This is a genomic window from Cellulophaga omnivescoria (genome assembly GCF_001999725.1).
Taxonomy (GTDB): domain Bacteria; phylum Bacteroidota; class Bacteroidia; order Flavobacteriales; family Flavobacteriaceae; genus Cellulophaga; species Cellulophaga omnivescoria.
In genome coordinates this window covers 57,672-115,342 of sequence record NZ_MDDP01000015.1, presented here as the reverse complement: position 1 = coordinate 115,342, position 57,671 = coordinate 57,672, and the positions used below count along the sequence as shown (strand labels likewise).

44 protein-coding genes and 3 tRNA genes (2 of these 47 cut by a window edge) are annotated in these 57,671 nt (G+C 30.8%); 25 read left to right on the top strand and 22 right to left on the bottom strand.

Features of this window, described 5'->3' with window-relative positions:
- The 3 genes in view from BFJ87_RS09115 to BFJ87_RS09105 are tightly spaced (at most 5 nt apart) and all read right to left on the bottom strand, a layout consistent with a single transcriptional unit that may run on beyond the window.
- Positions 1-845, bottom strand: partial view of an NAD(P)/FAD-dependent oxidoreductase gene (locus tag BFJ87_RS09115; RefSeq protein WP_077403128.1) — the 5' portion only. It extends 412 nt beyond the left edge of the window; 845 of the gene's 1,257 nt are visible here — the first part of the coding sequence; its start codon is at positions 843-845; its stop codon lies beyond the left edge, outside the window.
- Between the two features lie 5 nt (positions 846-850).
- Complete coding sequence (locus BFJ87_RS09110) at positions 851-1,159, bottom strand: 2Fe-2S iron-sulfur cluster-binding protein (protein ID WP_013622046.1); 309 nt, start codon at positions 1,157-1,159, stop codon at positions 851-853.
- 1 nt (position 1,160) lies between these two features.
- Positions 1,161-2,318, bottom strand: coding sequence for a cytochrome P450 (locus BFJ87_RS09105; protein WP_075695406.1), 1,158 nt, complete (start codon positions 2,316-2,318; stop codon positions 1,161-1,163).
- Positions 2,319-2,501: 183 nt separating this feature from the next.
- Between BFJ87_RS09105 and BFJ87_RS09100 the strand changes: the two genes are divergently transcribed.
- From BFJ87_RS09100 to BFJ87_RS09050, 11 genes are all read left to right on the top strand, one after another.
- Positions 2,502-3,338, top strand: a complete 837-nt coding sequence (locus tag BFJ87_RS09100; RefSeq protein WP_077403125.1) for an AraC family transcriptional regulator — start codon at positions 2,502-2,504, stop codon at positions 3,336-3,338.
- Positions 3,339-3,475: 137 nt separating this feature from the next.
- Entirely contained in the window at positions 3,476-4,381 is a 906-nt protein-coding gene (locus BFJ87_RS09095) for a YihY/virulence factor BrkB family protein (RefSeq protein ID WP_077403122.1), read from the top strand.
- A gap of 109 nt (positions 4,382-4,490) precedes the next feature.
- Positions 4,491-5,510, top strand: coding sequence for an AI-2E family transporter (locus tag BFJ87_RS09090; protein ID WP_077403118.1), 1,020 nt, complete (start codon positions 4,491-4,493; stop codon positions 5,508-5,510).
- A 234-nt stretch (positions 5,511-5,744) separates the two neighbouring features.
- Positions 5,745-6,386: an NADPH-dependent F420 reductase gene (locus BFJ87_RS09085; protein ID WP_077403115.1), complete on the top strand. Its 642-nt coding sequence runs from the start codon at positions 5,745-5,747 to the stop codon at positions 6,384-6,386.
- A gap of 49 nt (positions 6,387-6,435) precedes the next feature.
- Positions 6,436-6,735 carry a ribosome hibernation-promoting factor, HPF/YfiA family gene (hpf, locus tag BFJ87_RS09080; protein ID WP_077403112.1) on the top strand — a complete coding sequence of 100 codons (300 nt, stop codon included), beginning with the start codon at positions 6,436-6,438 and terminating at the stop codon, positions 6,733-6,735.
- Positions 6,736-6,805: 70 nt separating this feature from the next.
- Positions 6,806-7,120, top strand: coding sequence for a hypothetical protein (locus BFJ87_RS09075; protein ID WP_077403222.1), 315 nt, complete (start codon positions 6,806-6,808; stop codon positions 7,118-7,120).
- Positions 7,121-7,160: 40 nt separating this feature from the next.
- Positions 7,161-8,546 carry an NAD-dependent succinate-semialdehyde dehydrogenase gene (locus BFJ87_RS09070; RefSeq protein WP_077403109.1) on the top strand — a complete coding sequence of 462 codons (1,386 nt, stop codon included), beginning with the start codon at positions 7,161-7,163 and terminating at the stop codon, positions 8,544-8,546.
- 216 nt (positions 8,547-8,762) lie between these two features.
- Complete coding sequence (locus tag BFJ87_RS09065; protein WP_077403106.1) at positions 8,763-9,212, top strand: ferritin-like domain-containing protein; 450 nt, start codon at positions 8,763-8,765, stop codon at positions 9,210-9,212.
- Between the two features lie 258 nt (positions 9,213-9,470).
- Entirely contained in the window at positions 9,471-10,022 is a 552-nt protein-coding gene (locus BFJ87_RS09060; protein ID WP_077403103.1) for a helix-turn-helix domain-containing protein, read from the top strand.
- A 15-nt stretch (positions 10,023-10,037) separates the two neighbouring features.
- Positions 10,038-10,484, top strand: coding sequence for a response regulator (locus tag BFJ87_RS09055; RefSeq protein WP_077403100.1), 447 nt, complete (start codon positions 10,038-10,040; stop codon positions 10,482-10,484).
- A gap of 159 nt (positions 10,485-10,643) precedes the next feature.
- On the top strand, positions 10,644-13,223 hold the full coding sequence (locus BFJ87_RS09050) for an ATP-binding protein (protein ID WP_077403097.1): 2,580 nt from the start codon (positions 10,644-10,646) through the stop codon (positions 13,221-13,223).
- A gap of 2 nt (positions 13,224-13,225) precedes the next feature.
- Here BFJ87_RS09050 and BFJ87_RS09045 read toward each other — a convergent pair whose 3' ends face one another.
- Entirely contained in the window at positions 13,226-14,023 is a 798-nt protein-coding gene (locus BFJ87_RS09045; protein ID WP_077403094.1) for a TerC family protein, read from the bottom strand.
- A gap of 222 nt (positions 14,024-14,245) precedes the next feature.
- Here BFJ87_RS09045 and BFJ87_RS16880 point away from each other — a divergent pair, with 222 nt between their 5' ends.
- The 3 genes from BFJ87_RS16880 to BFJ87_RS09040 are packed head-to-tail and all read left to right on the top strand — an operon-like array spanning position 14,246 to position 15,644.
- Positions 14,246-14,386: a hypothetical protein gene (locus BFJ87_RS16880; RefSeq protein ID WP_171974492.1), complete on the top strand. Its 141-nt coding sequence runs from the start codon at positions 14,246-14,248 to the stop codon at positions 14,384-14,386.
- Between the two features lie 52 nt (positions 14,387-14,438).
- Positions 14,439-14,585: a lmo0937 family membrane protein gene (locus BFJ87_RS16795; protein ID WP_139344228.1), complete on the top strand. Its 147-nt coding sequence runs from the start codon at positions 14,439-14,441 to the stop codon at positions 14,583-14,585.
- A 27-nt stretch (positions 14,586-14,612) separates the two neighbouring features.
- Positions 14,613-15,644, top strand: coding sequence for a helix-turn-helix domain-containing protein (locus BFJ87_RS09040; RefSeq protein WP_077403091.1), 1,032 nt, complete (start codon positions 14,613-14,615; stop codon positions 15,642-15,644).
- 188 nt (positions 15,645-15,832) lie between these two features.
- Here the strand turns inward: BFJ87_RS09040 and BFJ87_RS09035 are convergent, their stop codons facing one another.
- Positions 15,833-16,324: a Dps family protein gene (locus BFJ87_RS09035; protein ID WP_077403088.1), complete on the bottom strand. Its 492-nt coding sequence runs from the start codon at positions 16,322-16,324 to the stop codon at positions 15,833-15,835.
- A 247-nt stretch (positions 16,325-16,571) separates the two neighbouring features.
- Here BFJ87_RS09035 and cls point away from each other — a divergent pair, with 247 nt between their 5' ends.
- Both cls and BFJ87_RS09025 read left to right on the top strand, forming a co-directional pair.
- Positions 16,572-17,993 (top strand): cardiolipin synthase, encoded by a 1,422-nt coding sequence (gene cls / locus BFJ87_RS09030; RefSeq protein WP_077403085.1) that lies wholly within the window; start codon positions 16,572-16,574, stop codon positions 17,991-17,993.
- Positions 17,994-18,014: 21 nt separating this feature from the next.
- Complete coding sequence (locus tag BFJ87_RS09025; protein ID WP_077403082.1) at positions 18,015-18,620, top strand: hypothetical protein; 606 nt, start codon at positions 18,015-18,017, stop codon at positions 18,618-18,620.
- Positions 18,621-18,637: 17 nt separating this feature from the next.
- Here the strand turns inward: BFJ87_RS09025 and BFJ87_RS09020 are convergent, their stop codons facing one another.
- From BFJ87_RS09020 to BFJ87_RS09010, 3 genes are all read right to left on the bottom strand, one after another.
- Positions 18,638-20,161 carry a GH3 family acyl-acid amido synthetase gene (locus tag BFJ87_RS09020; RefSeq protein WP_077403080.1) on the bottom strand — a complete coding sequence of 508 codons (1,524 nt, stop codon included), beginning with the start codon at positions 20,159-20,161 and terminating at the stop codon, positions 18,638-18,640.
- Positions 20,162-20,376: 215 nt separating this feature from the next.
- Positions 20,377-20,451, bottom strand: a tRNA-Pro gene (locus BFJ87_RS09015).
- A gap of 69 nt (positions 20,452-20,520) precedes the next feature.
- Positions 20,521-20,609 (bottom strand) — tRNA-Ser (locus tag BFJ87_RS09010).
- Between the two features lie 372 nt (positions 20,610-20,981).
- Between BFJ87_RS09010 and BFJ87_RS09005 the strand changes: the two genes are divergently transcribed.
- Positions 20,982-21,055: transfer RNA gene (locus BFJ87_RS09005), tRNA-Arg, on the top strand.
- A 262-nt stretch (positions 21,056-21,317) separates the two neighbouring features.
- On the top strand, positions 21,318-24,098 hold the full coding sequence (locus BFJ87_RS09000; protein WP_077403077.1) for a substrate-binding domain-containing protein: 2,781 nt from the start codon (positions 21,318-21,320) through the stop codon (positions 24,096-24,098).
- A gap of 350 nt (positions 24,099-24,448) precedes the next feature.
- Here the strand turns inward: BFJ87_RS09000 and BFJ87_RS08995 are convergent, their stop codons facing one another.
- Positions 24,449-25,246 carry a hypothetical protein gene (locus tag BFJ87_RS08995; RefSeq protein WP_075695386.1) on the bottom strand — a complete coding sequence of 266 codons (798 nt, stop codon included), beginning with the start codon at positions 25,244-25,246 and terminating at the stop codon, positions 24,449-24,451.
- Positions 25,247-25,369: 123 nt separating this feature from the next.
- On the opposite strand from BFJ87_RS08995, the gene BFJ87_RS08990 reads away from it, so the two are divergent.
- The 6 genes from BFJ87_RS08990 to BFJ87_RS16790 all read left to right on the top strand — a co-directional run bounded on the left by BFJ87_RS08990 (position 25,370) and on the right by BFJ87_RS16790 (position 34,655).
- Positions 25,370-27,271 (top strand): metallophosphoesterase family protein, encoded by a 1,902-nt coding sequence (locus tag BFJ87_RS08990; protein ID WP_077403074.1) that lies wholly within the window; start codon positions 25,370-25,372, stop codon positions 27,269-27,271.
- Between the two features lie 116 nt (positions 27,272-27,387).
- Positions 27,388-27,900, top strand: coding sequence for an RNA polymerase sigma factor (locus tag BFJ87_RS08985; RefSeq protein WP_077403071.1), 513 nt, complete (start codon positions 27,388-27,390; stop codon positions 27,898-27,900).
- Between the two features lie 96 nt (positions 27,901-27,996).
- A complete protein-coding gene (locus tag BFJ87_RS08980) occupies positions 27,997-28,923 on the top strand; it encodes a FecR family protein (RefSeq protein WP_077403068.1) in 927 nt (308 codons plus the stop codon).
- Between the two features lie 69 nt (positions 28,924-28,992).
- Entirely contained in the window at positions 28,993-32,268 is a 3,276-nt protein-coding gene (locus BFJ87_RS08975) for a SusC/RagA family TonB-linked outer membrane protein (protein ID WP_077403065.1), read from the top strand.
- Between the two features lie 9 nt (positions 32,269-32,277).
- Positions 32,278-34,044 (top strand): RagB/SusD family nutrient uptake outer membrane protein, encoded by a 1,767-nt coding sequence (locus BFJ87_RS08970; RefSeq protein WP_077403062.1) that lies wholly within the window; start codon positions 32,278-32,280, stop codon positions 34,042-34,044.
- Positions 34,045-34,457: 413 nt separating this feature from the next.
- Positions 34,458-34,655, top strand: a complete 198-nt coding sequence (locus tag BFJ87_RS16790) for a hypothetical protein (protein WP_139344227.1) — start codon at positions 34,458-34,460, stop codon at positions 34,653-34,655.
- Positions 34,656-34,866: 211 nt separating this feature from the next.
- On the opposite strand, the gene BFJ87_RS08960 is transcribed toward BFJ87_RS16790, so the two are convergent.
- The 9 genes from BFJ87_RS08960 to BFJ87_RS08920 form a co-directional block, all read right to left on the bottom strand.
- On the bottom strand, positions 34,867-36,351 hold the full coding sequence (locus BFJ87_RS08960) for a hypothetical protein (protein ID WP_139344226.1): 1,485 nt from the start codon (positions 36,349-36,351) through the stop codon (positions 34,867-34,869).
- Positions 36,352-36,355: 4 nt separating this feature from the next.
- A complete protein-coding gene (locus BFJ87_RS08955) occupies positions 36,356-36,844 on the bottom strand; it encodes a protein-disulfide reductase DsbD N-terminal domain-containing protein (protein WP_077403053.1) in 489 nt (162 codons plus the stop codon).
- A 16-nt stretch (positions 36,845-36,860) separates the two neighbouring features.
- Positions 36,861-38,045, bottom strand: a complete 1,185-nt coding sequence (locus tag BFJ87_RS08950) for a TlpA disulfide reductase family protein (RefSeq protein WP_171974491.1) — start codon at positions 38,043-38,045, stop codon at positions 36,861-36,863.
- A gap of 20 nt (positions 38,046-38,065) precedes the next feature.
- Positions 38,066-39,268 (bottom strand): TlpA disulfide reductase family protein, encoded by a 1,203-nt coding sequence (locus BFJ87_RS08945; protein ID WP_077403047.1) that lies wholly within the window; start codon positions 39,266-39,268, stop codon positions 38,066-38,068.
- An 18-nt stretch (positions 39,269-39,286) separates the two neighbouring features.
- Complete coding sequence (locus BFJ87_RS08940) at positions 39,287-40,486, bottom strand: TlpA disulfide reductase family protein (RefSeq protein ID WP_077403045.1); 1,200 nt, start codon at positions 40,484-40,486, stop codon at positions 39,287-39,289.
- 13 nt (positions 40,487-40,499) lie between these two features.
- A complete protein-coding gene (locus BFJ87_RS08935) occupies positions 40,500-41,687 on the bottom strand; it encodes a TlpA disulfide reductase family protein (protein ID WP_171974490.1) in 1,188 nt (395 codons plus the stop codon).
- A gap of 137 nt (positions 41,688-41,824) precedes the next feature.
- Positions 41,825-43,351 carry a RagB/SusD family nutrient uptake outer membrane protein gene (locus BFJ87_RS08930; RefSeq protein WP_077403039.1) on the bottom strand — a complete coding sequence of 509 codons (1,527 nt, stop codon included), beginning with the start codon at positions 43,349-43,351 and terminating at the stop codon, positions 41,825-41,827.
- An 11-nt stretch (positions 43,352-43,362) separates the two neighbouring features.
- Positions 43,363-46,980 (bottom strand): SusC/RagA family TonB-linked outer membrane protein, encoded by a 3,618-nt coding sequence (locus BFJ87_RS08925; protein WP_245799615.1) that lies wholly within the window; start codon positions 46,978-46,980, stop codon positions 43,363-43,365.
- 99 nt (positions 46,981-47,079) lie between these two features.
- Positions 47,080-48,255: a FecR family protein gene (locus BFJ87_RS08920; RefSeq protein WP_077403034.1), complete on the bottom strand. Its 1,176-nt coding sequence runs from the start codon at positions 48,253-48,255 to the stop codon at positions 47,080-47,082.
- Positions 48,256-48,365: 110 nt separating this feature from the next.
- On the opposite strand from BFJ87_RS08920, the gene BFJ87_RS08915 reads away from it, so the two are divergent.
- Positions 48,366-48,977 carry an RNA polymerase sigma factor gene (locus BFJ87_RS08915; protein ID WP_077403032.1) on the top strand — a complete coding sequence of 204 codons (612 nt, stop codon included), beginning with the start codon at positions 48,366-48,368 and terminating at the stop codon, positions 48,975-48,977.
- A 58-nt stretch (positions 48,978-49,035) separates the two neighbouring features.
- Here the strand turns inward: BFJ87_RS08915 and BFJ87_RS08910 are convergent, their stop codons facing one another.
- The 4 genes from BFJ87_RS08910 to BFJ87_RS08895 form a co-directional block, all read right to left on the bottom strand.
- Positions 49,036-50,841, bottom strand: coding sequence for an alkaline phosphatase (locus BFJ87_RS08910; protein ID WP_077403030.1), 1,806 nt, complete (start codon positions 50,839-50,841; stop codon positions 49,036-49,038).
- Positions 50,842-50,920: 79 nt separating this feature from the next.
- Positions 50,921-52,507: a RagB/SusD family nutrient uptake outer membrane protein gene (locus BFJ87_RS08905; RefSeq protein WP_077403027.1), complete on the bottom strand. Its 1,587-nt coding sequence runs from the start codon at positions 52,505-52,507 to the stop codon at positions 50,921-50,923.
- A gap of 21 nt (positions 52,508-52,528) precedes the next feature.
- Positions 52,529-55,600 carry a SusC/RagA family TonB-linked outer membrane protein gene (locus BFJ87_RS08900; protein WP_077403023.1) on the bottom strand — a complete coding sequence of 1,024 codons (3,072 nt, stop codon included), beginning with the start codon at positions 55,598-55,600 and terminating at the stop codon, positions 52,529-52,531.
- Between the two features lie 180 nt (positions 55,601-55,780).
- Positions 55,781-57,671, bottom strand: the 3' portion of a protein-coding gene (locus BFJ87_RS08895; RefSeq protein ID WP_245799614.1) for a two-component regulator propeller domain-containing protein. It continues 1,829 nt past the right edge of the window; 1,891 of the gene's 3,720 nt are visible here — the last part of the coding sequence; its start codon lies off the right edge, out of view — the gene reads right to left on this strand; it ends in the stop codon at positions 55,781-55,783.

Genomic DNA, 57,671 nt, shown 5'->3' with positions numbered 1-57,671 from the left:
GCATATATATTTAGATTGCTAGTTTCTCCTGTATTGGCTACAGATATACCATTTTTTAATTTTAAACCCGCTTGCTTGGCAAGTTTTTTATTTGGCACTACACCTACTCCTAAAATAAGAACTTCTGCTGTAAAGTATGATGCATCTGTACAGTGAACTTTAGTTACCTTAACACCATTTTCTAGAGTATTTTCAACTTTACTTACTTCTTTATTTTCTAATATCTGAACTCCATTTTGAGTGTGTAAATCTCTAAAAAAATCTGATATTACTGCTGTAGCTACACGCTTTAAAATTCTAGACTCACGTTCTAAAACCACTACCTCTGCTCCTATCTTTTTTAAAGATGCAGCAGTTTCTAACCCAATATAACCGCCACCAATAATTACTACTTTTTTTGTTTTGCTTGCGTTGTAGCTCTCTTTTATAGCAACAATATCTGCTGCTGTTCGCAAGCAAAAATAAGAGGCAGTTTCTTTTAAGCCCTCTATAGTAGGTATAATAGGTTTTGCTCCTGTAGCAAGTACTAATTTTGTATAATATATTTTGGTTTCATTATCTAAAAACAAACATCTGTTTACAGCATCTAAACGGGTAACTTTTTTACCCAACAACAAGGTTATATTATCTTTTTTATAACTTTCTACAGGTTTTAATAAGTTTGTGGTAGACGTGTTTGCTGTTAAGTATGTTTTAGACAAAGGTGGCCTGTGATATGGCAATTCTGGGTCTGCATCAATTAAAATAATTTTTCCTAACCATTTTTCTTTTCGCAAATTAAATGCTGTGTTTACCCCAGCGTGACTTGCACCTATAATTACACAAATATCTTTAGAAGTACACATCCTATTTATTTAGCTACAGTAAAAACAACATTATCTATAGCATCTGTTACAGGAATTTGACAACAAAGTCTACTGTATTCATTTGCATCATCTGCTAACTCTAACATATCTGTTTCAATTTCACTAGCTACACCCACCTTATCTACATCTTCTGGAGCAACAAATACGTGACATGTAGCACAAGAACAAACACCACCACAATCGCCATCTATACCTTGTACATTGTTATTTACAGCTAACTCCATTACAGAGCCCTCTGTTGCCGCTACAGTTATTTTTTCATTACTACTTGTTATAAATGTAATTTTTGCCATCTTATCTTTTCTTAAATGTTGCTTTTAAAGAGTTGTAACCAACTTTACGGGTAAACTCTCCTAAATTTTCTATATTTTCTTCTGCTTCTAAAACAGTAATATCACTTACTTTTTCTGCTAGTAATTTTAATGTAATTCTCATAATTTGTCTGGCGTGCGTTGCTCCTAAACAATTGTGATGACTAAAGCCAAAGCCCACATGCGGATTTACTTTACGCTCCAAAATAACCTCATCTGGATTTTCAAAAACCTTTTCATCTCTATTGGCAGATGCCCAACATAAAGATATTCTACTATCTGCTTTAACAGCATGTTCACAAACAGTAGTGTCTTCTGTTACTACACGACCCATATGTGTTAGTGGAGAAAAATATCTTATAAACTCCTCTACAGCAGTTTTAATAATCTCTGGCTTAGAACGTATGTAATCTAAAGCCTTTTTATTTGCAGAAAAGTAGCTCATCATATTAGTTAAAGCGTTAATTACAGTATCTCTACCGCCTGCAAAAGTTAATATTAGTACTCCTTTAACTTCCTCTTTTGTTAGCTTTTTACCATTAACTTCAGCAGCTAGCAATGTACTGTACAAATTGTCTGCTGGGTTAGCAATGGCATTATCTATTTCTTCATCTATATAATTGTAAAGAATAGCTGCTTTATCACCGTCTAAGGCTTCACCTTCACTCCTAAATACGTGAGTTCCCCATGAAATCCATTTTACAGATTTATCAAACGGAACATTTAATAAAAGAGTTAACGCTCTAGACTGTATTACTAGTGCTAAATCTGACACCACATCTACTTTATCTTTAGACAAAACATCATCTAAAACAGTACTAATTATAGTAGTTAATTTCTCTTCATAAGTATCTTGCAAAGGCCTTTTAAACCAAGCTTCTAATAAGGATCTGTATTCTTTATGCATTGGCGGGTCTACCTCAAAAGGTATTTGGCGCGTGGTACGTATATTTACCTCAGACGGCACAACAATACGCCCAGGAACTGCTTCAGATGAAAATACTTTGTAATTATGAGCAGCCTTACGTACATCTTTATGATTTAATAACATAACTACCGGATCTCCTTGGTCATCCATTTTACCAATTCCAGACTTTTCTCTTTCTTCTTTAAAAGCATCTGCAAATTTACATTTAGCCATACGTAATGTTTTAGTTATTAAGCTAAACAAATATCTGTTTTTAGTTAGATGAATTCATTCTCTATTTCATCAAAAAAATAAACTATTTTATCATTATAAATTTTAAACAAATAAAAAATCAATTAAATAAGCTATATTTATATATGTATTGATATGTATTCTATAACCAACATTTAGCCTAAAATGAAGCCTATTTTAGAAACAATTCCGTTAGGAATAGAAAAAAGTATAGTAGCTTTTAATTATACTAGTAGAGATTTTGAAACTCCGTGGCATTTTCACCCACAACTAGAGCTTACGTATATTGAAGAAAGTTACGGCACCAAATTTATTGGCGACTATGTTGGTGCTTATGAGCCAGGAGAGCTAGTTTTAATACAGTCTAATGTACCACATTGCTGGACAAATAATAAGAGTGACACGGTAAAATCTAGCTCATTTGTAGTACAATGGAACAAAGATATTTATACTAACATACCTGAGTTAAAACCATTACACAATTTATTTGTAGCTGCTTCTAAAGGAATAATTTTTAATAAAGAGCAAAGTAAAATACTTATTCCTGAACTTAAAAAAATGACGCATAAAGAGGGCAGCAAGCTATACATAAGTCTACTAAGTTTGTTACTAAAACTTACTAATACAGATTACAAAACACTATCTAACAGTAGTTTTACAAAAAATATATCTGATGATTATACAAGTAAAATATCTAAAATACACTTGTATGTAGCCAAAAATTACAATCGTAAAATTTACTTAAAAGAAGTAAGCAAGCAGGTAAACATGTCAGAGCAATCATTCGCTAGGTTTTTTTTTAAAATTATGGGAAGAACTTTTTTTGTTTTTTTAAATGAATATCGAGTTAATATAGCTATTAGAATGTTACTACACACCAACAAATCTGTGTCAGAAATTGGTTATGCCTGTGGTTATGAATCGCTCCCCTTCTTTTTTAAAAAATTTAAACAACTACACAAATTATCTCCTGCTAGTTACAGAAAAAAACATAAAAAGTAAGATTATTAAAAAGGATTTGCATTAACAATAAATGCATTTGGATTAATTGCTTTAAAAAAATAAAGCCAATTTTGAGTACAAAAGTGGTTTTATAGCAAGCTAAGCTATATATGCTTGACTTTTAATGCAAATTACCAATGACACAGGATAGAAACTCAGATACATTTACAAGCAAAGACTTACCGTCTTTATTAAAGGAAACGTACACCTCTTGGATGGCAGACGATCCCTTTAGGTTAAGTGCTATTGTAGCATATTACACCGTTTTAGCCTTACCAGCTTTGTTAGTTATAATTATTAACGTTGTAGGCGCTATTTGGGGAATAGATATTGTACAAGGAAATTTAACAAACGAAATTTCTTCTGCCTTGGGTAGCGATGCAGCCAAAGCTATTGAGAATATTATTGGAGAAACACAAAACTCTAATAAAAACTTAACCTCTACAATTATTGGTATTGGCACATTGCTTTTTGGTGCTACAGGTGTGTTTTACCAGTTAAAAATATCTTTAAATGAAATTTGGAAAATTAAACCTAACCCGAAAGCTAAAATTTGGAAAATAGTTACAGACCGTGCCATAAGCTTTGCTTTTATTTTGGTTATTGGGTTTTTATTGTTGGTTAGTTTTATTGTTACTACCGCCATTAGTGCACTAAATAATTACATCCGAGAGGTACTACCAGACGTTTTACTATATCTAGCTTATATTTTAGACTTTTTATTATCTGTTGGTATTATTTCTATACTTTTTGCACTAATGTTTAAGTATTTACCAGATGCTAAAATTAAGTGGAAAACAGTATGGATTGGTGCAATTTTAACAGCGTTACTTTTTGTTATTGGTAAACTTTTGTTAGGCATTTATTTTGGTCAGGCAGATCCTGGCTCTACCTATGGCGCTGCTGGTAGCATTATTCTAATTCTTCTTTGGGTTAGTTACTCTTCTCTAATTTTATTTTTTGGAGCAGAATTTACATATGTATATGCAAAAAGATACGGTAAAGGCATAGAGCCAACAGCAATAAGTATAAAAAAGGAATAATGAATAAAACCCTATAAGAGTTAATTATTTAACCAATAAGAGTAATACAATACAGCCTAATAATACAACTTTGACACACTAATTACATACAAGTTTAAAACCATAAATTATGAAATATATTAGCCCACATATTATTAGACAAATTTTTGTTCTGTTACTAATAGTATTAATGGGCGGACTTATATTTAAAGAAATACTACCTTACTTAAGTGGTGTTTTAGGAGCCATAACTATGTATGTAATCTTAAAAAAACCAATGCAAAAACTTGCTAAAAAAGGTTGGCAAGCCAATATTGCGGCTATTTTTTTAATGATATTATCTTTCTTGTGCATAATGGTACCCATAACTGGATTAGGTTTTATGATGGGGTCCAAAATTAAATATGCCGTAGATAATTCACAAAAAGTAATTAATGCCGGAAAAACTCAACTAGAAAAGATAGAATCTTTTTTGAACATAGATTTAGGAACAGAGATAGATACCAGCTCCATAACAAACTGGTTGTCTGGTAAATTACAGAATTTTGCAGGTAGTACTTTTACTATGGTAATATCTATAACCATAATGTATTTTATTCTGTATTTTATGTTAACTAACAGAAAAAAATTAAGAGAGTCTTTATTTGAGTATATACCCATTAAAGACAGCAATTTAAAAACTATAGGAAAAGAAATTACTGCTAACGTAAAAGCAAATGCTTTGGGCATACCACTAGTAGCAATAGGTCAAGGTTTAGTTGCGTTAATTGGTTTTTATATTTTTGGTATTAACGATCCGTTTTTTTGGGCAGCTATAGTTACTATTGGTTCTATGATTCCTTTTGTAGGAAGTGCATTAGGTACAATACCTGTATTTTTATTGGCCTTATCTAATGGCGATACTTTTCAGGCCTGGGGAATTTTAATCTACGGTTTAGTGGCAATAGGAGCTACAGACAATATATTTAGATTATATATTTTAAAAAGATTAGATGATGTACACCCTTTAATTACACTTGTTGGTGTATTGGTTGGTGTCCCTTTATTTGGTTTTATAGGTTTAATTTTTGGCCCATTATTGGTTAGTCTTTTTCTTGTTGTTGTCCGCATTTATAAAAATCAATATGGAGAATCTGGCAACAGTATTTAATTAAAAAAGCACTTAACACCACACTCCTTATTTTTACTAATTTTTGCATTTTTAAAGCAAAAACACCTAAAAAACAATCCTTTTTAAACAAAAAACACTCAAAATAGCTTCATTTTATTGATAGCATCAAAAAAGAACGGATACCAGTTAACCCCAACTATAAGTAGATTGTAATTTTGATATAGAAATTAAAGTATAACATTCTGATGCGTCAGAATATAAAATTAATATCATATGAAAATAGGAATTATAGGAAGCGGAAATATTGGAGGAAATTTAGGAAAACATTGGGCAAAAGCAGGACATAATGTTATGTTTAGTTCTAGACACCCAGAAGAATTAGGTAGCTTGGTTAAAGAAGCTGGTCCTAACGCAAAAGCAATGAGTATTACAGATACTTTTGAAGCTAAAGCAGATGTTTATGTATTAGCAATGCCATACAAAGCTATAGACCAAATATCTGAGCTTTATGCTGGTGAATACGCCAATAGCGTAATACTAGATGCTACAAACCCATATCCAGAAAGAGATGGAGAAATGGCACAAGATGTTAGAGATGCAAATTACAACGCATCAGAGTACACTGCAATGAAATTTAGCTCTGCTAAAACGGCAAAGGCGTTTAACACCATTAAGGCTTCAGATTTAAAGAACCGTGCTTTTGAAGACACAGATAAATTATCTATACCATTTGCAGCACAAGATCAAGAAAGTAAATCTGTCGTAAAAGAATTAATAGAAGATATTGGTTTTGATGCAGTTTATGTTGGTAATTTAAGCGACACTAAAATTATGGATCCAGATCAAAAAATTTATGGTTTAAGCACCTCTAAATCAGATTTACTAGAAACTATAAATTCACAAAAATCATTTTAAGTAACAAATAGTACTACTTAAAATAATTTACAAACTAAAAAAAAATTATATGCAAATTATATTTGAATACCACGATGTTACAGCAAGTAGCAGACTAGAAAACATAGCAAAAGAAAAATTAGAACATTTACACAAGAAGTTCAACTTTGTACACAGGGCAGATGTATTTTTTAAAGTACAAAACAGGTCCGATGACCAAGAGCAAATTTGCGATATACGCTTAAGTATGCCTGGTCCTAGAATTTTTGCATCTACAAATGCAGATAATTTTGAATCTGCCATTGCTGAAACCGTAAGAGATTTGGATAATCAATTACAAAAAACAAAAGATAAAATGGGTGTTAGGTAGTATAAATTTAGAATAGCAATTGCTTTTTTAGGGAAGAATGAAGAAAGAAACATCACATAAAAAAATTACAATGAACACAGATAAAAAAAATAAAGTTAATACAGAAACAGAAACTTATAATTCTAATATTACTGAAGAGGACTTACAAGCTATTGGCAAAAGAGGCTTACGTTTAGATACGGGTGATGATGAATTATTGCAAAACAGAAAAGAAATTATAGATTTTCAAGGTAAAGACTTAGACATACCTGGCAGAAATGAAAGTAAAATTTATACCAAAAATAACTTAATAGATGAAGAAAACAGTCTGTTTGGTCAAGGTGGTGAGTCTAAAGAAAATTTAGAAGAGCCAGAGAGGGCTAATACAAATAAAGATAATTTATAGTAGTAGGAATTAGAAGAAGAATAAATTAAAAGAACACACAATGAGCACAGACAAAAACAAATTTAAAACAATAAATCCTGCTACCGAAGAAACCATAGCAGAATACACATATTTAAGTGGCGATGAGGCAACTAATAAAGTAGAGGATTGCCACAAAGCTTTTTTAAACTGGAAACTAAAATCTTTAGATGAGAGAGCAAATATCATAAAATCTATTGGTAAAACCCTAGAGAAACATAAAGAAAGTTATGCCCAATTAATGACTAAAGAAATGGGTAAGTTACTTAGCCAAAGTTACCAAGAAATAGATTTATGTATTGCTATTTGTAACTACACAGCTACAGAAGGAATAAAACAATTACAAGATGAAGAAAGACCCCTTTATGATGGTGGTAAAGGAACAATACACTACTCGCCAATTGGTGTAGTTTATGGTATACAACCCTGGAATTTTCCGTTATACCAACCTATACGTTATTCTATTGCTAGCTTAATGGCCGGTAATGGTGTGTTACTAAAACATGCTAAAAATGTAACTGGTTGTGCCTTAAAATTAAAAGAAATATATGAAGAAGCTGGCTTGCCTAAAAACTTGTTTCAGGTGTTAGTCATAAATCACGATGTTTCTGATGATATTATTGCAAACAAATATGTAAAAGGTATTACTTTAACAGGTAGTACACCAGCAGGTAAACACGTTGCCGTAAAATCTGCAGAAGTAATAAAGAAAACAGTTTTAGAACTTGGTAGTAATGATGCTTATATTGTACTAGATGATGCAGATATTAACAAAGCCGCTAAAATTTGTGCCGATGCAAGAATTTACAATAATGGGCAAACTTGTATTGCTGCCAAACGTTTTATTGTGGTAGATAGTGTTTATGATGAGTTTAAAAAACAATTTGTAAATATTTTAGAAAGAATGAGTTATGGAGATCCTACAAATGATGATTTTGATTTAGGGCCTATTGCACGTAAAGATCTACGAGAACAACTACATGAGAAAGTTGAAAAAAGCGTTGAAAAAGGAGCAGAAATTTTATGTGGAGGAAAAATACCAAATACAAAAGGCTACTACTACCCTTCTACCGTTTTAGGAAATGTAACACCTGGACAACCTGCTTACAATGAAGAGTTATTTGGGCCTGTTGCATCATTAATTAAAGCTAAAGACAATACAGACGCTATGCGTATAGCCAACGATAGCAAGTTTGGCTTAGGTGGAGGAATTTTTAGTGAAGATGTTGATAAGGCAATGGACCTAGCTAAAAATTATTTTGACACAGGTATGATACATATAAACTCCTATGGATTGGCGTATCCAAATATGCCATTTGGTGGCGTTAAAAACTCTGGCTACGGAAGAGAACACGGAGGTTTTGGAGTAAAAGAATTTGTAAACGCAAAAGCAATTACACAAGCTTAAAAAATAAAAATATACAAATAAAATAAACGCTAAGACTTATAAAGACTTAGCGTTTTATTTTTACAACACTTATGCTAAAAAAACACTTTATTAATTGAGCAAAAAAGTTAATTAATAGCGTTAAACTTAGCTATTTAATACTTGTAAATTTGAGTATGATATTAAACGGACTATATCATTAAACAAATAAGTCCCGTAACATAATTTTTTTTAAATATGACAACATACACTGAACAAGTAGGAACAAAACTAAACAATTTACTAGAAAAAACATACGATGCTGAAAAAGGATATAAAAAAGCAGCAGAAAATACAGATCACGGTGCACTAAAAACATACTTTAACAAACGTAGTAAAGAACGTTATGATTTTGGACATGAATTAAAAACAGAGATTGCTAAATTTGGAGAAGAACCAGAAAAAGGAGGAAGTTTAACAGGTACAATGCACAGAGCTTGGATGGACACTAAAGCCTTTTTTGCTGCAGATGATGCAGAGTCTATGTTAGAAGAATCTATTAGAGGAGAAAAAGCTGCCGTAGAAGAATACGAGAATGTACTAAAAGATACCACACTACCATCTAGCACAGCAACAGTGCTGTTAAAGCAAATGAACAATATTAAGTCTGATTTAAACACTATTAAGTTTTTAGAAGACATAAGCTAGTATATACATTTACTAAATAAAAAAAGGATGCTAAAAGCATCCTTTTTTTATTTTAATAGGTTACCAAAGCACACTTAAAAAGTAAATACTAACTTATTAATAATTAATAAGCTAAGTTTTATCTTATTAAAAAATATAGTGCACAGCCTAAAAAAAGGAGTGCATATTAATAAAAAGCCTATATTTAGCAAATTAATTATTGTAGTAATAAAACGTTTATTTCTGTAAAAAAACAGAGTACAATTTTAGTGTCATTTTATGAAAATGAATCTTAAATTTGATTATAACTTTATTTGTAAAACCATTTTGCAAGAACAGTTAGGTGCGTTAAATTTAGAGTATAAAATTAATAGTTTAAGCGAGGTTGAGTTTAAAAGAAAACCAACAGAAAAACAGTTGCTGCAAGTAACAAAAGCCTTAAAACATTATGGCATAAGCATTATAGTAGACCAACAAAGTGCTTTAGTGCAACGCATAAAAGAACTAATTACAGAACTTATAAACGATACTGAAAAGTCTAGCAAATACAATGCATCAGACTATCTAGCAGAACAACTAAATTACTCTTACGCGCACTTGTCCTCTGTGTTTTCAGAAACTACGTATTCATCTATAGAAAACTTTATAATTCTTAAGAAAATAGACTTAGCTAAAGAACTTATTATTCATAAAAATTATACGCTTACAGAAATAGCTCATGAACTTAATTACAGTAGTGTAGCACATTTATCTGCCCAATTTAAAAAAACAACGGGCTTAACACCTTCTGCATTTCAGAGGATAATTAATAAAAGAAAGGAAAATGAATAGTAAAACCCTAAACTAATGGCGGTAGATATTATGAATATAGTTTTAGCCGATGATGACTCTGACGATCGCTTATTGTTTGAGGAGGCTATTGAAGAAATTGATGTAAAAACAAACCTATCTTTATTTAAAGATGGTAAGGAACTATTAGATTATTTACTGTTACCGGACACCATTTTGCCCGAGATTGTTTTTCTAGATTTAAATATGCCAATTAAAAACGGTATGCAATGTTTAAAGGAAATACGTAATACAGATGCTCTTAAAGAATTGTGTGTAGCAATTTATTCTACTTCCTCATCAGAACAAGATATAGAAGAGACTTTTGTACATGGCGCAAACATTTACATTAACAAGCCCAATAGTTTTTCGGCTTTAAAAAAGGTTATAGACAAAATAGTAAAAATAAATTGGCAGTACCATACCTCTGCACTTAACAGAGATAATTTTTTACTGCGTTTGTAATGCATTAAAATAGAGCACAAAATTTTTTACTCTCTTATGTGCTCTATCCGTTTTATTTTTAACTCTATACATTAAGCAACTCTTAAAGGAGGTTGTATAAAAAATTGTTTTCTTACTTTAGCTTGTCTATCAAACCAAACACTAAAAATAATATAGCAAGTGGTTAAATCTTCTAAAATATTTATTGTACTTCTAATTTTATCTATTGCGTTATTAACCTTTTTAGGAAGTAACAGTTACAAACAAATTAGAGAACAAGAAAAAACTGCAGAATTGGTTGTTTTTACTCTTCGTGTAGAAACAGAAATAAACACCCTTTTTTCTAGATATGCAATGATGCAGTCTCAGGTTTTAAAAAATAAACTTCAAGACAAGGTAAACCATACCATATTATTAAACAGACAAAAAGATAGTGCTTTAACTACATTTAATAGGCTTAAAATTTTAACTAAAGACAAACCAAACCAGCAAAAAAAATTACAAGAATTAAGCACTATACAAAACTCTTTTTACAAGGCGCTAGATCAATTAAATGCATATAAAACAGATACTACCTTAGAAGAAAAAAACGATGCTATTTTGTTACATAATGCTTCTGTTTTAATGGATGAAATTGAAGCTATTAAAACTACTATGCTTGCCAATGCAGAACATTATTTAGCAGAACAACAAGAGCAATTTTCTACCTCTAGACTTATAACTCCTATAACTACTTTATTTTTAGGAATGTCTGCTTTGGTTATTTTTCTTGTGTCGTTTTGGCAAATTAATAAGCAACGTAAAAAAAACAACCGTACCACCGCTTTTTTGGAAAGCGTTTTAAAAAACACCGAAAACATAGTTAGTTATTACACACCTGTAAAAAATGAGGCTAATAAAATAATAGATTTTAAAATTGACTATATAAACCACAATATAGAAAATGTATTAGGTACAAAGGTTAATGAGATGAAGGGTAAATTGCTATCTGCCATATTACCCATACAGTTTAAAAATGGCGTTTTTGAGATTTTGGTAGATTGTTATGAAACTGGCAAAAATCAAAAATTTAAAAGAAACCATATCTTTAATGGTACAGATTACAGATTTAAAACAAATGTTGTAAAACTTAACAAAGGTGTTTTAGCAACTGCTAGTGACATTACAGAAGAACATATTATAAAGAAAAACTTAACAGTAACCAAAGACCAACTAGAAGCTCAAAATTTATTATTGCTAGACAATAGAGCTTTTTTAAGTAATGTTTTTAAAAGCACATCTAACATAGTTACACATTTTAAATCTATTAGAAATGATAAGGGTTACATAATAGATTTTGAAATTTTATTTATAAATGATGCTTTAAATGAAGGAATTAAAAACAACATTCCGTCTGAGCTAAAATACAAAAGAGCTACAGAAATTTATCCAAATATTTTTAAAAATGGAGTTTTTGAAAAAATGGTTAGCTGTATTGAAGAGTCTCGCCAAATAGAATATGAAACTAAAATTAACAGAAACGGTAAAGAGATTTGGTTACATGATACAGCTATAAAATTAAATGATGGTGTAACGGTTACTTCTAGAGACATAACCTTAGAAAAAACAAGAGCAGAAAAACTAAACGCATTATATACAGAGATTGAAATACAAAACTCTATTTTTAAAGATGCCGAAGAAGTTGCAGATATTGGTAGTTATGTTTGGTATTTAGATACTGGTGCTGCGGTAATATCTGATAACTTTTACCGTATTTTAGGATATGAGCCAAATGCTTTTGAAGTTACTTTTGATAATTACCGTAGGTTTGTTCACCCAGATGATTTAAAAAGGTATGACAAGTTTGGCAAAGAGATGGTAGAAAAAGGAAGCTCTAACATACACACATACCGTATAATTACCAAATCTGGTACAATTAAACATATTTATGTAAACGGCCAAAACATTATTAAAGATGGCAGAAACACTTCTGTTGGTGTTGTACAAGATATTACAGATAGTGTAAAAACCGAAGAAAAATTAAAGGCTAAAAATGAAGAGCTAAAGCGTTCTAATGCAGAACTAGAATCTTTTAATCGTGTAGCAAGCCATGACTTGCAAGAACCTATGCGTAAAATACAAATGTTTATTTCTAGATTGTCTGAGGGAGAATTAGAAAAACTATCAGACAGAGGAAAAATGTACTTTAGTAAAATTGATAGTTCTGCAAACAGAATGCAAACATTAATTAAATACCTATTAGCTTACTCTAGAATTAATAGAACTAAAAAAGATTTTGTAAAAGTTGAGCTTAATAATACATTAAATAAAGTATTAGATGATTTAGAAGAACTGGTTAATGAATCTGGTGTTGCTATTACTGTTGCTAACTTACCTGCAGTAAAAGCCATTCCTTTTCAAATGGAACAGTTATTTAATAATTTGGTAAATAACGCTATAAAATACAAATCTACTACAGAAAGCCCAACAATAGCAATAGACTGTAAAAAAATACCGCGCACAAAAATTAAAGAAACTTTTGATAAAAGAAGAAAAAATTATTACCAAATAACTGTAAAAGATAATGGTATTGGTTTTGATCAAGAAAATGCTAAAAAAATATTTGGTCTTTTTGAACGTCTACACCAAAAAGAACAGTACTCTGGTACTGGCATAGGTTTAGCCATTTGTAAAAAAATTGTGGTTAACCATAGAGGGCATATAACTGCTAAGAGTAAACAAGGTGAAGGATCTACATTTTGTATCTATTTACCAGTTTAATATTATTTACGTTTGGCAGAGTTTTTCTTTAGTTTCATATTTAAAAACTCTACCAATAATGAAAATGCAATAGCAAAATACAAATATCCTTTTGGTATTGCGCCAATACTTTTACCAAACAATACGGTACCAGATAAGTGAGCTGCTTCTGTAATTAGCATAAAACCTATTAATATTAAAAAAGATAATGCCAATAGTTGCATAGATGGGTGTTTACTTATAAACTCTCTTATAGTATTGGCAAAAAGCATCATTACACAAATAGATATTACAACTGCTATTATCATTAATATTAAAGAGTGGTTTTCCTGAGTACCAATACCGTTTGTCATCCCCACTGCAGTTAAAATAGAATCTATAGAGAATATAAAATCTATAAGTACTATTTGTACAATAGCTTTTGGTAGTGTGGTAATTTTTTTCGCCATTAATTCTTCTTCCTCTTCACCAGGTTCATCTATTTTCTCATGTATTTCAGATGTACTTTTGTATAACAAAAAAAGACCACCAAAAAATAATATTAAACCTTGCCAGCTAATACCAACCTCTAGCCATGATGTATTAATGGTATAAAACGGTTTTTTTAGTCCAACTAAAAAAGATACTCCTAATAACAATATAATACGTTGAAGCATTGCCAACAACAATCCTAAATTAGTGGCCTTTTTTTGCTGTTCTTTTGGTAGTTTACCTGCCGCTATAGATATAAATACAATATTATCTATCCCCAATATAATTTCTAAAAAAGTTAAAGTAAGCAATGCTATCCAAGCATCTGCACTAGAAAAAATTTCTAACATAGGTAATGGTTTGTAGTGTAATGTTATAGTTTAATATGTCTCCATAAAATTATAAAAAATAGTATCAAAAAGCAGCAATATTACTTAAAAGCATCAATAAATAATGGCTTAACGTCCAAAAACCGGGCTTTTCTAATAATTATATAACATAAAACAAAAATTATATAACAAAAAAAGACGCACTCTTCACCAACTTTGTATCAAACAAAAAACAATAACAATATGATACATATAAAACAAGCGTGCATTACAAACTCTAGAGTTGGACGTAGTTGGGTTAAAGAATCATTGCGTCCAAAAAAAAACAAACAAGAATCTACTAAAAAAACTACTGATCGTTTTAAAAATTTAAATAAGGAATAAGAGTAACTCTTAAAGTCTATTTAATAAAAAACAAACAATCATTAAAAATAATATGAAAAAGCTATTACTACCACTGGCAATAATTTTGATAATAATTTGGGCACTTGCCTTTTTTATATACGCTTTAGGTTACATAGCACATATTTTTTTAGTAGCAGCCACAATACTTTTTATTATAAAAGTATTACAAGAAAAATAAGTAAGAATCTCCTAAACAAGAAACGTTATGAAAGTTATAAATCTTAAAACAAACAATATAGAACAAGACTTTAATCAATTTAAAGCAGATCTAGGCGGAAGTTTAGAGTATACGCATAAAGAGTACTCTTTAGAATTAGATAATAATTTTGCTACAGGAGACATTAAAGGTGTATCTGTAAACAAAAACATATCTTTTATAGAGTATAATTTAAAGTTTGCACAAGACACTATTATAGTAAGAAACACACCAGTTACCAACCCAATTTACTTTTTATATTGTGCAGAAGGACAAATGAGTCACAGTTTTGGTTTAAATGGAAAACAAAGATCATTAAACCAGTTTCAGACAGGGATATTTGCTAGTGACCCTAGTAAAGACGCTTGTTTTTACTTTAGAAAAGGGCAAGCTGTAACTTTCTCTAATATTAGTATAAATACCTATACCGAAAATGCTGATGAAGAGGCTGATGATTTGTTACAAACCCAGCTATTAAAAACATTTATGCCCTCTAAAGAAAAAGAAATATTTGCATATGTAGGTTCTTACAACCTTAAAATTGCAGAAAAAATGCAACAATTAGAGGCTATTAAACAAAAAGGTATTGTTAGACAACTATTAGTAAAGGGAATTGTACACACTGTTTTAGCGTTAGAAATAGAGCAACACAACCAAGATAAAAAACACGGCGCTACAAATTTTGGTTCTTTAACAAGAAATGAAATGGACACTGTTAAGGAATTATCTAATTTTATTAGAAATTATCCAGAAATTAAGTATACACTGGTATATTTAAGTAAAAAATCTGGTATGTCTCCTGCAAAATTACAAGAAGGTTTTAAACTGCTACACAACCGTACCGTGTCTGATTTTATTAGAAATACAAGAGTAGAAAAAGCAGAGAATTTACTAAAAACTACAGACCTTAATATTTCTGAAATTGTGTATACAGTTGGTTTAACAAGTAGAAGTTATTTTTCTAAAATATTTAAAGAAAAGTATAATTGTAGTCCAAAATACTATCAAGAAAATCAATTTTCTACACCACTTACTGCTTAGTACTGTAAAAATATATAAAACTAAAAACTCCGCTTTTTAAGCGGAGTTTTTAGTTTTAAAATGATCCAATATTTTAAAAATACAGTTATATAGGCATTAGATAATAATTAAAACTTATAAACTATAGCAAGTACATAAAAAAGGCGGTAAGATTAAAACCTTACCGCCTTTTATATTAAATAACTATATTATTTAAATGTTTTTAAAGATGAACGTAGCATCCAAGCCATTTGTTCATGCATTTGTAATATTGCTGTAATAAAATCTGCTGTACCTTCATCATTATGTGCTTCAGCATTTTCTCCAATGCTCTCTCTAATAAATTTAATTATTGTTTGGTGATCTTCTAATAAAACCTCCATAAAACTAGCACTGTCATTTTGGTCTGGACCGTTTTCTTTTAGCTCAGACAATTCTAAAAATTGCTGCATACTACCTGGTGAATAAAAACCTAACATACGTATACGCTCTGCTACTTCATCAATAGTATTTTCTAGTTTTCCATATTCTTCTTCAAAAAATACGTGTTTGCTATGAAAATCTAAACCTTCTACATTCCAGTGAGCGTTTCTGTATTTTGTATACATTACATACTCATCTGCCAATAATTGTTTTAACATTTTTACTACAGCTTTCCTGTTGTCTTTTTTTATTCCAATAGCTGTTTCTGTTGCTTCCATTTTTATTTTTTTTAAGATTATAGTATAAAGATACAAGTAAGCATTAGTCCTTTTTAACGTTATTAAATTATAAATTACCTCTAAAAATTTGACTAAAAAACAACTACATAAATAACTACAATTAAACTACTTAACTACCAAAAAAAGCCTATAATTAACGTTATTAAATTCTTTTGTAGCTCTAAACAAATAACTTAACGGTTAACAAAAACATGTTGATTATATTGTAGGTATAAAACAAAGAACTATGAGTACTTTTTTATGGATATTGTACGCTTTGGTAACACTAAGGAGTATTAGTAGTATTATATTTCATGGTAGCAGACCTACAAAATCATTAAGTTGGTTTTTAGCGGTTCTTCTGTTGCCTTTTGCTGGCGCCTTACTCTATTATATGTTTGGTGTAAACCGAAGAAAGTTTAATTTTTTTAGAGACAAGCAAGAAGAAAAAAAGAAACAATTTGATGAAAAATACAAAAACTTACATGCCTTAGATAACACAGTAACTTTTAAAACATCTAAACAACAAAAATTATCTAAACTAATTGAAAGCAGCACCTTATTAAAAGCATACAACAATAATAAAGTAACTGTACTTAATAACGGGGAACAAACTTTTAATAGCATTTTTAATGCTATGCAAAAAGCAGAAAAGTATATTCATTTACAGTACTATATTTTTTCGAAAGGTGACTTAACAGAGCGCTTTTATTCAATTTTAAAAGACAAAATTAACCAAGGTGTAGAAGTACGCTTAATTTATGATGCATTTGGTAGCTATTCCTTTAAAAATAAAACTATAAAAAAATTTAAAAGTATTGGTGTAAAGGCGTTTCCAATGATGCCAATAAAATTTGGCAATTTATTATACACACTTAACTACAGAAACCACAGAAAAATTATTGTAATTGATGGTAAAGTTGGTTTTACAGGAGGTGTTAATGTAACAGACAAATACATTAAACCTATTTCTAACGTAGGAATTTGGAAAGACATACATTTAAAACTGGAAGGGCCCATAGTAAACAGTTTACATAGAGTATTTATTAAAGACTTTTATTTTGCTAGTAATGATGAGGTTTTATTACATAAAAAATACATTTTTAATACGGATAAAAAGGGGGAACATACAGCACAAATTGTAGCAGCAGGTCCAGACTCTAAACAACCTGCAATAATGCAACAATACATACAAATGATAAATATTGCCGAAAACAATATTTGCATAGCTAATCCTTATTTTATACCAAGTACATCTGTACTACAAGCTTTAAAAATTGCAGCATTAAGCGGAGTTTCAATTACTATATTAATTCCTAAAGTATCCGATTCTTTAATGGCAAAGTACAGTATGTTCTCTAGGTTAGAAGAACTTTTAGAAGTTGGAATAAAAATTTATTTACGACCAGATTTTTCTCATAGCAAAATGATATTAATAGATGGTGAAATACTATCTGTAGGCTCTGGAAATTTTGATTATAGAAGTTTTGAGCACAATTTTGAAACCAATGCCGTGATATACGATCAAAAAATAACAAAAAGCATACAAGAAAAATTTAATATTATATGTAATGAAGATACTATTTTAAAGTACGAAACCTTTAAAAACAGAGCCTTATGGAAAAAATTATTAGAAGGTATTGCTAAATTTTTTAGTCCATTATTATAAAAGTAAAACAATTAAAAATTAATGAAAAATATAATTTATATACTATTATTTATGAGTGTAAAATACTTAAATGCACAACACATTATACCTAAAATTATTGAAAAAGAAGCAACTACAGCCTTATCTTATTATCCACAACTAAAAAACACAGAAATTGAATTTAGATTTAAAGATAATATTAAAAAATCTACAATGCTTGCGCAGCCAGTTTTTGGTAGTCTTTTAAAATCTAAGAAAAAAAGACGTTACCTTATTTTAATGAGTAAAAAATTTAAAATTTCTGGAAAAGAATTTAAAACTACAGATGTAGATAGTGATATACTTATTGGTTGGCTAGGCCATGAACTTGGTCATATTTTAGATTATCAAAATCGTAGTAGTTTTAATTTACTTTGGTTTGGCATAAAATATTCGTTGTCTGACAATTATATAAAGGAAGCAGAACGCGCTGCAGACTCCTATGCCGTAACATCTGGTATGGGAACATACATATTAAAAACAAAACACTTTATATTAAACAATGCTGAAATAGAACCTAGTTATAAGGCAAGGATTATAAAATACTACTTATCCCCGGAAGAAATTATGCAACTAGTTAAACAACAAGAAAAAAAGGAGCAATTATAATTGCTCCTTTTTATTTTTTAAGAATTTGCTATTACAAAATCTTCCCATTCTGCAAAACGCTCTTGTCCCATAACCCTCTCCATTTTTACTTGTCCGCCTTTCTTTTTATTACTACCACTCCATTCATAAAATACAGAAGGCAAAACAGTGGTAACTTTAACCCCTTCCAATGCCTTAGACCTTGCCACCTTATAATTTTTATTTGCATTCATTAAAAAGTCATCTAATTCACTTGCTAACTTACTATTGCTAAGTTTAGCATTAGTACCTAGGTACCAGCAGTGGTAAAAATCATCATTAATACGATTTGCACATAATGTATATTCTTGTATTTCTATATCAAAATGTTTTTCTAAATGTTGCACAGCATCATTAAGTTTATTTACAGATAATTGTGAACCTACAGTATTTAAAAAGAATTTTGTACGACCTGTAATTTTTATTTCTGCCCGTTCAATATCAGTAAATTCTATAGTATCTCCAATAATATAACGCCAGGCGCCAGCTACGCTACTTAATATTAAAACATAATCTTGATTTAACTCTACTTCCGAAATTGTAAGTGCTGGTGCATTTTGTTTTAGAGATCCATCAGGCTTAATATAATCTGGATTAAAAGGCACAAACTCAAAATAAATACCGTTATCCGTTACCAATTTCATAGCATCAGTTTCTGGTCTTTGCTGAAAAGCAATAAAACCTTCTGATGCCAAATAGGTATCTATTACAGTTATTGGTTTACCTAAAAGAGCATTAAAACTTTTTTTATATGGACCAAAAGCAACACCACCAGAGGTATATACTTGTAAATTAGGCCATATTTCGTGTATGTTTTTTATATTATTATATTCTATTACTTTTTGTAGCATAAGTTCTATCCATGATGGTATTCCGCTTAAGGCTCCAATATCCCAATCTGATGCTTTTTCTGCTATACGCTGTACGCGTTTATCCCAATCATCAATTTTAGCAATTTGTTTTCCTGGCTTGTAATAGTTTTGAAACCAAAACGGTATATTACTAGCACTTATTCCACTTATTTCACCTTCTAATGCATTGTTATGTTCCTCTAAATCTGTAGAACTCCCAAGCATCATTATTTCTTTTTCAAAAAAATCTGCAGGTAAATTAAAATTTTTAAGTGCTAAAACTTGTTGTATTCCTGCATTTCTTATGGCCTTAACCATATCATCTGTAACTGGTATACGCTTACTAGTTTTACCTGTAGTACCAGAACTAAGAGCAAAATAGTCTGGACTATTGGGCCAAGTTATATTTTCTTCTCCATTTTGTACGTGCTGCCACCAATTATTAGTTATTTGGTTGTAATCTGAAAAAGGAACTTTAGCACTAAAAGTTTTCTCTAGATTATTAGAATTTAATATTCCTGTAAAACTATAATGTTTACCAAACTTAGTGTGCTCTGCTGTACGCAGTAAATTTTTAAGTACTGCACGTTGTTCTTCTGCTGCATTGTATTCTCCAGAAATAATATCAGACGCGTGTATTATTCCTTTTATGATGTTCCCAATTATAGCCATGTATTAGTGTGTTTTTAGGTTATTTATTAGTATTGCAGTAAAAAATTAAAAACCACAACTAACAACCCAAAAATCTACTAATTTCAAAAAACAACTTAACCCTATTAAAATTATTATTAACCCTAAAAGGAGTATGTTTCTCTAAAAATTAAGCATAAAAAAACCAGTAATAAAAATTACTGGTTTAATTTATTATGAGTCTTTCTACTCATTTGTCGGGGTGGCAGGATTCGAACCTGCGACCTCCGCGTCCCAAACGCGGCGCGATAACCGGGCTACGCTACACCCCGATAGGTTATCTAATACTTTCAATACTTAGAGAAATTTTCTGCCCTCGCAATATGCTTTGGCAGCTCTTGCGGAGAGACAGGGATTCGAACCCTGGGTAAATGTTTCCACCTACGACGATTTAGCAAACCGCTCCTTTCGGCCACTCAGGCACCTCTCCAAAATCTTTAATGAACTTGTGCAGTTTTCAATTGCGAGTGCAAATATATAACGATTAAGCGTAGCTACCAAGCTATTTTAAACTTTTTTTATCTTTTTTTTCAATCTTTTTTGTAACCTATTCATTTTAAGAACATTTCAAAAAAACTTTTTTTACATTAATTCCACTTTACATTTAATTAGCAAACATTAAGCATAATTTTATGGTTTAATTACAAGAAAATGGTAACTCTTATTTAGTATAATACTTTCAATTTATCTTCATTTTACTAAAAATAAAAAAAGTAAAAATAAATGTAAAATTAACTTGCATATTAAAAATAGATTATTGTATATTTGCAGCCCGAAAGACAAAAACATTTGTCATTTCAATGGTCGCGTAGCTCAGCTGGATAGAGCATCTGCCTTCTAAGCAGACGGTCAAAGGTTCGAATCCTTTCGCGATCACAAAAAGCCTTCAGTTTTACTGAGGGCTTTTTTGTTTTCAATATATATTTAAATGTACCTCTTCCCCTAAAAACAAACATAATTGTTTAATTCTTACATTTTTAGTAATAATTATTTATTATTTGTTTAATTTTAAGACGTAAAAGTTTAATGTGTAAACACATAATAAATTAATTATACAGTTAATTTTCTTACTTAATTATACTTATATAGTTAACCAAAGAATTTTATAGCCTTTGGGCAACTAATAAAAATTAAAGTAATGCGGTATTTTAAATTTTCTAAACTTGGCTTTTTACTTGTTATAACAACTTTACTTAGTCTATGCAGCTGTAATTCAACAAAAAAAGAAAAGAAAACAATTATTGGCTTTTCGCAAACTGGTGTTAATGACCAATGGAGAAAATCTATGAACAAGTCTATGCAACTACAAGCAGACTTTTATCCAGAAATAGAACTAAAAATTTTAGATGGTAATGATGATGTAAAAAAACAAATAGAAGATATAAACCAATTTATTGATGAAAAAGTAGATGTATTAATAATATCTCCCGTACAATCTAAACCAATTACTCCTTTAGTTAACAAAGCATTACAACAAGATATTCCTGTTTTAATTGTAGACCGCAAAATAGACGGACCAAATTACACTTCGTATATAGGAGGTGATAACTATCAAGTAGGTGTAAATGCTGCAAATTACATAGCTAGTTTAAGCTCCAATGAAGATAAAAAGATACTAGAAATAAAAGGCCTAGAAGGTTCATCGCCTGCTGCAGAACGCCACTTAGGGTTTATTTCTACTCTTAAAACTATACCTAATTTACAAATAACACATACTATACAAGGTAATTGGGAAGCGAGCTCTATTAAAGAACCTCTAAATAACTTTTTAAATAACAATAACAGTATAGATTTTATTTTTTGCCATAACGACCGTATGGCGCTTGGTGCTTGGGAAATTTTAAAACACCACAATTTAGAACAAAAAGTAAATATTATTGGTGTAGATGGTTTAAACGGACCTAACGGTGGTATACAGTATGTAAAAGATGGCATACTAAAAGCTACTGTTTATTACCCCACTGGAGGAAATGAAGCTATTACATATGCTATTGATATTATTGATGGAAAAAAAATTAATAAAAACAACATACTAGAAACTACTGTTATAGATAGCAGAAATGCTGATATAATGAAACATCAGTTTGATAAAATAAATCAACATCAAGAGAGTTTACTTGCGCAACAAAACAAAATTAAAGAACAAGAAGAAACCTATGCATCACAAGGCAATATGCTAAAAATACTTTTTGCCCTATTTGTACTTAGTATATTATTGGGGGCGTTTAGCATCTATTCTGGCATTAATATTAGAAAAAAGAAGCACGATTTAGAGCTATACAATGCAAAAATTATAAGACAATCTTTAGAGATTAAAGAAATTGCAAAAGAAGCAGAATTAAGTAATGAAGCTAAGGCTAACTTTTTTACTGGTCTGTCTCATGAATTTAAAACCCCAATAACTCTTATATTATCTGCCATAGAATCTATTACCGAAAAAAACAATTTTACTAAAAATAACTTAACCACCGAAGTAACTCTAATCTCCAACAACTCTAAACGTTTGCTACGCCTAATAAATCAGCTTTTAGATTTTAGAAAAACAGATGAGAAAAAATTGACCTTAAAAGCTTCTAAAACCAACATTTTTCAATTTTCTACCAAAATAATTAATGATTTTAAAATTGAAGCAAAAAATAGAGATATTGTTTTTGATCTAAAAACAAATAATAAAGACTTAGAAATTTATATAGATAGAAATTTAATGGATAAAGTATACTTTAATCTTTTATCTAATGCATTAAAGTTTACACCAGATAATGGAGAGATTGTTATCTCTATTGACGATTATAAAAACAAAAACTTTATTAATATATCTTTTAAAGATAGTGGAATTGGTATTCCTAGTGATGATCTAGAAAATATTTTTAAACCCTTTGAGGTTGGAAGTAATAACAATAAAGCAAGCTCTGGTATTGGTTTGCACCTTACAAAACAATTTGTAGAACTGCACAAAGGAGAAATAACTGTTAGCAGTGAGCAAAACACAATTTTTACCCTTAAAATTTATAAAGACAAAAAACATTTACTGCCAAATGAAGTTATAATAGAACCAAGTATTTACACCAACCAAGAAATTATTTTAACAGAGGAAATTGAAGAAAACATATACAAGCAAACCATAGTAAATAATAATGAAAACAAGTACGACGTATTAATTATTGAGGATAATGATGAACTTATAAAAATACTTAAAAATAAACTTATAGAAACATATAAGGTACACTTATCTAATGGTATAGATGGTATAGAAAAAGCATTAGATATTATACCTGATATAATAATATGCGATGTAAATTTACCAGACAAAGATGGATTTGTAATTTGTGAAGTTTTAAAAAATGATTTAAGAACATCACACATACCAATTATTATGCTAACTGCTTTAGATAATAATGAATCTTACGTTAAAGGGTTAAAATGTGGTGCAGACTCATACCTTACAAAACCATTTAGCTTTCCAGTATTATCTCAATCTATAAAATCATTACTATACAATAGAGAAAAGCTCAGGTATTACTATCTAAACAACATTCATAAAATAAACCCTCACGAAAAATTTGATGTAACTGACCAGGAATTTATTTTAAAAATGAATTCTATTGTTGAAGAAAATATAGACAACTCTGACTTTTCTGTAGAAAGTATGGCAGAAACTCTAAATATATCTAGAGTACAATTATACAGAAAAACTAAAGCTATAATTGGCATAAGTATAAGTGATTACATTTTAAATTTTAGATTAACTAAAGCTAAAAATTTGCTTAAAAACTCTAATATGTCCATTTCGCAAATAGCATACGCTGTTGGATTTTCCTCTCCAAATTATTTTTCTACAAATTTTAAAGCTAAGTTTAATAAAACACCCAAAGAGTACAGAAATAATTTAGACAATAGCGCAACTAGTAATAAACACTAATAAGGCTATTGTTATATTTTGAAACATTATAAATTTAAAAATGTTACCAATAAACAATTAAAACATTTTTAATATTTAGTAGAATGTACTCAAAAACACATAAAACAAAGATAATAGTAGTGTTGTAATCTTTATGGTGCATAACTAAACTTAAAATATCTAAATTATAAGTACAGTGTAGCCTACACTAAGTATTTTTGTTACCCATTATTTTAAAAAATTTTTATAGACACACAAAAAGCTGGTATAGTATTTGTTTGTTTACTAATATTGATAGTGTTCTGTTCCCCAACAGATAAACCTTGCTTATTATTTTAATAGCAAGGTTTTTTGGTTTAAACCCAACGCATTTATTTATTAAAATACTCTTTTAGCTTTACAAAGGGTGCTGTTTTTCGGTTTTTAAATGCGTGCATACTACTGCTAAATATAATTAATGCGGCTCCTATATAAGCTGTATAAACTAATACCTCCTCTACTCCTTTATTAGCTACTGCAATTGCTATAAGTGCCCAGGCACCAACAAGCCCAAATTCTCGCATATTACGGGTCCAGGTTACAATTAAATTAACTATAACTGCCACTACAATCATTACAATGGTCCATATTAAAGGAGCTACGCCAAAACCGTTCCAATTAATTTTTACTAAATATGCAGATATGTTAGCAATACTAGCAACAGTTATCCAGCCAGTGTAAATTACAAAAGGCCACCATAAAAAAACAATTACAGAAATTGGTGCATCCCAAAGTTCCATTTTATTATTAAAAACAATTTTTAGTAGTGATAATAATAGTACAATTATACATATACAAGATAAACCTGTGTATCCATAAATCCAGCATACTATCCAGCAGCAATTGGCTAAACAAGATACTACAAACCACCAGCCTATTTTTAATACAAAATCATTGTTACGTACTTTTGTAAATAGACTTCTGCCTTGATAAATAACAAAACCAAATACCAAAAAATAAATCAATCCCCATATAGAAAACGCATAACCCGCGGGTGTAAATAAAGTTTTTAAACCTCTAGAAACCTCCCCTATAGTTGTACCGTTCATTTTACCTGTATTAGACAAGTAGTTTATAAATACAGTAGATATAAAAGCTATACCGTTTGTAATTTGTAATACCTTTTTCATTCTTCACTTTTTCTATAATATACAAAAGAAATATTTTTAAATTTTCTTCTTAACCTTAATTTAATTTAAAAGGAATTTTAAATATGTAATCTAGCAGTAATTTTTTTAATATTGAGGAATCAAATGTCATCAACCAAAATAATAATACCTTTTTTAATTGTATTCATATGTTTTAAAATAACTGCACAAACAAAAAAAATAGAAATAGCTTTTTTAGCAGATATTCATTTTCAGGATTTGTATGGTTCTTTTAACGATATTAATTACAAGGGTATTAAAAATCCGCATAACAATAAGCATACAGTATTACGAACAATGCAATCTCAATTAAACTCTACTAGAATTTTTAATGAGAACTATTTTGCATTTAAAACAGCTCTAGATGACATTGTTAGTAGAGGCATTACTTATGTTGCTTTACCTGGTGATTATACAGATGACGGACAACCTATACACTTAAGAGGACTGCAAAAAATACTAAACGATTACAAAAATAAACACGGACTACAATTTTTTATAACAACTGGTAACCATGATCCTGCAGGACCATACAAACAGGAATCTGGAAAAAGTGATTTTTTAGGTGCAGAAGGTAAAAATCAACCTGTATATAGTAAAAAAGGAATGTATGCATCTAAAAAAAATGAGCATCCTGTATTAATTAGTACTGATATTGCTAAAATGGGATATACGGGTGTACTTAATATTTTAGGTGAGTACGGTTTTAATGCACAACCAAATTATAAATATTGGACCACTCCGTTTGCTACCTATAACTACAACAATTACTCTTTTAAAAAGGCACAAATTGCATCTAACTTAAAACTAAGAACCTATACTGCTATAGACAGTTTACAAATGGTAGATACTAGTTATTTAGTAGAGCCCGTAAACGGTATTTGGTTACTAGCTATAGATGGTGACACCTTTTTGCAAAAAAAGGATGGTAGCTTTTCTAGTGCTAGCGTAGGCTATAACAACACTATAATACATAAAAATTACTTAATTAAATGGGTGAAAGATATAGTTACAGAAGCTAAAAAAAACAATAAAACATTAATTGCTTTTAGTCATTTTCCTATGGTAGACTTTAATGATAATGCCACTAGCAACATTAAAAAATTAATGGGGAATAACAAATGGCAATTGCAACGTGTACCTGTAAAAGAAGTAGCAGAAGCATTTGCAGATAGTGGTTTAAAAATACACATAGCAGGACATATGCATATTAATGACACTGGAGTACACAGGTCTAAAAAAGGAAACTTACTGGTTAACATACAAACACCTTCCTTAGCTGCTTACATACCAGGTTATAAAATTTTAAAAATTAATAACAGTAGTAACATAGAGGTAAAAACTGTTACTATACCCGATACAGAAAATTTTAAATTGTTATTTGATTTGTATAAAGTAGAATACAACAAACTAAAACTAGAGCACAATAACAATGTTTGGAACAAAAAAATACTAGAGGTTAACACCTATAAAGATTTTACAGCTTGGCATTTAAAAGAACTTATACGTTTGCGCTTTTTACCAAATGATTTTCCTATAGATTTAAATATATTTTTAAGTAATGTTACTGGTGAAGAGTTGTTATTACTTGCTACAAAAAATAGTGAACTAGATTTTTCTAAAGCATTAAAAGAAATACGTAACAATACTAAAGCAAGAAAAAATCAGTTAAAAATTATTGCCACTCCTTTAGCTAAAAACAATTTAAAAGCTAAAGATTTTAGAAAGTGGAAAGGCTTAGATTTAGTTTTTGATTTTTATAGACTTAGAAATGCAGATGAATTGGCTTTAGAAGATATTACCACAGAAAAAATAAAGCAGTATAAATTTATTTACAACACAATTACTTCACAAACCAAGTATATTAATAAAGAAGATACTACAGCCAAACAATTACTTTTATTCTTTAAAATTTTTAATTCTTTTTTAAACAGTGAACCGTCCAACCACTTTAGTATTAATTTAGAAAACAATACTATAACAGACCTAAGTAAAAACAATAATTAGCTTATAAGTTTACAGTCTGTTTTAAAAAGTTAATTTAAAGATAACGTTGGCATAATCAATTTTAAACTTTAGGGTCTTTTATTTACACTAACTAATTCCAGAATTTTTTAGTCCCTATGAAAACCTCCCAAGAATTTGAAGATATCTATTCTAAACACTGGGAAAAATTATATGCTTTTTCATTTAAAGTTACAAAAGACAGCAACTTATCTAAAAACATTATACAAGACGTATTTACCAATTTATGGGAGCGTAAAAATAGCTTAAACATAAACTCTGTTGAGCATTTTTTATTTAGAGCAGTAAAAAATCAAATTTTAAAGCATTACAATCAAAACACTTTTAACACTACTTCTATAGATAATGAGTTTGATAATTTTATTATGGAATCTCCATCTATTTCTGAATCTGACCTATCTAAAACCGTTTTTCATATTGTAGATAAGTTACCTGCTAAGCGAAAAGAAATTTTTTTAATGAACAAGCTACAGGAAATGAATGTAGAACAAATTGCAGAGGAGCTAAAGCTATCAAAACAAACGGTTAAAAATCAATTATCATCTGCAATTAAACAGCTTAGACTAGAGCTTAAACAACTTAGTTGGTTACTATTTCCGTTCTTTTTTTAAAAAAATATTTCACTTAATGTTTGCTTAAACTTTTGGTAACATTTGCCAATAGTACTAATTACTTGTTTTGGGTACTTACCTATATAAAACAAGTTTATGCAACAGAAAAAAAGCACTGTATTAAAAAAGCTTATTGCAAAAAGCACCAAACAAAAAACTAGTGCTAAAGAAGAAAAGTTATTACATACATTTTTTAAAAAAATGTATGATAAGTCTGGCTGGGATACAAATAAAATGGGTAATGCAACTTTTATAAAAGATGATATCCGTTCTAAAATTGTACTTAAAGAAACTAAAAGCACAAAAACTAATATATATAAATATGCTGCCATAGCAGTTACAATACTTACGCTTGGTGGTATATTATTATCTACTTACAAAACTAACCAGCCAAGTTTTGTTACGGTAAATACTGGTGCTGCAATAGATTCTGTTTTTTTAGCAGATGGTTCTACTATTTACCTAGCTCCAGGATCTAATTTTAGTTACCCTAATACATTTACCAACACTACAAGAGAGGTTAACCTAATAAAGGGTAATGCATTTTTTAACATTGCTAAAAACCCAAACAAACCATTTATTATAAACTCTGGTGACTTGGTAACAAAGGTATTAGGTACTTCTTTTCATATAGGGTTACAAAAAAAGGAAAGCAAAGTATCTGTAGTTACTGGAAAAGTACAGGTAAATTACAAAAACAACCAACAACAATTAGTATCTGGGCAAGAAGCCGTAGCTACAAACAACTCTTTACGCAAACAAAAATCATCAGTTTTAATGACTTCTAACTGGTATACTAAAGATTTAAACTTAGCAGAGGTATCATTAAAAGAAACCTTAGACTTATTAGAGATTAAATACAATGTAAAAAGCGCTATAAAAAATGAAGATGTATTGGCTCTTAAAATAACACTATTTATAAAGCAAAACGCTACACTAAATGAGATTATTGAACAACTAAATTATATAACCAATTTAAAATTACTATATGAGAATGAAATAATTACACTTAAAACTAATTAAAGAAAAACCGCAGCTGCTACCAACAACTACGGTTAAATTTTCAAGTATTATTAACTAACACTTAAATTAATGTATTTTAAAAATATTCCTTTTAAATTAAAAACCATACTTTTTTTTGTATTATCTGCAATTTTTTGTCAGACAGTGCAACCTAATAATGGTGTTTACAAAAAACAAAATATAACTGTAAACTATAAAAACACAAATTTAGTAACCCTTTTAAAAGAGGTAAGTAACCAAACATCATATAACTTTAGCTACGGTGAAGATATTATAAAAGACAAAAATAAATACACAGTATCTTACCTAAACATCAGCTTAGAGTCTGCCTTAAAAGACCTGAGTAAAAAGGCAAACTTTAGTTATAAAATAACAAATAAAATTGTTTTAATAAAAAAGAAATCTACAACTATAACTACCAGTAATGTCCAAAAAGAAATAACAGGTACTGTTGTAGATGAAAACGGAGATCCTTTACCAGGTGCTACCATTCATGAAGTAGGAACATCTAATGGTGTTACAACAAATTTTGATGGAGAATACACTATAACTGCTACAACCGGAAGCGTTTTAAAATTCTCTTACATGGGGTATAAGAGTAAAGAAATAAAGGTTACACAAAATGTAGTAAACGTACAATTAGAACTAGATGCTGCTGAGTTAAATGAAGTTGTTGTTGTAGGCTACGGTAGCCAAACAAAAGCAGATGTTACTGGTGCCGTAACACAACTAAAAGAAAGTAGTTTTAGACAAGGTATTAACACATCTCCAGATGCTCTTTTACAAGGTAAAGTTGCTGGTGTTAGAGTTGTTAATGCTAGCGGAGAACCAGGTGCAGGTATTAATGTTACAATACGTGGTGTAGGTTCTATTAGAAGTGGTAGTAGCCCTTTATTTGTTGTAGATGGTGTGCCGTTAACTAACGATAATGTTAGCCCAACGGGCAGTAATGTTGGTTTTGGGGATTCTAGTGCTAAAAACCCATTAAACTTTTTAAATACTAGTGATATAGAATCTATTAATGTACTTAAAGACGCTTCTGCATCTGCTATATACGGAGCTAGGGGTTCTAACGGTGTAGTAATAATTACTACTAAAAAAGGAAAAGCTGGTATAGGCTCTTTATCTTTAGACTCTTACATTGGTATTTCTAACGTTGCAAATAAAATAGATTTGCTAAATGCAAATGAATACAGAAATGCCTTAAAAGACCCTACTTTTGACCACGGCAGCACTACAGATTGGCAAGATGTTGTTTACAGAACAGCAATTACAAAAAATAATGTTTTGTCTTATTCAAAAGCCTCAGAAAGTGGTAACTACTATGTTTCTTTAGGTAATATAGATCAAGAAGGTATTGTAAATAATAGTGAATTTTCTCGTACATCTGGTAGAGTAAATGTAGAAGAAAGCTTTTTAGATAACAAACGTTTAAAAATAAAAGTAAATCTTACTGCAAGTGAAACTAAAGACAAAGGGGTACCAACTAGTGATGATGGAGGATCTAACGGCCAGCTAATTATACACACCTTAATGGCTAATCCTACAAGGCCTGTTTTTGATGAAAACGGAGCATATACAAACTTTAATATGAATGCACATTACAACCCTGCATACTTGTTAAGCATTTATGAAGATGAAACAAGAACATTACGTGTTTTGGGTAACATAGAGGCTTCATTACGTGTATTTAACGGTTTAGAGTATAAGTTAAATTATGGAGTAGACAGGTCTGTTGCAGAGCGTAACACCACAGTATATCCAAACTTAACAGATTTAAATCCTACGGGAATGTATGTGCAAAATAACTTAGAGTCTCAAAGTTCTTTGTTAGAGCATTACTTAACATTTAATACAACCATAGCAGACAAGCATAAGTTAGAAATTTTAGGAGGTTTCTCTTATCAAAAGTTTGAGCGCTCTGGTACCAACTTTAGTTACGATAATTTATCTGAAAAAGGAACTGGGGTTAAACCTGTACACAACCCTACATCTAATAACTCACAAATAGGTATTAACGGTTTTGCGCAAGAAAACGAATTGCAGTCGTATTTTGGTAGATTAAACTATTCTTATGATAGTAAATACCTTTTAACGGCATCTATGCGTGCAGATGGTTCTACTCGTTTTGGTAAAAACAATAAGTACGGTTATTTCCCTTCTTTTGCATTGGGTTGGAATATCTCTAATGAAGAATTTTTAATTAATAGTAATGTAGATAATTTAAAGCTAAGAGCAAGTTGGGGGCAAACAGGTAACCAGGAGGTGCAAAATAAAATAACACAAGCTAGTTACGCTATATCTGGTGCAGATGGTTATTATTTGTATGATGACCAAACACTAACTAACGGTGTTTCTGTTTTAAGAACTCCAAATCCAGATTTAAAGTGGGAAGTAGTAACACAGTATAATATTGGTGCAGATTTTAGTTTATGGAACAGAAAACTGTATGGTTCTCTAGATTATTTTAAAAAAACAACTACAGATGCTATTTTAAATATACCGTCACAAGTGCTTAGCCCAACCAACAATATTTGGGTAAATATAGATGGCGAAATTGTAAATACAGGCCTAGAATTTATGTTAGGATCTAACCTAATAGCTACAGAAAATTTTAATTGGGATGTAGATATAAATGGTGCAACATTGAATAATGAAATTAAAAATTTACCTGTATCAGAAATTTTATCAGGAACCATATCTGGTCCAGGACAATCTGGAGTACTTGCCAACATTTACAAAAGCGGCTATGCTGCTGGTTCTTTTTACTTGTTAGACCATATAGGTTTTAATGAAAATGGCGAAGATATTTACAGAGACGTAAATAATGATGGTAATATAACTGGTGATGATAGAATTATAATTGAAGGTGCTTTACCTAAATTCTCTTACGGATTTAATAGTCAAATGAATTACAAAAATTTTGATTTCTCATTTTCAATTATTGGTCAAGCTGGTGGATATTTGGTGAATAATACAGGGTTAAATGCTTTAAATATAAACAATTTAGCATCAGACCGTAACGTATCTAAAAAGTATTATGAGTCTGGAGCTAATCAAGAAAACTCACCTCAATTATCAACTTTGTACCTAGAAAAGTCAGATTTTATAAGACTTAACACTGCACGTTTAGGATACAATTTAAAATTAAACAACGTAAACTGGTTAAATGGTATTAATTTTTATGTTACTGGGCAGAACTTATTAACCATTACCAACTACTCTGGTTATGATCCATTAATAAACAGTCCTAAAGCAGATGGTGGTAATCAATCATTAGGTATAGATTACTCTAGTTACCCAGGTTCTAAGACATTTATATTAGGAGCAATTTTAAAATTTTAAAATATAATAATGATGCATAAAAAAATAAAAATAGCAGGTATAGCTTTTCTATTACTAAACTTTTTAATTACAAGTTGTACAGATCTAGAAGAAGTTGTTTTAGATGAAGAATTAGGAGAAGAAGTTGCAGACCCAGAAGGTGTATTAGCTGCTGCATATGACCGTTTAGGCGATAAAACTTTTGTAGATCACGGAGGTGTATTTGCTTTACAAGAATACTCTACAGACATTGCAATGCTTGCAACAAGAGGTAGTGACTGGGGAGATGGCGGTAAATGGCGTTCTATGCATGAGTTTACTTGGACACCAGATAACAGTATAGTAACTGGTAACTGGAACAACTTAACAAACGGTATTACCAGAGCGTTAACTGCCGTAGAGAGTATAAACCAAGCAGAGTTTAGTGATAAAGAATTATTTTTGGCAGAGGCCAGAGGTCTAGTTGCTTTTTATACTTACACTACCTTAGATCTATTTGGACAAGCCCCTTACAGAGACCCTTATGGAGGAGACCAAACTATACAAATTTTAAAAGCAGAAGATGCAATAGATGATTTAATATTAGAGGTAGAAAGCATACTGCCTAACTTAGCATCTATAGGGGAACAAAATACATTTAATGGTAGATTTACTAAAGAAGCTGCATATGGCTTATTGGCAACAATGTATTTAAACAGAGCTGTTTTTAAAGATAGATATAATAGTGCATCTTCCTTCAATTTTACTGAAGCATCTTTAGAGGCTGGTAAAACCGATATGGAACAAGTAATAAAATATACTTCTTTAATAATTAATTCTGGTACGTTTAATTTAGAGTCTAATTACTTCTCTAATTTTTCTATAAACAACAATCAAAGTTCAGAAATGATATTTGCTGTAATACAGGAAATTGAAGCTGTAAGATCTGGAGATAATGACTTTGGGTATGTTTGCGTAGCTCGTAACCAAAGACCATCACCTGCAAACAGAGGTACTAATGCGGCCTGTACTACTCCAGAGTTTTTTGCAACCTGGAATGATAACCAAGACGACCCAAGATTTTCTAGAAAATACCAATACTCAGATGGTACTTGGTTTATGAATGATGGTTCTGATGTTAGCGTACCTGCAGAAGATATTGTACCAAATTCAGACAATTTACCTTGGTTTCATTTTAATAGTGGATTTTTATTTGGACAACAATTTGGCCCTGTTTTAGATGGTAATGGTGGGTATATTATGACTAGTGATAACCGAATAGAAGTATCTGCTTTAGTAATGGAAAAAAGTGCTACAACTCCAATGGACTTTACACCAGAATTAAATTTTGACAATCCTGTACAAGCAATTTTTGCTCAAGACCAAATAAACCGCGGAGCACGTATTTTTAAGTTTGAATACGATCCTGAATCTGGTAATGGAAGAAGTAAAGTAGATATTCCTTTATACCGTTTAGGCGGAATATATGCGATGAGAGCAGAAGCTTACTTTAGAAATGGGCAAACTGCATTGGCTTTAGAGGACATAAATATGTTAAGAACCAGCAGAACTAGAGAATCTTTATATGGTAATGCTCCTGGCCAAGCGCTTACTAGTTTAGATGAAGAGCAACTATATAATGAAATTGGATTTGAGTTGTATTGGGAAATGAAAAGAAGACCACAAATGATACGTTTTGGTAAGTTTGATGAAGCATATACTGCAAAACCACAAACTGAACCTTTTAGACGTGTTTTTCCTATACCACAAGAAACAACAGATGTAACCGAAGATTTTATACAAAACACAGGTTACTAAATAACAATAACTTGCTAATTTTAGTTTTTTAGTTTTTCATTACCTCGTTAAGTAATTAGCAATAAAGCCAGGCATTTTGCCTGGCTTTTTAATTATGTAGTATTTTTATGTTTTTAAGTATTAATAAACAATTTAGACACGTATATAACGTTCATGTAATAAATACGTTTACTATGCCAAAAGCTAAAAAAAAGCCTATATCTAAAATAATTTTTTTACTTACTTCCCTACTCTCTATTTGGGGGCCTGTATTGGTTTTTCAAAAATTATTTTTAAGCAAAATGGAGTACTACAACCCTTATAATAATGAGTTGGTACTGCCACTTATGTTATGTATTATATACATATTATTGTGCATCTGGTTTTTACCCATATTTAAAAATAAAATTTTTAGAATTATAGTATTTCTTCTAATGCCAATATTACTAATCTCTTACATTTTTTTTGATATTGCCTACGCTAATAGAATAGAGTTTGGGAACTCTTGGACAAATACAGAAGTATTTTTAGAACTGGTTTGTACACAAAGCTTTTTTATACCTTTATTACTAATTGGTATGTCCTTAAACTTTATAGTAAATTTATGGTACTATAACAGTAAAGCTAAATAAATTGTAGCGCATATAAGTTTTTTTTAGTAATAGCTATAATTTTTTTTCACATATATAAGATGATGAAGTTTCTGCCTATTGCTTAAAGGTACTTCAAAATATTGCTAACGTAGAAAAATTATTTTGTCAAAATATAAGATATAAGGATAGTAAATTAACAGTTGTAATCTAGCCTTATAAAAAAAAGCCACCGTAACGGTGGCTTTTTTTTTTAGATAATTATGTATTTGTAACCATCACCTTCAGAAAAATAGAGATTTTTACGATTTTTATTAAACCATTTTTTCCATTCTTTTGCAGTGCTAAAAGTTTCATTAGTATACCTTTTTAAAATACGCTTAGCCATTTCTGTACGGTCATTATTAGTAAGCATCGCAATAGCGGTTTCCAAAATTTTAATGTTGTTATTCGCTATCCCTAAAGCTTTAGCATCTTCATCTACTGCACTCCAATATGTATATCTTTCATCAGGAATAGGATAAAAATAATCCATATTCTCTTTATAATAGTTTTCATACATTGCCCAGTTTTCTCCAAATTTTTCTTTTAAATACTGTGGTTCATGCCTAATAGTCCATATTCTGGTTTCTTTTCTAATTGGCATTCTAAGTTGCATTTTTTCTAATTCTGATAGTTGCTTACCTGCATCTTTTTTAGCTTGTATTTTTTCTTTTTCTAGTCGCATTTTTAAAGTATCTTTATTTATATAATGCAACCATGCAGCAGAACCTTCATCAGAAACAGTCCATTGACTTTCTCTTAAATATTGTCTTAAAGGTATTCTTTTTATTTTTCGGGTAACTTGTTTAGCGCCTTTATACTTAGCTATGTAGTGTATTGCATTTATAAAAGCTAGTTTAGCGCTTTGTGTTAAATACTCTGGTGCTGCAGCAAAACCCCAATGCAAAAAGTTTGCATGACGACCAATAGCTGTGGCTTCTACACCTTTAGAATTATATCCCCCAGAAATCCACTCTGCATCTATGTCATTATCAAAAGCATAACCTGTAGATACTAAACCTATAGGCATTCCTTTGCCTTCTGTATAACCTTCTGTTTGTATACGCCACATTTGCATTGTTTTGTCTAAGTGTTTACCGCCATATCTTGCCTTGTAGTTAGCAGGAGTTTCTTTAGTTTCATAGGTTACATTTATTTTGTTAGGTGTATTAAAAATTGGATGATCTAACTTCATACCGTGTGCGTGCGCATCTAAACACAAGCACAAATGATCCATTTTAAGGTCTCTTCCTTCTCCTATAAATGCAGAAGGTTCACCAATCATTATGGTTGCTGCATTGTAGTTCTCCGTTAAATATTTTTTGGTATTGTACCCAATTATTTTACCATTTTCGTCTTTCTCATATCCGCCTGCAAAAGGTGTTAAATAAGTATCTATAATTGTTACATCATAATCAGCAGCCATTTCTTCTTTAAAATCATCGCCATAGACAACTGTTACAGAATTAAAGTGCTTACTAATTAAGTCTTTAAAATCGTTAGCCCTTGTTTTTCTTAATGCAACTTTACGTTCTAGGTTTGTGTATATACTTTTTTCCCTGTCACTTAAAGGCTTATCTGGGTTTGTACCAACATAAAGAATTTTTAAATCGTTTTTTTTAGTTTGACTATAGCCTGTAGGCACTAAAGCTATCATAAAAATGAAAAGCAATAATTTTTGAAATAAATTTTTCATATAATTAGTTTTTTAAAGTTAGTAAAACGTCTTTTTGTATTGGTGGCAAACAAATATTTGCGTTACAGGTTTGGTAAAACAGTCCGCATTTAATAGCAGTTAAGTTGTTATAATCTTCAGCTATTTTTAAAGGCTGCTTAAACTGAATGTTACCTGTGTATACATATAACTCTCCTTTGCCAGGATAAGCAGTAGGAGTTGGTGTTTGGAGCTCCCCTAAATTTGTAACACCTTCTGGAAGTTCCAATTTTAACTTAGATTGGATGTACGGATCTTGCGGAGATACATAAGCATAAATATGATATCCTTCTAAAATTGCAACATTAAAAATTAGAGTTTTAACTGTTGGGTCTTCTGTAGATACAATACTAGCACTAACCTGTACTGGGTCTAAAGATGTAGGTGTATCTGGCTTACTTTTTATATCTTGGGCATAAGCACTAACGTTTGCACCCACAAAAAGCAAAATGGCAATAATACGGTAAAAACGCATTTTTTATGTTTTAAGGTTAAATTTTAAGTAATTCTTCTAGCATTTTAAAGGCATCTTCTCCACTACCCACAAATCTTTTAATAATTTTTCCGTTAGGATCTATAATAAATTTTGTTGGAAACCCTTGTACATTAAATCTGTTTACAAAATTGTCTAGTGTATTTTTTTTGTCACTCATTAACTGTATCCAACCATAATTATTTTTAGCTACAAAGGCTTGTATTTTTTCTTTTGTATCCCCAGAGTTAATACCAACAACTACCAAATTATCTTTATGTTTTTCTTGAAATTTTTTAACTTCTGGCATTTCTGCAACGCAAGGACCACACCAAATACCCCAAAAATCTATAAGTACATATTTTCCTTTAAGTTCATTAATGTTAAAGGAATTCCCACTTAAAGTAGCGTTAGTTTTTATACTTGGTACAGGAGAACCATCTGCAGTCTCTTTAATACCTTGTACTCTTGTTGCAACATCTTTATAGTCTGGATACTCAGCTAAATCTGTAGATAAAGAATTAAAGAGTTCCTCTGCTTGTTCATTGGTTATTTGGGTACGTAACATTAAATCGTTTAAATACCAAGCCGAAGCCAAATCGTTAGGATTATTTTTTATATGATTAGTTAGAGCATCTATAGATTTTTTAAAGATAATTTCAGATTTTTTTTCAATTTCTTCTTTTTTAGCTTCATCTTCTGCGTAAGTGCTTTCTACGGCTAGGTTGCCCATTTTGTTATACATTGGATACATAAGTTTGTTAACTTTAGCTAAACCATCATTAAAAGCATCGCCGCTTGGGTAAGCATCAAAAAAATCTTTTGCTTCGCCTTTAATTGTAATATTTGCCCCCGGCGATACATATAACATAATAGCACCACATTTTACAGGAAAATAACCTCTACCACCTTTAGGAATTTTAGATAGCTTTTTGTCTGGCCCTTTAAATGAAGGAAACACCCTTATCATAGCCATTTTAGATACATTCGTAGTTAATTTAAACTTCCCATTTTTAACCACAATAGAGTCTGATGGTGTATTCCTAGTATATTCCTTATCTGGATGTCTAAAATACAAGTTGCCTTTTAATCCTTTTATTTCTCCAGTAAGTGTAAATGTATTGTCTGTTTTTTGTGCGTTATTTTGCTTAAAACTCATAAGTGCCAAAAAGCAAAGCAATACTAGTTTGTGAACATTTTTCATAGTCATTTTTATTTTAATTACTAAAGTCTAAACAACTCTATAAGTTTAGCATCTAGCTCTTCTTTTGTAGGGTTTCTAAGTATAATTTTAAGGTTACTATCTAGCAAATAGGTAGTTGGTAAAAAAGGAACTCCATAAGCATCTGCAACGTCGCCATTACGTCCTTTGCTTTTCTTGTTTTCATCAAAAACGTGTAACCATAGAGTTTGGTCTTTTACAATAGCATCTCTCCAATTTTTATCTTTGTCGCCAGTAGCAACACCTACAACCTCAAAACCATCATTTTTATAAGTATTATAAACTTTTTTTAACTTAGGGAATGAAGCTCTACAAGGTATACACCAACTTGCCCAAAAATCTACTAAAATATATTTTCCTTTTACCTTAGATAATGTTAGTTGTTCTCCTGTATTGGTTGTTAAGGTAAAATCTGGTGCCGTAGCCCCAGGAACAAATTTTTCTACATAATCTTGATACGTTTTTTTGATAAAAGCAAATGAGCTAGACTTTACAGCGTCTCCTTTAAACAGGTTATATACCGTTTTCATTTCTTCTCTAGACATCATAATTTCACTAAAAGTGATGCCCATAATTTTAGGACCAATTGGTGAATTTGGATTGTTTTTAACAAAGTTTATTTTAAACTCCTTAAGTTCTTCTTGTTGCTGTTTTTCTAATGGCTCTAAAGCTGTCATTTTTTGCTTTACTTGCTCCATTAAAATACTATCTTTAGACTGTTTTGCAGCCATAACCATTTCTCTAAAGCCTATAAACGCACTGTATTTGTCTTGACTTCGTATACTATCCATTTTTTGTTTTTGCAACTCATACAATGCTTGGGTTTTAGAACCCGTTATATTAGCTGGTGTATACCCGTTTCCTTTTTCAGATTTTGCTACATCAATAGCTATGTTAATAGTATTGTTATCTAAAAAAAAGTATGTGCCAATGTTAGGCTCTATATAAACACCAACCATATCTACATTGGCTACATTACCAGTAAATTTAAATGTGCCGTTAGTAATTTTAGTACTATCTAAAGTTATTATGGGATCTGTAAAAAGCGATGGTGTATTTTTTAATTTTACCCAAGCTCCTTCTTTAGCTCCCTTAACAATGCCTGTAATAGTATACCCATTATGCTCTGTGTTAGTTTTACAACCTATGCAGAATAAACAACTAATAAGAAGTACTCTTGTTAATTTTAAAAAAGAATTTTTCATAATTGCGGTTTTAATAAATTAGTGCCCAAGTAGCTCTTTTAATTTGCTATCTAGTTCTTCCTTAGTTGGGTTTCTTAAAACTATTTTTCTGTTGCTATCTACCAGTAGTGTTGTTGGTAGATGTGGTACGCCGTAAGATTTTGCAATTGGGCCATAAGAGTGATTTTCACTAGTATCATAAACGTGGTTCCACGGTGTTTGGTCTTCCTCTATTGCTTTCTCCCACTTTTCTTTTTCATCTGCTGTACCTACGCCAACTATTGTAAATCCTTTATCTTTATACTGCTTTCTTAACTCTTTTAAATGCGGAAAAGAAGCTCTACAAGGTGCACACCAACTTGCCCAAAAATCTACTAAAATGTATTTACCTTTTACATTAGACAAGGTTAACTCTTCTCCCGTGTTTGTGTTTAAAGTGAAATCGGGAGCTGTATTTCCTACACCTAAGTTTTCAAAATTATCTTTGTATATTTTTGTAATAAAGGTTTTAAAAAATGTAGTCTTGCGTGCATTTCCTTTAAAAATAGCATAGAATTCTTTTAGTTGTTCTCTAGTCATTCTTCCTTCTGTATACTGTACACCAAGAACATAAGGCGAAATTGTATTACTTGGATTAGCTTTTACAAAATCAAATTTTATATTTTTATATCTAGCATTTCTTTCTTCTGCTAAATCTTGTAAACCTTCTTGTTTTTTTAAAGCTTCGTTAAGTAATTCTTCATTACCCTCTTCTTTAGCTTTGGCAAACATTTCTCTTACCTCCTTAAAAACATCGTACTTTTTATCGCTAAAAACAGCACTAGTTTGTTCTTCTAAGGCCTTATATTTACTGTGGCTTAAAGACCCAACTACATCTAATTTTACCTGATCTCTTGGACTCTTAACATTTGAAACATCTACAGAAATTTTGATTGTACTGTTTTCTAAGAAAAAATTTGTTTTGTAATCTCCTATTTCTAGCGTTACCATATCTGGAAAAGCAACTTCTCCTATAAGTTCAAACTTTCCGTTTACCACTGCAACACTATCTATAACTGTATAAGGATTAGAGTTAAAAAATTGATAGTCTGTAATTTTTGCATATGAATTGTCTAGTCCTTTTACTGTTCCGTTAACAACAAAACCTTTGTTATTTTTAGACTGCTCTTTATCTTTACAAGAATAAAAAACAGTACTAAAACTTATAATTGCTACTAATACTTTTAATTTTGTACCCATATCTCTAAAAATTTTATTTTAATAATTCATCTAACATTTCAAAAGCTTCTTCTCCTCCACCAACAAAGCGTTTCACTATTTTTCCTCTTCTATCTATAATAAATTTGGTTGGAAAACCTTGTACATTAAATCGGTTTACAAAGTTGTCTGTTGTATTGGCTTTATCACTTAAAAGTTGTTGCCAATTGTATCCGTTTTTAACCGTAAATGCCTCTATTTTTTCTTTAGTATCTCCAGAGTTAATTCCTAATACAACTAAATTATCTTTGTGTTTTTCTTGAAACTCTTTTACGTGTGGCATTTCTGCAACACAAGGACCACACCATATACCCCAAAAATCTATTAACACATACTTTCCTTTTAAAGAATTAATATTAAACTCTTTGCCAGATAGTGTAGCTGTAGTTTGTATTGATGGTACTGGAGAACCATCTGCAGTAGCTTTTATTCCTTTTATCCGTTCTGCTACACTTTGGTAATCTGAGTATTCTGCTAAATCTGTAGATAATGAAGCAAATAACTCTTCTGCCTCTTCATTAGTAACTTGTGTGCGTAAAATTAAATCGTTTAAATACCAAGCCGCTGCTACAGAATTAGGGTTGTTTTTTATATGATTTTTTAACTTTTTAATGGATGCAGTAAAAAGTAATTCTGATTGTTTATTATTGGCTTTAATAGTTACAGAGTCTGTCTCGTAGGTATTTTTAACAGCTAAGTTTCCCATTTTGTTATACATTGGGTACATTAACCTGTTTGCTGCAGCTAAACTGTTATTAAATTTATCACCGCTTGGGTAAGCGTTCATAAAATCTGTAGCTTCACCACTTACTGTAATATTTGCTCCTGGAAAAGCATAAAATGTTAGGTATACACATTTTACAGGAAACATTCCACGGCCACCTTTTGGCTTTTTAAAAAGTTTACCATCTGGTCCATCAAAACCAGGATACACTCTAATTTGCGATAAATTAGAAATAGTACCAGAAAAATTAAATTTTCCGTCTGTTACAATTATAGAATCTGACAGTGTTTCTCTTGTATATTTTTTATCTGGATGTCTAAAATACAAGTTACCTTTTAATCCTTTAATTTCTCCTTTAAGTGTAAATGTGTTGTTGGCTTGCTGTGCATAAATTTCATTAGAAAATGAAAGCAACAAAACGCACAATAAGTATATTGTATTTTTTAAAAGTTTAGGCATAATATGGTATAAATAATGATTTATTTGAAGAAAATTATAAAATAGCATCTCTGTACTTACTATGTATTTTACACGTAAGTAGCTGTATAATCAAGAAAATAAAGGAAGTAACTAAAAGGTTACTTCCTTTATTAGTTTTAATACTCGTTTTGTTTTAAAGTACCGCCAGAGGCAATAATGTCTGTCTCTGGAATTGGACGAGCAAACCTTCTTGAGTTTTTCTCTAAAGTAAAGTTTATAGGAGTTTCTGCATCTAAAATAGAACCACTTGTGTATGGATAAAAAGTTCTGCTCATAATAACATCATCTGTATCTACTTCGTTATTATTAAACCTTCTAATATCATACCATCTATGTACAAAAGGTAGTTCTCTTCTACGCTCTTCTAAAACTTTAGTTAAAGCATCTGCTTGTGATGTTGCAGCTAAATCTCTAATATTAGCAGGTGCACTGGCGTCTATTCTATACTGCCTTAAAATGTTTGCAGTTTGTATACCATCTGCCCAGTTTCCTTGACGAACTTGACATTCTGCTTTTATTAATAACATTTCTGGTGCAGACGGTCCACTTAAAATATCTGACTTAAAGAAGAAAATATATCCTGGGTAACTATATGGCGGATCTACAGAACCTCTGTCGTAAGTATAATCTTCTACTATATGAAATTTATAACGTAAGTCATAATCTTGGTCATAAATAGATAATAGCTCTGTTGATGGAAAATAGTTCCAAGCGCCATTGTTTAAAAATCTATAGTAGTAAGACTCTCCCCACTCTAACTTATCTGTAGGTATAGATTGTAAATCATGAGTATACGGGTAATCTATATTAACCGTTTCTGGATCTGGATTAAAAATAGTTACAGGATTAGGCCTAGTAGAAAAACGCATATCTGTATTATAATCTCTTAAATAGCTATGTAAATCTAAGGCATCTTCTGCGTATGATTGCGCCATTGCATAATCATTTAAAGATAAATAATACCTGGCTGCAAAACCTAAAACAGCTACCGTACTTGCTCTCCAGGTTCTGTTTTGTCCGTTTATAACCTCTAAATCTCTATTTAACTCTAAGGCTTTTTGTAAATCTGCATCTATGTATGCGTAAGTTTCCTCTAAGGTTGCTCTTTCTATGTTTTCTTCAAAACTAGTAGTTTGCTTTAATGGTAAACCTAATTCTGCCTTATTAGCATTGGTATAAGGTAAGCAGTAAATATTTGCCATTTGAAAATAGCTATAAGCTCTAATAAAATGAGCCTCTGCCTCTATCATTTGTTTTTGCGTAGGATCTCCGCTTACATTTGGCAAATTTTGTAAAATTAGATTTGCCGTAAATATTTTTTTCCATTCCTCTGGCCAATACGGTCTACCTGTTGTTGGCAAATAATCTATATCCCAAGTACCATATTGCACGGTTTCTAAAGTAAATACATTAGAAATACCATTGTACAAATCTGTTTGTATGGCAAAATCATCTGTTCCATAAATTAATTCTGATGCTCCTTCACTGGCAAAGCTGTTATAATTGTTAAGTAACTGTTCTAAATGATCTAAAGTTTCTGGCACTACAGATGTAGTTTTAGAAGGATTTTCTTCTAAAAAATCGTTACAACTAACACCTGCACACAATAAAACTAGTACTAATATATGTTTGTATGTTTTCATAATTCTTTATTTTAAAAGTTTAAATTCATTCCAAAAGTTAATGAGCTTTGTAAGCGTAAACCTCCTTTAGGATACTCTGGGTCTTCTCCAAAATCGTTAAATAAAATAGTACCAACATTATTAGCTTGTGCGTAAAAACGTAAGGCATTAATACCCAAATCACTAACAACTTTAGATGGTAAAGAATATGATAAACTAATTTCTTGAAATCTTATGTGTGATGCATCTTCGGTTAAATAATCCATATAAGGATGAAAACGATCATAAAAAAAATAACGTCCTTCTTCTTCAGGTATAGGTAATATTTGGTTTGGATCTCCGTTAGCTACTTCACTATACTTTTCATTAACTTGTGTATTACCACCGCTTGCTAATGAGTTATAGTTAAAGCCTTGTCTTCTAAATACGTGTCCAAATTTACCTGTTACTATAAATGATAAATCAAAATCATAAATTTTAAAAGAGTTTCTCATACCTACTGTGGTAGGTGCTACTAAAGTACCTTGAGACTCCATATATTCTATAGCATTACCTTGTGGCCAACTAATTAATGTTATAGGAGTTCCTCCTTCACCTACAACAGATGGTTTTAATACCGGATTGGCATCTGTGCCCACATTGGTTAAACCTGAATATTGGTATGACCATAACGTATTGGCGTTATACCCCTCTACGTAAGATGTTGTTGGTCCGCTATATAATTCTGGGGCTTGATAATTAGTTTTAAAGAAATTAGTAACCTTATTGTTATTATAAGCATAATTAACAGAACCGGTCCAAACTACATCATTACCGCTAATAGGTAAAGTGGTACCAAGTGTTACCTCTATACCTCTGTTATACATTTCACCATTATTAAATTTTTGGTTAGTTGTACCGTTTACAGATGCAATAGACTGTGAAACAATTAAATCAAAACTTTGCTTATTATAAACATCTACAGAACCGTTAAGTCTGCTTTTAAATAATGAAAAATCTACACCAAAATTTAAAGTTTTGGTTTTTTCCCATCTAAGTGTTGGGTTACCAAAACTAGATATGGTTGCAGTGTTTTCTTGTGTAAAAACATTTAATGAAGAGCCTAAAGCAATTAGTGGTTTAAACGAAGTAGACCTGTCTACATTACCATTAAAACCATAGGTTGCCCTTAAGTTTAACCTATTTAACCATTCTACATCATTTAAAAAACCTTCTTTGTGCGCTTTCCAGCTACCACCTACAGACCAAAACGGATTGTACCTAAATGATGGATCGTCTGTTATTAGGTTTGATGCATCTGTTCTATAACTACCAGTTATGGTATATTTATTATTAAAAGTATAACCAAGGTTACCAAATAATGAAAAGAATCTGTTTGTATTTTCTTGGTAAGTACTAGTTGGTGTTAAGTTAAACGGATAATAGAAACTAGCAAAACGCAATGGAAAACCATTCCACATTGTAGCAGATTGCACAGGGTTTAACAGTTCTGATGATGCTAAAGTTTCATCACTATAACCAAAAGAATCTGGGTGCACTGTACTCTTATATACTCTGTTAGACAGTTCTGTACCTGCTATAAAGTTAATAGTATGCTTGTCTGCAAATGTTCTATTAAAATTAAGCTGATTTCTAAAATTATAAGAATTTATTGTTGCGTCAGATTTTTTTAAAATACCACCAGAAGGTATATTTTGTGTTGGTATAGTATTAAAATCACGGTTCCAACCAGAAGTTTCGTTTACAAACTGGCGTACATCAAAGGTTTTTTCGTTGTAATAATTTTCTTCGTTAGTCTTAAAAATTTCATACTGTATTTTAGATGAAATAGAAAGACCGTCCATAATTTTAAAATTTAAACCAGCCTGTATACGACTATTTAAACTTTTTGTAGAAAAATCTCTGTTTTCTACATCGGTTATTGGGTTATAAGACCAATCTGAATACGGAAATGCATCTGTAGGCACAAAAGCATTTAAGTTAGGTGTATAATACTTTAAATATGATAAATCTGTTCTACTACCATCTTCATTAACCAACATATCCCAAGGAGCTAAAGACCTAATAGTACTAAGCATATCTCCTTCTCCATATAAATTTTGCTCTCCAGAGTTGTTTCTTATATCTCTATACTGCATCATACCTGCAAAATCAAAATCTAATCTATCATTAACCTTTATTTTACTCGTATAATTAATAAGGTATTTGCTTTGCTCATCTCCCTTAAAGAAAGTTTTATTATCCTCATATAATAATGATAAGTTATTTTTCATGGTATCACTACCTCCAGACACACTAATATTATATTGTGATGTAATAGGAGATTGTAATAAATATTTCTCTATCTGCTTTTTATTATTTAATCCAGATAAGGTGGCTAATGTAGCGTCTCTTTCTGAAGCTGTTATTCTTCCTAAACGAGCTTCATTCATAGCCGTTAACCCTAAAGAGTATGAATTTAAATTAAACGGACTAGCGCCTTGAGGACCTCCAAAAAGACTTCCAAAAAAGTTAGTATCAAAAGCAGATTGCTCATAAGCTAACACATCACTGGCTGAAGCTGAAGCGATAGAATAATCCAAATCTAATTTGTCTGAAACCTTTACAAAAGTAGATACAGATATATTAGTTTTTCCTTGTTTTGCTTTTTTTGTTGTAACAACAATTACACCATTTGCAGATTTTGCACCCCAAATAGAAGCAGCAGCAGCATCTTTTAAAACGGTAATACTTTCTACATCGTTAGGGTTAATGGTTTCAAAACCACCTTCTATAGGAAAGCCATCTAATACAATTAAAGGTTGTTGGTCTGCAAATAAACTAGACTGACCTCTAATCTGAAAATCTACCGATCCGTCTGCATTAATTGTACTTTGTAAACCAGCAACCATACCAACTAACCTTTCTGATATACTAGAGGCTGGCTTGTCTAACTGACTTTTTTTAATTGTTTCAAAAGCACCAGTAGACCTTTCTTCTGATATTTGCTGATATCCTGTAGAAATTACTGTAACCTCATCTAAAACATTTACGTTTTCTTTTAAAACTACATTAATCACACTTTTATTTTCTGTAACAGTCACTTTTTGAGTAAGATAACCTACATATGAAAAACTTAACACATCACCTGGTTTCGCTTTTATGGCATAATTACCATCAAAATCTGTAGTAACTCCATTTGCTGTACCCTCTACAAGTATAGTTACTCCTAGCAATGGTAAATTACCCTCATCTAACACTTTACCTTTAATTTGCATTTGCATATTAGCAGTAAGGTTATCTGTTTTTTTTACTATAACTATTGTTTTATTTGGCAAAAATTCATAAGACACATCACTATTTTCTAGTGTTTTATCTAACAGTGCGTTCGCTTTTATAACTCCTTTATGTAGTGTTACTTTTGGGTAAGCATCAAAAAAGCCTTCACTATAAATAAATTTATAGTCTGTTTGCTCCATAATAATATCAAAAACCATATCTACGCTAACTATAGCATCTGCTTTGATACTAATTTTAGCATTTTGTGAGAACGAATTTGTAGTGGTAAAACTAAAAATTGCAGTACACCATAAAAAGATAAAAGCTTTCATAATCGTCATCATTAGTTTTCTTCTATAGCAGAAGAGAACATTCATTAATTTAATTTTCATAAATTTGAGTGTTTTTTTGGTTAGTTACTTAATTAATCAAGATTCAAATAAAATGGGGGATAAAGTGTTATTCTTTGGACGGCATAAACTTTGTTCCCTTTATTTTATGTAAATAGTTCTATTTTTTATTTCATAGGCATTTATATTACTAGTGTTTTTAATTATTTGTAAAATTGTTTCTATGTCTTGAGTTTTTCCTAATACTCCTTTAAAGTTAATATTCTCTAATTCTTTATTTTCTATAACAACATCTACATCATACCATCTAGACAATACTTTTGTTATTTCTTTTAAAGATTTATTTTTAAAGTTAAAGACTCCTTTTCTCCAAGCAATTTCATTATCTACATTTACGTTGTAAACCTCAACTTTTTCAGAAATTCCGTTTGCTATAACTGCCTGTTGTCCTGGCAACAGATCTGCTTTGTATGTCCCATTTTCTAGTACTATATGGCCTTCTACTAAAGTAGAATATATAAAGTTTTCATCTTTATATGCTTTCACATTAAACTCAGTTCCTAAAACTGCTATATTTTGTTGGTTGGTAACCACATTAAAACCATCTCCGTTATGGTGCGTACTTGGTGAAACATCAAAATAAGCTTCGCCGTAAACCAATTCTACAGTCCTAGATTCTCCTTTTTTAAAATGTACTGGGTATTTTATTTTTGTTTCTGAATTTAACCAAACCTTAGTTCCATCTGACAATTGTAATGAATACTCACCTCCGCGTGGTATAGTTAAAGAATTATAAATAATTTTACTGTTTCTACTCCCTTTTTTATAAGTAAGCTCTTTACCATTGCTTTTTGCCTTGCCAACATTAACCTCTTTACCATTTTCTAAAACCACCAGCGATCCATCTTCTAATGATAATACTGCCTTATTAGAACCTACTTTTATATTATGTGATACTTGTACTGGCTCCGCTCCTGTTTTATTAAATAAAGATGTTTTAAAAAATATACCAGACATTACAAGTACCGCTACAGCTGCAGCTGCAGAATATTTTATTAAGGTAAAAATTTTAGCTTGCTTTGCTTTCTTTTTATCTTCTTTAATAGTATCTAACAATTGTTGCCTTGCTTTTTCTGTATTAAACTTTTGTAATACATAATCTGATACAACATTTATTTTTATATATTCCTTTAGAAACTTTTCATTATTTAAGTCGTTATTAAGTAACTCCTCTAAACCATCGAGCTCTTTTTTAGTAGACTCTCTAGTAAGGTACTTAACTATTAACTTATCTAATTTTGTTATTTTCTTTTTCATTATATTTTTAACATATATACTTTAATACGTAAGCATTTTACATAACCCTAACATTTTATTAAACTTTTTTATATATTGGCAACATATTTAACCAATTATTGTCTTTTTATATGAGTCCCACATTAAATAGCGACATTAATTTTATAAATGCACTCAAGGCCGGTGATACAACTGCATACAATAAACTTGTAAATGATTACCACCAAAAGCTTTGTGTTTATGCCCTTAACCTTACACATGACCGTAGTGAGGCAGAAGATATTGTGCAAAATGTTTTTATGAGAGTTTGGCGCAAAAGAGATAGGCTCAAGGCCTATTTTTCATTAAAGAGTTTTTTATACAAATCTGTATATAATGAATTTATAGACCATTACCGTAAACAAAAAAATGTTTTTCCGTTAGAGAAAAAATATTTAGATGCTTTACATGATTTAGTAGAAGAAACAGATGTTATATCTTTTGACAGTCTTATTAAAAAGGTAAAGCAAGAAATACAAAATTTACCTCCTAAGTGTAAAAATGTATTTTTATTAAGTAAACAAGAAGGTTTAACTAATATAGAAATAGCAGAGTATTTAAATATATCTATAAAAACAGTAGAAGCCCAAATTACCAAAGCTTTTTACATTTTAAGATCTAAAGTAAATGATAAAACAGACAGTAATTTATTTTTATATTTTTCTATCTTAAAACTAAAAAGAGTACTACTTTTTAAAAGTTAAAAGGCGCGACAAAAAACTTTGCCACGCCTAATAAACTAAAAAACGAAATATTAAAAAACTATTTTTTTACTTCTAATGCCTCTAATATTTTATAAAACACCTCTGTGTTTTCAAAAACTCCTGTAAAATTGTTAGACTTTGGTCCGTAAGCAAAAACAGGAACCATTGTAGCGGTATGGTCATGAGTTATAAAGTCACCTTCTACTTTTTGGTGGTTACCGTTACCACTTGCAATACCAAAACCAGATGTTTCATGATCTGCAGTTATAATTACTAAGGTTTCTTCATTACTATCTGCAAACTTTATTGCTTCTGTAATTGCTTTATCAAAATCTATGGTCTCTGTTACAATACCTTTAGTATTATTATGGTGCCCAAACGAGTCTATTTGTGCTGCCTCTACCATTAAAAAAAATGGTTTGTTTTTATTGTTTAAGTATAATAATGCTTGTTTGGTAGTTTCGGCTAATAAATTACCTCTACCATCCATTACAGATGGCACTCCTGAATCTGCTAAAAATACACCTAGTTTTTTAGAGGTATTATCTCCTACTTTAGATATATGATCTACAATAGTATATTGCTTATTTAAAGGTAAATTTTTATACAAGCTAGCCCCGCCACCAGCAAAAAAATGAAGATCGCTTTTTAATAAATCTTTTGCTATTTGTGCTGTATTATCTCTATCTATTGCTTTTGCATAAAATGAAGAAGGTGTTGCCCCTGTTATTTTATCTGTAGTTATAATACCTGTATAAAAATTAGCTTTTGCTAATATTTCTACTAAAGTAGGCAAAGGGTTACCATTAATATCTGTACCAATAGCCCTATTATTTGTTTTTTGACCAGTAGCAATGGCAGTACCAGCAGCAGCAGAGTCTGTAACTAGATCATCTGCAGATTGGGTTTTTAGTAACCCAACAGATTTTAACTGCGTAAGTGTTAATTGCCCTTTATTTGCAATTGTTGCTGCCGTTATTTGAGACAAGCCCATACCGTCACCAATCATTAAAATAACGTTTTTTATTGGCTTGTTTTTATTATCAGAAGCATAAGTAGGTATATAAGTTTCTGATAAAGTTTGAGTTGTTACTGTACGGTTATCTAATGTTTTTGTGTAGGTAGCACATTTGTATGGCATATCTGTATTAATAACATCTACACCCAAATCTACAAATGTTCTCCATGCTGTTTTAGAGTCTGGTGTTGCCCAAAACCTAAAAGGCTTATTTAATTTTTTAGCAGATGCTATTACATTGCTTACCACATCAAAATCTGTGTGTGTTAATCTACCTTTACCATTCCATACACTATATTGTTTAAAACTTGTGCTAACCATACCAACTTTATCCCAATTTTTAGAAGTTAGGTTATTGTTTAGCTCCTGATGATCAAAATAAATATAATTAGGATACGTATAATATGTACTTGGTTTAGGTCTGTTACCAGATATTAAAAACTTAATATTTTTGTGCGTAGTTAAATCTGTATACTTTTTTAAGATCGATATAATTTTGTTTATTGTTTTTTCTGCATCAGACTTAACATCTATCATTACTATTAAATTAGACGTTGTTAACTGATTGTTTTTTACCGCCTGTTGCAAAGGGTTTAAGTACAAGCTTTGCAGCGTATTACTTGGTATTATTTCATTTTTTGTATGTGCAACAAATAAATTGTTTTTAGTAAGCCAAACATCTGCTTCTATAATATTAGCTCCGCTAGACAAAGCATTCCAAAAAGGCACATTTTGTAAATAATCATTATGAGAATGAATAAGAATTTCATTTTCTTTTTGAGCAAAAGAAATTATTGAAAAAAAGCTAACGAGAAGAATGATACATTTTTTCTTAAATGTGAACATATGAGTGTATTATAAAAAAGGTGCTGCGCAATTACAGCACCCTTTCCTTGTTAAAAAAACTAATTGAAACTTTATTATTTTACCAGCCTTTATTTTGTGGTATTCCAGATGATTCTATTACTGTGTTAGGTATTGGCCACACATTCATATAAGATGCATCAAAATTTCTGGCAGGCCATACTATTTCTGACGTGTATGGAGAATCTGGGTTAGACCTATCTGTGTAAACTCTGCCGTAAATTGGTTGTGCATAGGTAGCAGCTGCATCTCCCCAACGAACCAAATCAAAATGCCTGTTTGCAAACTCACCAGCCAACTCTACTCTACGCTCGTGTTTAAGGTCCTCTATAGTTGCATTAGTTATTGGTGCTAAACCAGCTCTATCTCTAACCATATTTAATGGTGCATCTCCATTTTTACCGTCTGCAATTAAGGCTTCGGCTTTCATTAACAACACCTCTGCGTAGCGCATTAGTGGCACATTGTAAACAGTAGTTGGATTGTCTCCGTTTGGATTTAAATATTGACCAATAGGGTTTTCAAACTGAAACTCATACATATATTTATTAAACTGGAAACCAGAGATTGAGTTTTCAGATTGGTATCTTCTATCTTCCCCAAAGTACTTAAATTCATCACCAAAATTTAAAATAGTAACACCTCTACGTACGTCTCCTGTTTCGTACTCATTATACAACCCTTCAGACGGAGTGTAATAACCCCAACCGTTGTATTTACCCCAGCCTTTGTTTTCTAGCATCACACCAGATAAAATACTACCACGATCTACACCAGAATTTACAGACCAAATATATTCGCTTGTCCAATTATTTAAGTGGCTATGTAGTTCTCTGTAATCTACAGCAGGGTTATCTGTATCTATTAAAGCTCTTCCAGAACCAGATGTTGCAACTGCATCTGCATACTTTACGACCTCTGCATACCTAGAGGCATCATATGCTGCCCAGTATAAGTTTGTTTTAGCTAAATAACCTAGGGCAGCATCTTTATGAGGACGCCCATAATCTTCTGCACTATAGTCTGTAAACAACGGTAACAAATCTGCTGCCATTTTTAAATCCTCTTCAATTTGCTTGTAGTTTTCTACAACAGAAGCAGGTCTTGCATAACTACCTCCTTCATCAAACATATTATCTACTGTAATAATTGGTACACCACCATTAACATCATCACCATATGTATGTGCTACCCAAAAGTAGCTAAAGGCACGCATAAAATATGCTTCACCTAAAACACGATTTTTAATGTCATCTGATATTTCCATTTCTGGAACGTTTAACAAAATATCATTAGCACGTCTAATAACTTGGTAAGATTTTGTGTAACAAGTAGAGGTATAACTCCCCTCACTACCATCAATATTAAAATCTTTAATTACGTCTGCTGTGGCTTTAATACGCCCAGTAATCATATCATCAGAGGCGTTAATGTACCAGAAAAAACCTCTACCAAACATTTCTTGGTCTTCCATTAATTGGTACAAACCATTTGCAGCCTGTATTGCATCTGTTTCTGTTTTCCAAAAACTCTCATTAGACACCTTACCCAATGGTTCTAAGTTTGTAAAATCGTCTGAGCAAGAGGTTAAATTTAACCCTAAAACACCCAAAGCAACTAACCCTAATTTTTTATATGTATTTTTCATTGTATTCTTTTTTTAGTGAGATTATAATGACAGTAATAATCCTAATGTGAATGTTTTTGCTACTGGATATTTAGCAATATCTAGTCCTTTACCACCTACTTCTGGATCTAAACCTGAATATTTAGTAAACGTTACTAAGTTTTCTCCGGACACATACATTCTTAATGATGATCCTTTAGATAATTTATCCATTACCTTGTTGTTAAAAGTGTATCCTAAGGTTACGTTTTTAATACGTAAGTATGATGCATCTTCTAAATACCAACTAGATGCAGTTCCAAAGTTTTTATTATCATCTTTTGTAGAAATAACAGGAATATCTGTATTTGTATTTGTAGGTGACCAAGCGTCTAATACTCTGTTATCTAAATTATAACCAGACAATGCAGCGTTATACGTTGTAAACTTGTAACCATTAAAAGCTTTTACACCTGCAACTCCTTGTAAAATAACATTAAAATCAAAACCCTTATAGTCCAAATTAGCACCTAAATTGTAAGTTAATTTTGGCTGGTAAGCATCATAATACACACGGTCTTCGGAGCCTATTTTACCATCATTATTAGTGTCCTGAAATTTAAAATCTCCAGGCCTAGCGTTAGGTTGTATTAAGTTACCATCTTTAGTATATGCATCTATTTCTGCTTGTGTATTAAATATACCCAATTGTGGTATTAAAAATGGTGTGTATAATGCACCACCAACCTTTGTTTGGTAAGGTACTAACACGCTTCTTACATTGTCATTATGATAAAAAATATCTTGACCAATTGATGCATAACCGTCTAAGTTCTCTAACTCATTTTTAATAGTTGTTGCATTAGCATTAATGCTATAATTTAACTTACCATTTGTATTTGTATATGTAGCAGAAACCTCTAAACCAGTATTTTTTACTTGTCCGCCATTTACATCTGCAGGGGAAATACCTTGGTTAATATCTGCTAAACCAGGAATTATCATTCCTTTTGTTGTTTTCTCAAAATAATCTACAGTTAAACTTAAGCTATTGTTAAATAAAGATGCATCTAAACCAAAATCTAAAGACTCTGCTGTTTCCCATTTTAAATCTCTGTTAGCGTTTCTTTGTACGTAACTACCAACATTATCAAAATAAGCACCATTTTCACCCATAACTACATTACCACTTGCCACAGGAACATCAAAAGGGTAATAACCACTAATAGATTGTATGTTACCTATTTCTCCCCAAGATGCTCTCAGTTTTAAATCGTTAATTGCAGGTATATTAAAGAAAGACTCGTTAGAAATTCTCCATCCAGCAGATACAGAAGTAAAAGTATCTGACTGATTTTCTACAGCTAACCTAGATGACTCATCTGTACGTATACTACCAGAAATGTAATACTTATTGTTATAGTTATACATAACTCTACCAATAGCAGAAGTTAAAGTTTCTTCAAAAGGATTGTTGCTAGGTTTATTTATAAGTTCTGCATTTTGTAAATATTGATTGAATGGTTCTTCAGATGAAAAACCTGTTCCACGCAAGTATATATAATCTCCTTTTGTTTTTTGAGCAGAATAAATTGCTGTTGCATTTAAATTATGGTTTCCAAAAGATTTATTATACGAAAGCTGGTTGTCCCAAATCCATTTATTTTGGGTATTACTTGTTTGTAATAATGAATTTTGACTGTTACTACGCCCTAATTCTGGTACACGAGGATAAAATTCTTTTGTTTTATTATCTCTATAAGAATATGAGTAGCTTGATTTAAATGCTAAACCATCTAACAAATCATACTTAAAATATACGTTTGCATTTATAAATGTTTTAGGAGACTCTTTTGTTGGTCTTAACAATAAAGCTAATGGGTTGTAAACATCTCCGTAAGCACCTGCAAACTGTGATAAACTCTCTGGTACAACACCCGAAAAACTACCATCCTCATAACGTGTTGGTGATGCAGAAGGCATATAAATTGCGTTTATTATAGTACCAGAATATGGATTATCTGTATTAGTACCATAGGCTTCATCTCTAGAGAAATAAATATTTTCTCCTACTGTAATTTTATCTGTAATATTAAAATCTGCTTTTAATCTTAAACTATAGTTTTGAGAACTTGTACCTTCTAATACACCTTCTCTGTCTCTAAATGCAAAAGAAGTGTAATAATTAAACTTTTCTCCTGCCCCACTTAAATCTATATTTAAATTATTTACAGTAGCATCTCTAAAAATTGCGTCAATCCAATTGGTGCGGTTTACTTGTCCGTATGGGTTTTGCGCGGCATCATGAGCAGACTGTCTTGGTACACCAGCATTATCTGCTGCTAAATTATATACGTCTGCCTGTTGTTGTGCTGTTAAAGGAGTAGGCAAATTAGCGGCCGTTTTAATACCTGTATAATAGTTAACATTTAACCTAGGTTTACCTTTTTTACCTTTTTTAGTTTCTATAACAATTACACCAGAGGCAGCCTGTGCACCATAAATGGCAGCAGAAGCGGCATCTTTTAATACAGATATAGAAGCAATATCATTTGGGTTAATTTCTGGGCCGTTGTATGGTAATCCATCAACAACAACCAATGGAGACTCTGAGTTTAATGTACCAATACCTCTGATTTTAATACTGGCAGTACTAGTTGGATCTCCACCAGAACTTAATACCGTAACACCTGCTATATTACCTTGTAAAAACTCTTTATAATTACTAACAGGTCTGCTTGTAATTGTACCTACATTAGCTGCTGTACCAATTGCTGAAGTTAAATCTCCTTTTTTTGTAGATCCGTAACCAATAAGTACAACCTCATCTAAAGAATTTGTTGCTTCATCTAAACCAACAGAAATAGTTTGGTTACCATTATAAGCAACTTCTTTACTAGCAAAGCCTAAAGAAGAGACTACAAGTACGCCGTTTTCTTCTTTTAATTCTAATGTAAAATTACCATCAAAATCTGTTGCAGTACCTGTTGTAGTTTTACCTTTAATAGTTACTGATGCTCCAGAAATTGGTAATCCGTCTGCATTAGACACTACTGTGCCTTTTACTGTTACCTGCGCTAGCATGGTAGATAAACACCCTAAACTGAGCGTTAGAAAAAAGTATAATTTTTTCATTTTAATTTATAGTTTTTTGTTTTGCTCAAATGTATTGTGTGGTATTTTTTAAAAGGGGTAAAATTGTATCATGCAGGCGGACTATTAGTGCAAAAAGTGCTATTTGAGCATCAAAAAATAGGACTTTTGTTACAGTAACATTAACCTAACATATAGCTAATCCTAAGCAAACAATAAATTTTATGTTTTTTGTTCTTTGTACGTTTTAGGACTTACACCAAAATGCTTTTTAAATGTGCGCCCAAAATATTTGCTATCGCTATAACCACACTCAAACCCAATTTCAGAGATATTAAATTTTTTGTTTTTAAGTAGGTATTCTGCTTTTTGTAGACGTAAAGAAGTAATTACATCTGACGGAGATTGCCCCAATTGCTCTTTAAACAATCTATAGCATTTAATTCTAGATATTTCTAAGATAGATATTAGTTTCTCTACATTAAAGGATGGGTTGGGCAATTCTTCTTTTATAATTTCTAAACTTCGTTTTAAAAGTTTTTCATTGCTAGATTGTAGGTCGTTTTCTTCTGTTAAAATTTTAAAAATTTCTTGCTGAAACTTATTGTGCCCACGACCTGCACTCCTGTTAATTAAAGACGTAATTTTATTGCTAATAAAAAACTTACTAGCCGGTAATTGTATTACCACATCTATACCAAACTCTAATGAGGTTTCTTGCAATGCATAGTTAATTTCTTCTGATATGTACACTAACGGGACTCTATCCTTTTTAGGAATTTCTTTATATTTCTGTAAAAAATAAGCTATTTCTTTAGTAAAGCTTACTTGGTAAAAAACTAAAACATCTATCTGTAATTGTTTTAATGCTGATGAAAGGTTGGTTACTACATTTTCAAACAACAAGTAATTATCTGGATTTTGCAATAACTGACTAGATATATTAAAATTTGATGTACTAGTAAATACTAAAATTTTATTTTTATTGGCCGGAAGTTTTTCTTTTATATCTAAATGTTTCCATGAAATAGTTTCTACAGCTTTTGTGCTGTTTTCCATTACTAAAACTGGTAAAGTAAAACTATAACTAAAGTTACCTGTTTCATTTAGGTTACAAGTACCATTAAGGTCCTTTATAAGTACTAAAAATGCTTTGTAGTACGGACTATAGTTTATTATATTTTTTACATTACTTTGTAAAACTGTACTGTTAGACGTTACTGTAAATTGCAATGTATTTTCTTGTAAAACAATAGCTACATCTAATAAGCTTTTGGCTTCTGAGTACTTTACTATATCATTAAAAATATATTTTAATAATAGTTTTAGCCTTAATAGGTCTACCTCTACCCAATTAATACTTTTATCTATTTGTGCATTAAAATTTGCGTTATTTTGTTTTAATTTATCTTTTACACTAGTAGCTATTTCTTTTAAAATAGGTAATAATTTTACAGAGGTTAACTTAACGTCTCCTAACTCTTTAATATGATCTAAATAGTTCCACTCTGATATTAAATCTATTATTTTACCAGATTGTTGTAATATTTCTGTTTTTGGTTCTTGGTTTTGTTTAATTTCATTTGCCATTTTTAATATTACCGATAATGGCTGCTGAAATTGAGAAAGCACAAAAGTTTTAAACTTATCTACCTCAAAATCCTGATTTTTTAAATTGTTGTGTAAGTTTAGGAGTTTTTCTTTTTGAAGAATAATTTCTTGGTTTTTATCATCTAGCTCACTATTAATTTTTAGTAAATCTTGTTTCTGTTTTTCTATAAGTTTTGTTCTTGCTGTTATTTGCTCTTCAAGCTTTTTGTGTTTTGCTTTTGCAGTTTTATTTTTTAAATAAATAAACAACAATCCTATACATACCACTAGCATTAATATTAAAACAAAAAAACTAATGGTCTCATAAAATGCTTTTTCAATTTTTAAACTAAAAACCTCCTGCGGCGTATCATTTAAATTATTTTTTAATAGAAAAGTATAATTACCGGAAGCTAAATTTTGATATGCTATATTTTGTTTTCCTTGAGCTAAAACCCAGTCTGTGTTTTTACCCTGTAATTTATAATAGTAAGTACTTGCTTTACGTACCGGAAACACAATA

What these genes read in the sequence shown, in the direction of transcription:
- BFJ87_RS09110 (WP_013622046.1), bottom strand. Translation starts at nt 1,159, where the DNA reads ATGGCAAAAATTACATTTATAACAAGTAGTAATGAAAAAATAACTGTA.
- BFJ87_RS09105 (WP_075695406.1), bottom strand. Translation starts at nt 2,318, where the DNA reads ATGGCTAAATGTAAATTTGCAGATGCTTTTAAAGAAGAAAGAGAAAAG.
- BFJ87_RS09100 (WP_077403125.1), top strand. Translation starts at nt 2,502, where the DNA reads ATGAAGCCTATTTTAGAAACAATTCCGTTAGGAATAGAAAAAAGTATA.
- BFJ87_RS09095 (WP_077403122.1), top strand. Translation starts at nt 3,476, where the DNA reads ATGACACAGGATAGAAACTCAGATACATTTACAAGCAAAGACTTACCG.
- BFJ87_RS09090 (WP_077403118.1), top strand. Translation starts at nt 4,491, where the DNA reads ATGAAATATATTAGCCCACATATTATTAGACAAATTTTTGTTCTGTTA.
- BFJ87_RS09085 (WP_077403115.1), top strand. Translation starts at nt 5,745, where the DNA reads ATGAAAATAGGAATTATAGGAAGCGGAAATATTGGAGGAAATTTAGGA.
- hpf (WP_077403112.1), top strand. Translation starts at nt 6,436, where the DNA reads ATGCAAATTATATTTGAATACCACGATGTTACAGCAAGTAGCAGACTA.
- BFJ87_RS09075 (WP_077403222.1), top strand. Translation starts at nt 6,806, where the DNA reads ATGAACACAGATAAAAAAAATAAAGTTAATACAGAAACAGAAACTTAT.
- BFJ87_RS09070 (WP_077403109.1), top strand. Translation starts at nt 7,161, where the DNA reads ATGAGCACAGACAAAAACAAATTTAAAACAATAAATCCTGCTACCGAA.
- BFJ87_RS09065 (WP_077403106.1), top strand. Translation starts at nt 8,763, where the DNA reads ATGACAACATACACTGAACAAGTAGGAACAAAACTAAACAATTTACTA.
- BFJ87_RS09060 (WP_077403103.1), top strand. Translation starts at nt 9,471, where the DNA reads ATGAAAATGAATCTTAAATTTGATTATAACTTTATTTGTAAAACCATT.
- BFJ87_RS09055 (WP_077403100.1), top strand. Translation starts at nt 10,038, where the DNA reads ATGGCGGTAGATATTATGAATATAGTTTTAGCCGATGATGACTCTGAC.
- BFJ87_RS09045 (WP_077403094.1), bottom strand. Translation starts at nt 14,023, where the DNA reads ATGTTAGAAATTTTTTCTAGTGCAGATGCTTGGATAGCATTGCTTACT.
- BFJ87_RS16880 (WP_171974492.1), top strand. Translation starts at nt 14,246, where the DNA reads ATGATACATATAAAACAAGCGTGCATTACAAACTCTAGAGTTGGACGT.
- BFJ87_RS16795 (WP_139344228.1), top strand. Translation starts at nt 14,439, where the DNA reads ATGAAAAAGCTATTACTACCACTGGCAATAATTTTGATAATAATTTGG.
- BFJ87_RS09040 (WP_077403091.1), top strand. Translation starts at nt 14,613, where the DNA reads ATGAAAGTTATAAATCTTAAAACAAACAATATAGAACAAGACTTTAAT.
- BFJ87_RS09035 (WP_077403088.1), bottom strand. Translation starts at nt 16,324, where the DNA reads ATGGAAGCAACAGAAACAGCTATTGGAATAAAAAAAGACAACAGGAAA.
- cls (WP_077403085.1), top strand. Translation starts at nt 16,572, where the DNA reads ATGAGTACTTTTTTATGGATATTGTACGCTTTGGTAACACTAAGGAGT.
- BFJ87_RS09025 (WP_077403082.1), top strand. Translation starts at nt 18,015, where the DNA reads ATGAAAAATATAATTTATATACTATTATTTATGAGTGTAAAATACTTA.
- BFJ87_RS09020 (WP_077403080.1), bottom strand. Translation starts at nt 20,161, where the DNA reads ATGGCTATAATTGGGAACATCATAAAAGGAATAATACACGCGTCTGAT.
- BFJ87_RS09000 (WP_077403077.1), top strand. Translation starts at nt 21,318, where the DNA reads ATGCGGTATTTTAAATTTTCTAAACTTGGCTTTTTACTTGTTATAACA.
- BFJ87_RS08995 (WP_075695386.1), bottom strand. Translation starts at nt 25,246, where the DNA reads ATGAAAAAGGTATTACAAATTACAAACGGTATAGCTTTTATATCTACT.
- BFJ87_RS08990 (WP_077403074.1), top strand. Translation starts at nt 25,370, where the DNA reads ATGTCATCAACCAAAATAATAATACCTTTTTTAATTGTATTCATATGT.
- BFJ87_RS08985 (WP_077403071.1), top strand. Translation starts at nt 27,388, where the DNA reads ATGAAAACCTCCCAAGAATTTGAAGATATCTATTCTAAACACTGGGAA.
- BFJ87_RS08980 (WP_077403068.1), top strand. Translation starts at nt 27,997, where the DNA reads ATGCAACAGAAAAAAAGCACTGTATTAAAAAAGCTTATTGCAAAAAGC.
- BFJ87_RS08975 (WP_077403065.1), top strand. Translation starts at nt 28,993, where the DNA reads ATGTATTTTAAAAATATTCCTTTTAAATTAAAAACCATACTTTTTTTT.
- BFJ87_RS08970 (WP_077403062.1), top strand. Translation starts at nt 32,278, where the DNA reads ATGATGCATAAAAAAATAAAAATAGCAGGTATAGCTTTTCTATTACTA.
- BFJ87_RS16790 (WP_139344227.1), top strand. Translation starts at nt 34,458, where the DNA reads ATGCCAATATTACTAATCTCTTACATTTTTTTTGATATTGCCTACGCT.
- BFJ87_RS08960 (WP_139344226.1), bottom strand. Translation starts at nt 36,351, where the DNA reads ATGAAAAATTTATTTCAAAAATTATTGCTTTTCATTTTTATGATAGCT.
- BFJ87_RS08955 (WP_077403053.1), bottom strand. Translation starts at nt 36,844, where the DNA reads ATGCGTTTTTACCGTATTATTGCCATTTTGCTTTTTGTGGGTGCAAAC.
- BFJ87_RS08950 (WP_171974491.1), bottom strand. Translation starts at nt 38,045, where the DNA reads ATGAAAAATGTTCACAAACTAGTATTGCTTTGCTTTTTGGCACTTATG.
- BFJ87_RS08945 (WP_077403047.1), bottom strand. Translation starts at nt 39,268, where the DNA reads ATGAAAAATTCTTTTTTAAAATTAACAAGAGTACTTCTTATTAGTTGT.
- BFJ87_RS08940 (WP_077403045.1), bottom strand. Translation starts at nt 40,486, where the DNA reads ATGGGTACAAAATTAAAAGTATTAGTAGCAATTATAAGTTTTAGTACT.
- BFJ87_RS08935 (WP_171974490.1), bottom strand. Translation starts at nt 41,687, where the DNA reads ATGCCTAAACTTTTAAAAAATACAATATACTTATTGTGCGTTTTGTTG.
- BFJ87_RS08930 (WP_077403039.1), bottom strand. Translation starts at nt 43,351, where the DNA reads ATGAAAACATACAAACATATATTAGTACTAGTTTTATTGTGTGCAGGT.
- BFJ87_RS08925 (WP_245799615.1), bottom strand. Translation starts at nt 46,980, where the DNA reads ATGAAAATTAAATTAATGAATGTTCTCTTCTGCTATAGAAGAAAACTA.
- BFJ87_RS08920 (WP_077403034.1), bottom strand. Translation starts at nt 48,255, where the DNA reads ATGAAAAAGAAAATAACAAAATTAGATAAGTTAATAGTTAAGTACCTT.
- BFJ87_RS08915 (WP_077403032.1), top strand. Translation starts at nt 48,366, where the DNA reads ATGAGTCCCACATTAAATAGCGACATTAATTTTATAAATGCACTCAAG.
- BFJ87_RS08910 (WP_077403030.1), bottom strand. Translation starts at nt 50,841, where the DNA reads ATGTTCACATTTAAGAAAAAATGTATCATTCTTCTCGTTAGCTTTTTT.
- BFJ87_RS08905 (WP_077403027.1), bottom strand. Translation starts at nt 52,507, where the DNA reads ATGAAAAATACATATAAAAAATTAGGGTTAGTTGCTTTGGGTGTTTTA.
- BFJ87_RS08900 (WP_077403023.1), bottom strand. Translation starts at nt 55,600, where the DNA reads ATGAAAAAATTATACTTTTTTCTAACGCTCAGTTTAGGGTGTTTATCT.